This window comes from Achromobacter sp. Marseille-Q0513, assembly GCF_018195695.1.
Taxonomy (GTDB): domain Bacteria; phylum Pseudomonadota; class Gammaproteobacteria; order Burkholderiales; family Burkholderiaceae_B; genus Achromobacter.
This window is the reverse complement of record NZ_JAGTJY010000009.1, coordinates 1-53247: the sequence shown is the minus strand read 5'-3', so window position 1 is coordinate 53247 and position 53247 is coordinate 1. Positions and strand designations below refer to the sequence as shown.

General features: G+C 65.7%; 68 protein-coding genes (1 of these 68 only partly in view). 28 read left to right on the top strand and 40 right to left on the bottom strand.

The window, feature by feature from the left end; translation table 11 throughout:
* The 7 genes from KDH83_RS04010 to KDH83_RS03980 form a co-directional block, all read right to left on the bottom strand.
* Positions 1-132, bottom strand: the beginning of a protein-coding gene (locus KDH83_RS04010; protein WP_212312908.1) for an HlyD family efflux transporter periplasmic adaptor subunit. 786 nt of this gene lie to the left of the window's left edge; only the first 132 of its 918 coding nucleotides appear in the window; its start codon is at positions 130-132; the stop codon falls past the left edge of the window.
* On the bottom strand, positions 129-884 hold the full coding sequence (locus tag KDH83_RS04005; RefSeq protein ID WP_212312907.1) for an ABC transporter ATP-binding protein: 756 nt from the start codon (positions 882-884) through the stop codon (positions 129-131). The genes KDH83_RS04010 and KDH83_RS04005 overlap by 4 nt, the downstream gene beginning before the upstream one ends.
* Before the next feature lie 11 nt (positions 885-895).
* Positions 896-2032 (bottom strand): ABC transporter permease, encoded by a 1137-nt coding sequence (locus KDH83_RS04000; protein ID WP_212312906.1) that lies wholly within the window; start codon positions 2030-2032, stop codon positions 896-898.
* Positions 2029-3447 carry a TolC family protein gene (locus KDH83_RS03995; RefSeq protein ID WP_212312905.1) on the bottom strand — a complete coding sequence of 473 codons (1419 nt, stop codon included), beginning with the start codon at positions 3445-3447 and terminating at the stop codon, positions 2029-2031. Before KDH83_RS03995 ends, KDH83_RS04000 begins: the two co-directional genes overlap by 4 nt.
* A 126-nt stretch (positions 3448-3573) precedes the next feature.
* The gene (locus tag KDH83_RS03990; protein ID WP_212312903.1) at positions 3574-4770 is read right to left on the bottom strand and encodes an ATP-binding protein; all 1197 of its coding nucleotides are present in this window, start codon (positions 4768-4770) and stop codon (positions 3574-3576) included.
* Positions 4755-5480 carry a response regulator gene (locus KDH83_RS03985; protein WP_249204818.1) on the bottom strand — a complete coding sequence of 242 codons (726 nt, stop codon included), beginning with the start codon at positions 5478-5480 and terminating at the stop codon, positions 4755-4757. The genes KDH83_RS03990 and KDH83_RS03985 overlap by 16 nt, the downstream gene beginning before the upstream one ends.
* 616 nt (positions 5481-6096) lie before the next feature.
* On the bottom strand, positions 6097-7014 hold the full coding sequence (locus KDH83_RS03980; protein WP_212312902.1) for a LysR family transcriptional regulator: 918 nt from the start codon (positions 7012-7014) through the stop codon (positions 6097-6099).
* Positions 7015-7086: 72 nt separating this feature from the next.
* Between KDH83_RS03980 and KDH83_RS03975 the strand changes: the two genes are divergently transcribed.
* From KDH83_RS03975 to KDH83_RS03945, 7 genes are all read left to right on the top strand, one after another.
* Positions 7087-8286: a pyridoxal phosphate-dependent aminotransferase gene (locus KDH83_RS03975; protein ID WP_212312901.1), complete on the top strand. Its 1200-nt coding sequence runs from the start codon at positions 7087-7089 to the stop codon at positions 8284-8286.
* Positions 8287-8395: 109 nt separating this feature from the next.
* Entirely contained in the window at positions 8396-10003 is a 1608-nt protein-coding gene (locus KDH83_RS03970; protein WP_212312900.1) for a thiamine pyrophosphate-binding protein, read from the top strand.
* Positions 10004-10102: 99 nt separating this feature from the next.
* Positions 10103-11068: a tripartite tricarboxylate transporter substrate-binding protein gene (locus KDH83_RS03965; protein WP_212312899.1), complete on the top strand. Its 966-nt coding sequence runs from the start codon at positions 10103-10105 to the stop codon at positions 11066-11068.
* A 5-nt stretch (positions 11069-11073) separates the two neighbouring features.
* Positions 11074-12240 (top strand): acetylornithine deacetylase, encoded by a 1167-nt coding sequence (gene argE / locus KDH83_RS03960; protein ID WP_249204822.1) that lies wholly within the window; start codon positions 11074-11076, stop codon positions 12238-12240.
* 79 nt (positions 12241-12319) lie between these two features.
* A complete protein-coding gene (locus KDH83_RS03955; protein ID WP_212312898.1) occupies positions 12320-13546 on the top strand; it encodes a CaiB/BaiF CoA-transferase family protein in 1227 nt (408 codons plus the stop codon).
* Complete coding sequence (gene acdA, locus KDH83_RS03950; protein ID WP_212312897.1) at positions 13543-14748, top strand: 3-sulfinopropanoyl-CoA desulfinase; 1206 nt, start codon at positions 13543-13545, stop codon at positions 14746-14748. The genes KDH83_RS03955 and acdA overlap by 4 nt, the downstream gene beginning before the upstream one ends.
* 122 nt (positions 14749-14870) lie before the next feature.
* A complete protein-coding gene (locus KDH83_RS03945) occupies positions 14871-15893 on the top strand; it encodes an integrase (RefSeq protein WP_081004523.1) in 1023 nt (340 codons plus the stop codon).
* On the opposite strand, the gene KDH83_RS03940 is transcribed toward KDH83_RS03945, so the two are convergent.
* The 33 genes from KDH83_RS03940 to KDH83_RS03780 all read right to left on the bottom strand — a co-directional run bounded on the left by KDH83_RS03940 (position 15853) and on the right by KDH83_RS03780 (position 42294).
* Positions 15853-16644, bottom strand: coding sequence for a DNA adenine methylase (locus KDH83_RS03940; RefSeq protein ID WP_053497670.1), 792 nt, complete (start codon positions 16642-16644; stop codon positions 15853-15855). The genes KDH83_RS03945 and KDH83_RS03940 overlap by 41 nt on opposite strands.
* 135 nt (positions 16645-16779) lie before the next feature.
* Positions 16780-17151 carry a hypothetical protein gene (locus KDH83_RS03935; RefSeq protein ID WP_053497671.1) on the bottom strand — a complete coding sequence of 124 codons (372 nt, stop codon included), beginning with the start codon at positions 17149-17151 and terminating at the stop codon, positions 16780-16782.
* 738 nt (positions 17152-17889) lie between these two features.
* A complete protein-coding gene (locus KDH83_RS03930; RefSeq protein WP_212312896.1) occupies positions 17890-18762 on the bottom strand; it encodes a phage tail protein in 873 nt (290 codons plus the stop codon).
* 21 nt (positions 18763-18783) lie between these two features.
* A complete protein-coding gene (locus KDH83_RS03925) occupies positions 18784-19383 on the bottom strand; it encodes a putative phage tail protein (RefSeq protein WP_053497677.1) in 600 nt (199 codons plus the stop codon).
* The gene (locus tag KDH83_RS03920) at positions 19374-20426 is read right to left on the bottom strand and encodes a baseplate J/gp47 family protein (protein WP_053497680.1); all 1053 of its coding nucleotides are present in this window, start codon (positions 20424-20426) and stop codon (positions 19374-19376) included. Before KDH83_RS03920 ends, KDH83_RS03925 begins: the two co-directional genes overlap by 10 nt.
* A gap of 1 nt (position 20427) precedes the next feature.
* On the bottom strand, positions 20428-20910 hold the full coding sequence (locus tag KDH83_RS03915) for a phage GP46 family protein (protein WP_053497681.1): 483 nt from the start codon (positions 20908-20910) through the stop codon (positions 20428-20430).
* Between the two features lie 53 nt (positions 20911-20963).
* Positions 20964-21509: a phage baseplate assembly protein V gene (locus KDH83_RS03910; protein WP_053497683.1), complete on the bottom strand. Its 546-nt coding sequence runs from the start codon at positions 21507-21509 to the stop codon at positions 20964-20966.
* Positions 21506-22633, bottom strand: a complete 1128-nt coding sequence (locus KDH83_RS03905) for a phage baseplate assembly protein (RefSeq protein ID WP_053497685.1) — start codon at positions 22631-22633, stop codon at positions 21506-21508. Before KDH83_RS03905 ends, KDH83_RS03910 begins: the two co-directional genes overlap by 4 nt.
* A complete protein-coding gene (locus tag KDH83_RS03900) occupies positions 22633-23838 on the bottom strand; it encodes a DNA circularization N-terminal domain-containing protein (protein WP_230846575.1) in 1206 nt (401 codons plus the stop codon). The genes KDH83_RS03905 and KDH83_RS03900 overlap by 1 nt, the downstream gene beginning before the upstream one ends.
* Before the next feature lie 46 nt (positions 23839-23884).
* On the bottom strand, positions 23885-26062 hold the full coding sequence (locus KDH83_RS03895) for a phage tail tape measure protein (protein WP_053497689.1): 2178 nt from the start codon (positions 26060-26062) through the stop codon (positions 23885-23887).
* A gap of 139 nt (positions 26063-26201) precedes the next feature.
* Complete coding sequence (locus tag KDH83_RS03890) at positions 26202-26501, bottom strand: hypothetical protein (protein ID WP_053497691.1); 300 nt, start codon at positions 26499-26501, stop codon at positions 26202-26204.
* A 31-nt stretch (positions 26502-26532) separates the two neighbouring features.
* Complete coding sequence (locus KDH83_RS03885; protein ID WP_053530710.1) at positions 26533-26886, bottom strand: phage tail tube protein; 354 nt, start codon at positions 26884-26886, stop codon at positions 26533-26535.
* A 12-nt stretch (positions 26887-26898) separates the two neighbouring features.
* Positions 26899-28371, bottom strand: coding sequence for a phage tail sheath subtilisin-like domain-containing protein (locus KDH83_RS03880; protein ID WP_053497696.1), 1473 nt, complete (start codon positions 28369-28371; stop codon positions 26899-26901).
* A 17-nt stretch (positions 28372-28388) separates the two neighbouring features.
* On the bottom strand, positions 28389-28652 hold the full coding sequence (locus tag KDH83_RS03875) for a DUF2635 domain-containing protein (protein ID WP_053497698.1): 264 nt from the start codon (positions 28650-28652) through the stop codon (positions 28389-28391).
* A 16-nt stretch (positions 28653-28668) separates the two neighbouring features.
* Positions 28669-29298 (bottom strand): hypothetical protein, encoded by a 630-nt coding sequence (locus tag KDH83_RS03870; protein WP_155492269.1) that lies wholly within the window; start codon positions 29296-29298, stop codon positions 28669-28671.
* The gene (locus tag KDH83_RS03865) at positions 29282-29872 is read right to left on the bottom strand and encodes a phage virion morphogenesis protein (protein WP_053497702.1); all 591 of its coding nucleotides are present in this window, start codon (positions 29870-29872) and stop codon (positions 29282-29284) included. The genes KDH83_RS03870 and KDH83_RS03865 overlap by 17 nt, the downstream gene beginning before the upstream one ends.
* Complete coding sequence (locus tag KDH83_RS03860) at positions 29872-30378, bottom strand: phage protein Gp36 family protein (RefSeq protein WP_053497704.1); 507 nt, start codon at positions 30376-30378, stop codon at positions 29872-29874. Before KDH83_RS03860 ends, KDH83_RS03865 begins: the two co-directional genes overlap by 1 nt.
* Before the next feature lie 144 nt (positions 30379-30522).
* Entirely contained in the window at positions 30523-30786 is a 264-nt protein-coding gene (locus tag KDH83_RS03855; protein WP_053497706.1) for an HI1506-related protein, read from the bottom strand.
* 56 nt (positions 30787-30842) lie between these two features.
* Positions 30843-31733: a Mu-like prophage major head subunit gpT family protein gene (locus KDH83_RS03850; protein ID WP_053497708.1), complete on the bottom strand. Its 891-nt coding sequence runs from the start codon at positions 31731-31733 to the stop codon at positions 30843-30845.
* Between the two features lie 36 nt (positions 31734-31769).
* Positions 31770-32183: a hypothetical protein gene (locus tag KDH83_RS03845; RefSeq protein WP_053497710.1), complete on the bottom strand. Its 414-nt coding sequence runs from the start codon at positions 32181-32183 to the stop codon at positions 31770-31772.
* Positions 32184-32220: 37 nt separating this feature from the next.
* Positions 32221-33324 carry a phage protease gene (locus tag KDH83_RS03840; protein WP_053497712.1) on the bottom strand — a complete coding sequence of 368 codons (1104 nt, stop codon included), beginning with the start codon at positions 33322-33324 and terminating at the stop codon, positions 32221-32223.
* 111 nt (positions 33325-33435) lie between these two features.
* Positions 33436-34710, bottom strand: a complete 1275-nt coding sequence (locus tag KDH83_RS03835; RefSeq protein ID WP_053497715.1) for a phage minor head protein — start codon at positions 34708-34710, stop codon at positions 33436-33438.
* A 1-nt stretch (position 34711) separates the two neighbouring features.
* Positions 34712-36325 (bottom strand): DUF935 domain-containing protein, encoded by a 1614-nt coding sequence (locus KDH83_RS03830; protein ID WP_053497717.1) that lies wholly within the window; start codon positions 36323-36325, stop codon positions 34712-34714.
* Positions 36326-36345: 20 nt separating this feature from the next.
* On the bottom strand, positions 36346-38148 hold the full coding sequence (locus tag KDH83_RS03825) for a hypothetical protein (protein ID WP_230846573.1): 1803 nt from the start codon (positions 38146-38148) through the stop codon (positions 36346-36348).
* A complete protein-coding gene (locus KDH83_RS03820; RefSeq protein ID WP_053497719.1) occupies positions 38148-38426 on the bottom strand; it encodes a hypothetical protein in 279 nt (92 codons plus the stop codon). The genes KDH83_RS03825 and KDH83_RS03820 overlap by 1 nt, the downstream gene beginning before the upstream one ends.
* A complete protein-coding gene (locus KDH83_RS03815) occupies positions 38423-39001 on the bottom strand; it encodes a DUF3486 family protein (RefSeq protein ID WP_053497722.1) in 579 nt (192 codons plus the stop codon). The genes KDH83_RS03820 and KDH83_RS03815 overlap by 4 nt, the downstream gene beginning before the upstream one ends.
* A gap of 3 nt (positions 39002-39004) precedes the next feature.
* Positions 39005-39313, bottom strand: coding sequence for a hypothetical protein (locus KDH83_RS03810; protein WP_033454018.1), 309 nt, complete (start codon positions 39311-39313; stop codon positions 39005-39007).
* Positions 39303-39695 (bottom strand): hypothetical protein, encoded by a 393-nt coding sequence (locus KDH83_RS03805; protein WP_053497724.1) that lies wholly within the window; start codon positions 39693-39695, stop codon positions 39303-39305. The genes KDH83_RS03810 and KDH83_RS03805 overlap by 11 nt, the downstream gene beginning before the upstream one ends.
* A 111-nt stretch (positions 39696-39806) precedes the next feature.
* Positions 39807-40241, bottom strand: coding sequence for a hypothetical protein (locus KDH83_RS03800; RefSeq protein ID WP_155492270.1), 435 nt, complete (start codon positions 40239-40241; stop codon positions 39807-39809).
* Positions 40238-40870: a transglycosylase SLT domain-containing protein gene (locus KDH83_RS03795; RefSeq protein WP_053497728.1), complete on the bottom strand. Its 633-nt coding sequence runs from the start codon at positions 40868-40870 to the stop codon at positions 40238-40240. Before KDH83_RS03795 ends, KDH83_RS03800 begins: the two co-directional genes overlap by 4 nt.
* Positions 40870-41241: a putative holin gene (locus KDH83_RS03790; protein WP_053497729.1), complete on the bottom strand. Its 372-nt coding sequence runs from the start codon at positions 41239-41241 to the stop codon at positions 40870-40872. Before KDH83_RS03790 ends, KDH83_RS03795 begins: the two co-directional genes overlap by 1 nt.
* A gap of 98 nt (positions 41242-41339) precedes the next feature.
* Positions 41340-41708: a hypothetical protein gene (locus KDH83_RS03785; RefSeq protein WP_053497731.1), complete on the bottom strand. Its 369-nt coding sequence runs from the start codon at positions 41706-41708 to the stop codon at positions 41340-41342.
* 166 nt (positions 41709-41874) lie between these two features.
* Positions 41875-42294: a helix-turn-helix transcriptional regulator gene (locus KDH83_RS03780; RefSeq protein WP_155492271.1), complete on the bottom strand. Its 420-nt coding sequence runs from the start codon at positions 42292-42294 to the stop codon at positions 41875-41877.
* Positions 42295-42408: 114 nt separating this feature from the next.
* Between KDH83_RS03780 and KDH83_RS03775 the strand changes: the two genes are divergently transcribed.
* The 21 genes from KDH83_RS03775 (at position 42409) to KDH83_RS03675 (ending at position 53033) form a co-directional block, all read left to right on the top strand.
* On the top strand, positions 42409-42660 hold the full coding sequence (locus KDH83_RS03775; protein ID WP_053497735.1) for a helix-turn-helix domain-containing protein: 252 nt from the start codon (positions 42409-42411) through the stop codon (positions 42658-42660).
* On the top strand, positions 42657-42860 hold the full coding sequence (locus tag KDH83_RS03770; protein WP_053497737.1) for a hypothetical protein: 204 nt from the start codon (positions 42657-42659) through the stop codon (positions 42858-42860). The genes KDH83_RS03775 and KDH83_RS03770 overlap by 4 nt, the downstream gene beginning before the upstream one ends.
* A complete protein-coding gene (locus KDH83_RS03765) occupies positions 42857-43162 on the top strand; it encodes a helix-turn-helix domain-containing protein (RefSeq protein WP_053497740.1) in 306 nt (101 codons plus the stop codon). The genes KDH83_RS03770 and KDH83_RS03765 overlap by 4 nt, the downstream gene beginning before the upstream one ends.
* Positions 43159-43389 carry a hypothetical protein gene (locus tag KDH83_RS03760; RefSeq protein ID WP_053497742.1) on the top strand — a complete coding sequence of 77 codons (231 nt, stop codon included), beginning with the start codon at positions 43159-43161 and terminating at the stop codon, positions 43387-43389. The genes KDH83_RS03765 and KDH83_RS03760 overlap by 4 nt, the downstream gene beginning before the upstream one ends.
* A 5-nt stretch (positions 43390-43394) precedes the next feature.
* A complete protein-coding gene (locus KDH83_RS03755) occupies positions 43395-44276 on the top strand; it encodes a hypothetical protein (protein WP_053497744.1) in 882 nt (293 codons plus the stop codon).
* Between the two features lie 10 nt (positions 44277-44286).
* Positions 44287-46092 carry a DDE-type integrase/transposase/recombinase gene (locus KDH83_RS03750; RefSeq protein WP_212312895.1) on the top strand — a complete coding sequence of 602 codons (1806 nt, stop codon included), beginning with the start codon at positions 44287-44289 and terminating at the stop codon, positions 46090-46092.
* Between the two features lie 8 nt (positions 46093-46100).
* Complete coding sequence (locus tag KDH83_RS03745) at positions 46101-47288, top strand: AAA family ATPase (protein WP_053497747.1); 1188 nt, start codon at positions 46101-46103, stop codon at positions 47286-47288.
* Positions 47279-47581 carry a hypothetical protein gene (locus KDH83_RS03740; RefSeq protein WP_053497749.1) on the top strand — a complete coding sequence of 101 codons (303 nt, stop codon included), beginning with the start codon at positions 47279-47281 and terminating at the stop codon, positions 47579-47581. The genes KDH83_RS03745 and KDH83_RS03740 overlap by 10 nt, the downstream gene beginning before the upstream one ends.
* The gene (locus KDH83_RS03735) at positions 47571-47852 is read left to right on the top strand and encodes a hypothetical protein (RefSeq protein ID WP_053497751.1); all 282 of its coding nucleotides are present in this window, start codon (positions 47571-47573) and stop codon (positions 47850-47852) included. Before KDH83_RS03740 ends, KDH83_RS03735 begins: the two co-directional genes overlap by 11 nt.
* 1 nt (position 47853) lies before the next feature.
* Positions 47854-48228, top strand: a complete 375-nt coding sequence (locus tag KDH83_RS03730) for a hypothetical protein (protein ID WP_053497752.1) — start codon at positions 47854-47856, stop codon at positions 48226-48228.
* Positions 48225-48413, top strand: a complete 189-nt coding sequence (locus KDH83_RS03725) for a hypothetical protein (RefSeq protein WP_053497755.1) — start codon at positions 48225-48227, stop codon at positions 48411-48413. The genes KDH83_RS03730 and KDH83_RS03725 overlap by 4 nt, the downstream gene beginning before the upstream one ends.
* Entirely contained in the window at positions 48410-49042 is a 633-nt protein-coding gene (locus KDH83_RS03720) for a DUF3164 family protein (protein ID WP_053497757.1), read from the top strand. Before KDH83_RS03725 ends, KDH83_RS03720 begins: the two co-directional genes overlap by 4 nt.
* Before the next feature lie 2 nt (positions 49043-49044).
* Entirely contained in the window at positions 49045-49266 is a 222-nt protein-coding gene (locus KDH83_RS03715) for a hypothetical protein (RefSeq protein ID WP_249204816.1), read from the top strand.
* A gap of 169 nt (positions 49267-49435) precedes the next feature.
* Entirely contained in the window at positions 49436-49828 is a 393-nt protein-coding gene (locus tag KDH83_RS03710; RefSeq protein ID WP_053497759.1) for a Mor transcription activator family protein, read from the top strand.
* Positions 49829-49894: 66 nt separating this feature from the next.
* The gene (locus KDH83_RS03705; protein ID WP_196357769.1) at positions 49895-50263 is read left to right on the top strand and encodes a hypothetical protein; all 369 of its coding nucleotides are present in this window, start codon (positions 49895-49897) and stop codon (positions 50261-50263) included.
* Positions 50256-50948 carry a DUF2786 domain-containing protein gene (locus KDH83_RS03700; protein ID WP_053497762.1) on the top strand — a complete coding sequence of 231 codons (693 nt, stop codon included), beginning with the start codon at positions 50256-50258 and terminating at the stop codon, positions 50946-50948. Before KDH83_RS03705 ends, KDH83_RS03700 begins: the two co-directional genes overlap by 8 nt.
* Before the next feature lies 1 nt (position 50949).
* Positions 50950-51147 carry a hypothetical protein gene (locus tag KDH83_RS03695; RefSeq protein ID WP_053497764.1) on the top strand — a complete coding sequence of 66 codons (198 nt, stop codon included), beginning with the start codon at positions 50950-50952 and terminating at the stop codon, positions 51145-51147.
* Positions 51144-51758 carry a regulatory protein GemA gene (locus KDH83_RS03690; protein WP_081004522.1) on the top strand — a complete coding sequence of 205 codons (615 nt, stop codon included), beginning with the start codon at positions 51144-51146 and terminating at the stop codon, positions 51756-51758. Before KDH83_RS03695 ends, KDH83_RS03690 begins: the two co-directional genes overlap by 4 nt.
* Positions 51755-52018 carry a hypothetical protein gene (locus KDH83_RS03685; protein ID WP_155492272.1) on the top strand — a complete coding sequence of 88 codons (264 nt, stop codon included), beginning with the start codon at positions 51755-51757 and terminating at the stop codon, positions 52016-52018. The genes KDH83_RS03690 and KDH83_RS03685 overlap by 4 nt, the downstream gene beginning before the upstream one ends.
* Positions 52015-52215: a hypothetical protein gene (locus KDH83_RS03680; RefSeq protein ID WP_053497768.1), complete on the top strand. Its 201-nt coding sequence runs from the start codon at positions 52015-52017 to the stop codon at positions 52213-52215. The genes KDH83_RS03685 and KDH83_RS03680 overlap by 4 nt, the downstream gene beginning before the upstream one ends.
* A complete protein-coding gene (locus tag KDH83_RS03675; RefSeq protein WP_053497770.1) occupies positions 52212-53033 on the top strand; it encodes a hypothetical protein in 822 nt (273 codons plus the stop codon). The genes KDH83_RS03680 and KDH83_RS03675 overlap by 4 nt, the downstream gene beginning before the upstream one ends.
* The last annotated feature ends 214 nt before the right edge of the window (positions 53034-53247 follow it).

The window sequence follows — 53247 nt, the reverse complement described above, 5'->3', positions numbered from 1 at the left end:
CGCGCGCTGGCCGTCCCGCGCCGGCTGCCGGTCCGCCGTCTCCTTGGGATCGCTGCGCTCGGAACACGCGCTCAGCGCCAGGACCGCCACGATGAGGAGCGCGCGCCAACGCGCGCCCGACGAATGCTTCATGCTTTTGCTCCTAGTGAATCTGCGGCAATGCGCCGGTCGCTGCGTATGGCCCCGTCCTCCATGCCGACGACGCGGTCGGCATGCCGGACCAGGCGCGGATCATGGCTCACGCACAGGACCGTGGCCCCGTGGTTGCGGGCGAAGCGGTGCAGGATGTCCACGACCCGCTGGCCGTTCTCGGCGTCCAGCGAGCTGGTGGGTTCGTCCGCGAACAGCAGTTCGGGCTCCTTGGCGATGGCGCGGGCGATCGCGACCCGCTGCTTCTCGCCGCCGGACAGCTGCGCCGGACGCATGTGCGCCCGATGCGACAGGCCGACCTCGTCCAGCGCGCGGCTCGCCAGCCGGGCGCTTTCCTGATCGCGCATGCCCAGGTAACCCAGCGGCAGCTGGACCTGTTCCAGCGCGGTGAGCGCCGGGAACAGGTTGAAGCCCTGGAACACGAAGCCCGTGTGGTGCAGCCGGAAGCGCTCGAGGTCGCGGCGGCTCATCTCGCCCAGGTCCTGCCCCAGCGCATGGGCCTTGCCGTCGTCCGGATGCTGCAGGCCGGACAGTAGCGACAGCAGCGTGCTCTTGCCACAGCCGGAGGGGCCGGAAATCAGCGTCAGCTCGCCCGGATACACGGCCAGCGACAGGCCTTGCAGCACCTGCACCTTCACCACGCCGGACAGGAAGGCCTTGCCCAGCCTGAAGGCTTCCAGGCTGGGCTCGACCGTGGCCTGGACTTCCGGGGACATCGAAAAATCACGTTTCATGACCGTCTCCATCAGCGCAGCAGCAGGGCCGGATCGGTGCGGATCAGGCCGCGCACCGCCATCACGCTGGACATCAGCGCCATCAGGGCCACCAGCGCCGCGCAGCCCAGGGCCGCCGTCAGCGTCATGGCCACCGGCACGTGATAGAACACCGCCACCGCCAGCAGCAGCGCGCTGGCCACGGCCGCCAGCACCATGCCCAGGCCGCCCACCAGGCAGGCCTGCTCGATCACGACGCGGGCCAGCGCGCCGCGGCTCGCGCCGAGCGCGTTCAGCGTGGCGTACTCGCGCGCCGACGCCGCCACCACGGCCGCGAAGGACTGGTTGGTGATCACCGCGCCGACCAGGCAGACGATCAGGGCCATGAACAGCACGGCCATGCCCGCGCCGGTATCCAGCAGCCAGTACTGCTGCGAGCGCTGGGCGAATTCCTGGGCCGTCCAGACCTGCAGCGGACCGAAGCTGGCTTCGCTTTGCGCCAGCCGCGCCTGCACCGCCGGCGCCCGCGAGGGATCGGCCAGCCGCGCCACGTAATAGGTACTGCCCCGGCCGGCCTGCGGCCCGCCGATGACGCGCGCCGAATCCAGCGAGGCCAGCACGTTCACGCCGCCCAGGCCGCGCAGTCCCGCGATCGCGGCGACCACGCGCACCGGGTGCCCGTTGATCCAGGCCTTGCCGCCTTCCGCCACGCCCAGCGATTCCAGGTCGGCCGAATCGACGATCACCGCCCCCGGCTCGCGCAGGCGCTTGCGCAGGTCCGGCGACAGCAGCTTCGAGAACAGCATGGCGTCGGGACCGACGGAAATGCCGGACAGGTAGATCGACACGCTGCCGGCGTCGACGCGCTCGGGCGTCCAGTCGCCATCGACCCACTGGTAGGGCTCTACCGCCACCACCTCGGGATCCATGCGCAGCCGCATTTCGGCGTCGGCGCTGACCGCGCGGCCGAAATTGACGCTCTGCGTGCCGGGATAGCCGGCCCAGAGATCGGCCGACGAGGCGTTCACGTACAGCGCCGAGGCGCCGAAGATGCCCAGCACCAGCGCCGCCTGCACCACCAGCATCAGGCCGGAGAAGCCGACCGCCAGCACCACGGGCACGAAGCGCCGCCATTCGTAGACCAGTGTCTTGCGCGCCAGGGCGATCATGGACGCACCTGCTGCGGTTGTTGTTCCTGTTGTTCCGGCTGCGGCGCCAGCGGCGCGCCGCCCAGCGCCTTGTAGAGCGCGACGAAGGCCAGGGTCCGCGCGCCGCGCGCCAGCGCCACGTCGGACTGCGCCTCGAGCAGCGCGCGCCGGCCCTCCAGCCCGTCGAAGGGGCTGGACAGGCCGAGCGACGCCAGCTTGCGCTGCGAGCCGGCGCGCCGGTCCAGCACGCGCCGCGCCTCGTCCAGCGCGGCGATGCGCTCGCGCTCGCGCGCCAGCGCGGACAGCGATTCCTCGACTTCCGACACGCCGGACAGCACCGCCTTGCGGTAGCCGGCCAGCGCCGCGGCGATGCCCTGCTCGCCGGCCTTGACCTGCGCCTGGCGGGCGCCCCAGTCCCAGAGCGGGATATCGATCGTGGGACCGCCGGCCGGAACGAAGTTGTTGTTCGAGCGGCGGTTCTGCGTCATGTTGTAGGCGTACAGGACCGAACCGCCCAGGCTCAGGCGCGGATACAGCGCCGAGCGCGCCATGCCCAGCCTTGCGGCGGCCTGCAGCACTTCGGCTTCTGCCTCGCGGATGTCCGGACGGGTGCGCAGCAGGTCGGCCGGCACTTCCCCCACGGCGAAGGCGGGCAGGCCCTGCGACGGCGCCACCGCGCTCCAGCCCGGATCCGGCGCGTCGCGGCCCAGCAGCAGCGCCAGCGCGCGCGCCGACCGCTCGGCCGCCAGGCGCATCGACGCCAGCGCGGCCAATGTGCGTTGCCGGCGCACGCTCGCCGTGTCGGCGTCCTGCGGCGTGCCCAGGCGGGTATTCAGCCGCACCTGCGCCAGCCGCTCGGCCTCGCGGTCCAGCTCGGCCATCTGCGTCAGCAGCGCGATCTGGCCGTTGGCCACGCCCAGGTCCAGATAATTGCGCACCACGGCCGCGACCACCGACACGCGCAGGCCCTGTTCGCGCGCGGCGGCCAGATCGGCGTCCGCGCCGGCCTGCAGCTTGCCGCTCTCGGCCGCGCCGAACAGGCCCAGCTCCCAGACCATGTCGATGCTGGCGTGGAAATAGGAATCCTTGGCCTCGGCGTCCTGCACCGGGCGGGCGCCGACCGCGAAACCCGGCAGGTAGCGCGAGCGCCAGCGACCGGCGACCTCGCGCTCGCCCTGCAGCAGGCGCGCGGATTGTTCCAGGTCCAGGTTGCGCCGCAGCGCTTCCTCGACCAGCGCGTTCAGCCGGGGATCGTCCAGCGCCGTCCACCAGGACCGCAGATCGACCGCGCGCGCGCCCTCGCCGGCCGCCTGGGACCAGGCGCCGGGCACCTGCGCCGGCAGCTCCGGCACGGGCACCGACATGCAGCCCGACAGGAGCGCGCTTGCCAGCAGCGCGGCGCAGCGGAGTTTGAACGATTCAGGACAGCGATGCATGGGTATCTATGGCGTAGCGGACGGCGGCAGCCGTCACGGTTGGCTGGATAACATTGCCAGCATGCCCCCGCGACGTTGCGGGGCCATGCAGGGTTTATGGAGAATTGATGGACGCGGCCGGGCGCATCACGCGAGCGACGCCTGCCGGCGCCCCGCGGACGCCTTCGCGTCCCGGCTCATCACGGGAAAGCAGACCTGGATGCGCATGCCGCCGCGCACCGAGCGATCCGCCAGCACCGATCCGCCCTGCTGGTCCACCAGCGCGTGCACGATCGACAGTCCCAGGCCCGACCCGCCATGCATGGCGCTGGGCTGGTGCGGAAAGCGTTCGAACGGGCGGTCGCGCATGGACGCCGGCAAACCCGGCCCCGCGTCGCTCACCGCCAGCACGGCCTGTCCGGCGTGGATGCGCACTTCCACGCCGATCCAGCGCCCGCTGGCCGCGTGGCGCAAGGCGTTTTCCACGAGGTTGGCGAAAATCTGGCGCAGCCGGTCCGGGTCGGCCATGATCAGCTTGCCTTGCGCGGCGGCAGGCAGTTGCGTATCCACTTCGAAGCCCTTCTCGGCCAGCCTGGCCTCGAAGCCGGCCAGCGCGTCGCCGACCAGCGCCACCAGTTCCACGGGCCGGGTCTGCAGCGACAGCCGGCCGACCGAGGCCAGCGACAGCGTGTGCAGGTCCGCGACCAGGCGGCCCAGGTGCAGGGACTGGTCCAGCAGGCCGCGCATTTCCTCGTCGCTGACCGGGATGACGCCGTCGCAGATCGCGTGCAGGCGGGCGCTGAGCACCGCGATGGGCGTGCGCAGCTCATGCGAGATGGAGGCCAGCGTCACGCGTTGTTCCCGGTCCAGGGTTTCGAGCGAATCGATCATGTGATTGAAATCCCGCACCATTTCGGCCATTTCGCCGCGTGCCTTGCCCACATGGGCCCTTACCGTGAAATCCCCCAGCGCCACCCGGGTGGCCGCCGCGGCCATCGAATCCAGCGGCAGGGTGATCACCTTCGAGATGAAGAATCCGGACGCCAGGCCCAGCGGCAGGCCGAGCAGCACGGTGAACAGCAGCGCGAGCTTTTCGCCGCGCATGGGATCCACCACCCAATACTCGGCATAGATCTGCATCGCGCGCGGCCCGTCCTCCAGGCCGCGCTCCGAGAGATCTTCCAGCTCGGCCCGCACTTCCACCGGCAGCGACTTCTCGAACGCGCGATGCTCGTAGTTCCAGAACAGGACCAGGCTGCCGGCGAGCACGGCCAGCAGCAGGGTCATGGTGACCGAGACCGCCAGTCCGAAGCGGATCCAGATGCGATCTAGTTTTCGCGCCATAGGCGGTATCCGACGCCGCGCACGGCCTCGATCATGTCGGCCTGCCCGACCGCGTGCAGCTTGCGCCGCAGCTTGGAGATGTGCGAGTCGATGACCCGCTCCAGCGCGTCGCTTTCCGGCAGGCAATGCTCGATCAGGAATCCGCGCGAGAAGCAGCGCCGAGGCTGGGATGCCAGGCAGGCCAGCAGGCGGAACTCGGTCAGCGTCAATTGCAGCGGCACGGAGCGCCCGCCGCCCACGTGCGCGACCGCGACGTGGTCCTGCTCGTCGATCTCGATGCCGCCGACGCGGATGGGCGCGGCGTTCGCATGCGCCCCCGCGCGCCGCAGCACGGCCCGCAGGCGCGCCACGACCTCGGCGGGATTGAAGGGCTTGACGACATAGTCGTCCGCGCCCAGGCGCAGCCCCAGCAGCTTGTCGACGTCATCGGCCAGCGCCGTGACGATGATGACGGGGGTCTGGCCTTCGTCGCGGATGGCGCGCAATACGTCCAGCCCATCCATGCCCGGCAGGTTCACGTCCAGCAGGACCGCGTCGGGACGCAGCTCGCGGAACAGCCGCATGGCCTCGACGCCGTCCATGGCGGTGCAAGTGCGAAAGCCGTCGCGGCGGAGATAGGCCTCCAGGACGCCAACGATTCCCGGCTCGTCCTCTGCCACGAGGACAAGCCGCTCCGTGAAGGTGTTCAGGGATGGATTGGGGAAAGACATGGTTTTGCTGCAGGCATTTGGCATCGGCGGCGTGTCGGCCGGCGGCAAGCTGGCCCGGACTGCGCCGCCCTGCTTGCCCGCCCAGGTCGAACTCTCGACCAGACCGGTTACGGATGCCAGGATGCTGTCACGTTTCATTCAGGAATCGACAAGGAATCTTTGTGATTTTGTAAAGTTCTATCCATCTTCCGGGCGCCCCATGCAAATCGGGGGCCTGCGCGAGCCATCCGCAGTACCGTCCATGCCAATCAGGCCGGGCCTCGCTGGTCTTGCCGCGCGGGACGAAGCCGCGGATACCGGACGGCCTCACGGCGTCGGCTTCGCGGCAAACCCAGTCCCCAGGCGTGGATGCACTTCCCCCAAACAAATAGTAATAATTCTTATTCTATAGCGAGCCTTCCCCTCCGGCTCTTCTGCAACCGGTGAGGATATCGCGAACACCTTTCAAATTGCATCCCAAGCGGACGGAATGTAGGCCGAAAACCACGTTCGGCCCGGCAGCTTGACGCACCTCAATCTGAAATATTTTCCCCATAAATGACGATCGCGCCAGTGCCGGGGACACGCTCCCCATGGACGCACGGCCGGCCGCCCTCCGCCCGGCCAGCAGCGCCGGCTAGCCGGCGATGCTGACCCCTTTTTTCTTCGCCAACAGCCTGGCCTGTTTCCAGAAGGCCGCCGCCGCCGGGGACAGCCGGCTCTCGTTCAGGCAGGCCAGGCCGACCCGCCTGGAGGTCGCCGGCCGTATCGGCTTGTAGGCCACGCCCGCGTATTGCTCCGGCAGCGCCAGCGAGGCCACCACCGACACGCCCTCTCCCCGGGCCACGAAATCGAGGATGGACAGCATCTGGGACAGCTCGTGCCTGACCGTGGGCGCGACCTCGGCGCGGGAGAACATCCTGGCCACCAGCCCCTGCGAGCCGGCGTGCGTCAGGATGAACGGATGACGCGCCAGCTGGTGGGCGTCCACCGTATCCACCCCGGCCAGCTCATGGCCGACGGGCACCACCGCCACCAGCTCGTCCAGCGCGATCGCCACCGTGTCGAACTCGGGCTTGGGCAGCGTCACCACGCCGATTTCCAGGCGTCGCTCGATCAGGTCCTGCTCGATTTCGGCGTCGGCCTTCTCGAACACCCGCAGATCGATGCCCGGATACAGCCGCCTGAACTGCCCCAGCAGCGGCGGCAAGAGGCGCAGCGACGAGCTCAGGCCGAACGAGCCGATCTTCAGCACGCCGCTCTTCAGGCCCACGCTGGCGCTGGCGGTGGCCTGGATCAGGTGCAGCGCGGCGAACAGGTCGCGCACATGGGGCAGGACCTGCTGCCCCGCGTGCGTCAGCTCCACGCGCGGCGCGTTGCGATCGATGAGCTGCACGCCCAGCGTGGTTTCCAGCGCGCGCAGCGCGTGGCTGGTGGCCGAAGGCGTCATGCCGATCTTCGCGCCGGCGCTGGCGATGCCGTCCGCGCTGGCCAGCGCGAGCAGCAATTCCAGCTGCCGCAGAGTCGGGGAATCGGGTCCCAGGGGCGTATTCATATTGAATTCAAATTCAATTGAGATTGAACAGTGTGAATCCTAGACTAATTCAACCCATCCAGGAACGCTCACATGCTCTCTCCCGTCATCTCCGCCCTGCGCCCGTCCCCGATCCAGGTGATGGCCGAAAAAACCCGGCAGGCCATCCAGCAGGGCCGGCAGGTCGTCGACATGACGCTGGGCGAGCCGGATTTCCCGACCCCGGCCCACATCGGCGCGGCGGCCATGCGCGCCATCCAGGATGGCGCCACGCGCTACACGCCGATCAACGGCACGCCGCGCCTGCGCGAAGCGATCGTCGCCAAGTTCAAGCGCGAGAACGGCATCGACTGCGCGCCGGCCGACATCAGCGTGGCCGCCGGCGGCAAGCAGGTGATCTACCAGGCCTTCCTGGCCACGCTCAGCCCCGGCGACGAAGTGCTGATTCCCGCGCCGTACTGGGCATCCTATGGCGACATCGTCGCGATGAACGGCGGCGTGCTGCGGCCGATCATGACCTCGCCCGACCAGGGCTATGCGCTCGCCCCGGAAGACCTGGCCGCCGCCATCACGGACCGGACCAAATGGCTGGTGCTCAATTCGCCCAGCAACCCGAGCGGCACAGCCTATAGCCGCGAGCAGCTGCGGGCCTGCGCGGACGTGATCCGCGCCAGCCGCAACCAGCGCTTCCTGGTGATGGTCGACGACATCTACGAACACATCCTCTACGACGGGCGCGAGCGCTGCACGCTGGCCCAGGTCGCGCCCGACCTGGCGGACCGCATCCTGACCGTGAACGGCGTGTCCAAGGCCTATTCCATGACGGGCTGGCGGCTCGGCTACGCCTGCGGCCCCCGGCCGCTGATCGAGGCCATGACCAAGGTGCAGATGCAGATCAATTCGCACGCCTCGTCGATCACCCAGGCCGCGGCCGTCGCCGCGCTGGAAGGCCCGCAGGACGAAGTCGCGCGTCGCCGCGCCGTGTTCCAGCAGCGGCGCGACAAGCTGCTTGAAGCCTTCGCCGGCATCCCCGGCCTGCGCACGCCCAAGCCCGAGGGCGCGTTCTACCTGTTCCCCGACGCGCGCGCCTGCATCGGCAAGTCCACCCCCGCCGGAGAGCGCATCGCCGACGACGTGGCGCTGGCGTCCTACCTGCTCGACAGCGGCGTCGCGCTGGTGCCCGGCTCGGGCTTCGGCATGCCGGGATTCCTGCGCCTGTCCTACGCCACGTCGGACGATCAACTGGAGATCGCCGCCCAGCGGCTGGCGCAGGCCCTGAACGGCCTGGGCTGAACCGCCCCGCTTTCCGTCACACGGCGGCGCGCCCGCACCCGCGCCGCCCCACTCCCAGCCCGGCGGCCACCGCCGCCCCGCATCAACCGTCATCGATTGCAAGGTCATCATGTCTACCGTCTCCCAAATCATCGGCCAGCGCCTGCACGCGGCGGGCTGCCGCCACGCCTTCGGCATTCCCGGCGGCGAAGTCCTTTCCGTGATGAAAGGCCTGGATGAAGCCGGCGTGAACTTCACGCTGGTCAAGCACGAGAACTCCGGCGGCTTCATGGCCGAAGGCGCATTCCATCGCGACGGCGCGCCCGGCGTGCTGGTGGCGACGCTGGGCCCGGGCGTGGCCAACGCCGTCAACGTGGTCGCCAACGCGCTGCAGGACCGCGTGCCGATGCTGTTCATCACCGGCTGCGTGGACGAGGACGAGGCCGCCACCTACACGCACCAGGTGTTCGACCACGCCGCGCTGATGCGGCCGATCACCAAGGCCTCGCTGCGCGTCACGGCCGGCGCCGTCGAGGCCATCATCGACAAGGCGCTGGCCATCGCCACCGACGACCCGCCCGGCCCGGTGCACCTGGATGTGCCGATCAGCGTGGCCGTGCAGGAAGCGCCGCCCGCCCGCGGCACGCGCCGCAGCAAGCCGGCGCCGGCCGCGCCCGCGCCCACCCGCGAGCTGGAAACCGCCCGCGCCTGGCTGGCCCAGGCCCGCCGACCGGTCGTGATCGCCGGCGTCGAGGCGCTGCACCATCACGCCGAGGCCGAGGTCCGCGCTCTGGTCGAAGAACTGCGCATCCCGCTGGTGACCACCTACAAGGCCAAGGGCATCGTCGATGAACGGCACGAGCTGGTGATCGGCGGCATGGGCCTGTCGCCGCAGGCCGACAAGATCGTGCTGCCCGTCATCCGCGACGCCGACCTCATCATCCTGGCCGGCTACGACCCGATCGAAATGCGCGCGGGCTGGCGCAACATCTGGGCGGACGACGCCCGCGTCATCGACATCGCCGCGACCCGCAACACGCACTACATGCACCAGTCCGCGCTGAGCTTCGTCGGCAGCGTCAAGCACGGCCTGCAGGCGCTGACGCAGGGCCAGCGCCCGGCGTCCCAGTGGACCGGCAATGAAGTGTCCGAGATCCGCCAGGCGCTGGCCCGCGTCTATCGCGCGGACGAGGAATGGGGGCCGGCGGCCATCGTGGACGTGGCGCGGGCCGAGCTGCCGGACGACACGCTCGCGTCCGTGGACAGCGGCGCGCACCGCATCCTGCTGTCGCAGGTGTGGAACTGCTACGAGCCGCGTTCGCTGATGCAGTCCTCGGGCCTGTGCACCATGGGCTGCTCGCTGCCGCTGGGCATCGGCGCCAAGCTCGCCGACCCGACGCGGCCGGTGGCGGTGTTCACCGGCGATGCCTGCCTGGAGATGACGCTGGGCGAACTGGCCACCGCGCGCGACGCGGCCACGCCGGTCATCGTCTTCGTGTTCGCCGATGAATCGCTGTCGCTGATCGAAATCAAGCAGCGCGCCAACGGCCATCCCAACCTGGGCGTCGATTTCGCCGGCACGGATTTCGCCGGCATCGCGCGCGCCATGGGCGGCCAGGGCTTCGACGTGCGCAGCCGCGTCGAGCTGGCCACGGCCATCCGCCAGGCGCTGGCCTCGTCCAGCTTCTCGCTGATTTCGTGCCGCCTGCCCAGGAAGGCCTACGACGGCCGCATCTAGAGGCACACAAGAGACAAGCAAGACCCCGGCGCAATCCGAAGCCCCGCAGCACGCATAAACAAGGGGCTCGCGCCACCACGCCCTGGAGGAGGGACAAGCATGAAACGCCGTCATTTCCTGGCCGCCTGCGCCGCCGCGCTGGCCGCCGCCTCGCCCGCGCTGCGGGCGCAAGACCGGATCGTCAAGATCATCGTGCCGTTCGCCCCGGGCGGATCGGCGGACCTGATCCCCCGCATCATCGCGCAGGCGATGTCCGAGCACCTGGGCGAGACGGTCATCGTCGAGAACCGGGCCGGCGCCGGCGGCGCGGTGGGCACGTTGCAAGTGGCCCGCGCCGCGCCGGACGGCCTGACGCTGGGCGTGGCCACGGTCAGCACCCACGCCATCCAGCCGGCGGTCGCGGCCAGGCCGGCCTACGATCCGCTGCAGGGCTTCGCGCCGATCTCGAACCTGGCCAGCGTGCCCAACATCATCTCGGTCAACCCGAAGATCCCCGTCGACAGCATCGCGGCGCTGACGCAGCTGGCCAGGAACGGCGGCCGCGAGCTGACCTACGGTTCGCCCGGCGTGGGCTCGCTCGGCCACATGATGGGCGAGCTGCTGGCGCAGGCCACCGGCGCTCCGCTGCGGCACGTGCCCTACCGGGGCGCGGGGCCGGCCCTGCAGGACACCATCGCCGGGCACGTCGACATGCTGTGCGACAACCTGCCAGCGTCCATGCCGCACGTGCAGGAAGGCCGGCTGCGGGCGCTGGCCATCGCCTGGCCCTCGCGCAACCCGCAGCTGCCGGCCGTGCCCACCTTCGCCGAAATCGGCATCCCCAGGCTGAACGACCCCGCCTGGTTCGGCCTGGTCGCGCCGGCCGGCACGCCCCCCGAGCTGGTCGCGCGCCTGCAGGCCGCCGCCGCGTCCGCGCTGCGCCGCGCCGACATCGCCGCCCGGCTGGCCGAACTGGGCGCGGTGGCCCAGGGCAGCACCGCGGCCGATTTCGCCGGCCAGATCCGCGCGGAGCTGGAGAAATGGCGGCAGGTGGCCCGCGCGGCCCACATCTCGCTGGAGGCCTGACCGTGATGCCCATGCTCGACGCCTCCACCGATTGCTCGGCCGCCGCGCTGTCCTGGCTGGCCACGCTGATCGCCTTCCCGACGATATCCGGCAGCAGCTCGAACCTGGACCTGCTGCGCCTGGCGGAGCAGGCGCTGCGCGCGCGCGGCTTCGCGGTCCGCTACACCTACAGCCCGGACGGCAAGCGCGCCAACCTGTACGCCAGCCATGGCGGCGCCACCGGCGGCATCCTGCTGTCCGGCCACACGGACGTGGTGCCGGTGGCGGGACAGGACTGGTCGCGGCCGTCCTTCACGCTGACCGAGGACGGCGAGCGCCTGTACGGGCGCGGCGCCTGCGACATGAAGGGCTTCCTGGCCTGCGTGCTGGCGGTGCTGCAACGCATCGACCTGGCCGCGCTGCGCCAGCCGGTCCACGTCGCGTTCACCTACGACGAGGAAATCGGCTGCGTGGGCGTGCGCGGGCTGATCAAGGACCTGGCCGAAGCCGGCATCCGCCCGGCGGCCTGCATCGTCGGCGAGCCCACCCGCATGGCCGTCATCCGCGCGCACAAGGGGCGCCAGGCCTGGCGCTGCTGCGTCCAGGGCCGCGCCGCGCATTCCTCGCTCAGCGGCACGGGCGTGAACGCCGCCGAGACGGCCTGCGAGCTGGTGGCGGACATCGCGCGCCAGGCGCGCCAGCTGCAACGCGACGAGGTCGACGAGAACTTCCTCGTGCCCTACTCCACCATGGCCGTGTGCCGCGTGCACGGCGGCACCGCGACCAACGTCATCCCCGAGGCCGCGGAGTTCGACTTCGACCTGCGCTTCCTGCCCTCGACCGATCCCGAGCGCGCGCTGGCGCCCGTGCATGAGCGCGCCGCCGCGCTGCAGGCCGGCATGCGGGACCGGGAACCCGAGGCCCGCATCACGCTGGAACGCAGGACCGCCGTGCCGGCGCTGACCGCCCGCCCGGACGAGGACCGCCTGGTGCAGGCGCTGTTCGCCGCCGGCGCGGCCGGCGGCAGCCATGTCGCCTTCACCACCGAGGGCGGCCTGTACCAGGCGGCCGGCATCCCCACCGTCATCTGCGGGCCGGGCGACATCGCCCAGGCGCATACCGCCGACGAATTCGTCCTGCGTTCCCAGCTCGCTGCCTGCGAAAGCGTGCTGGAACGCGTGCTGCTGGCCTAGGATCGGGGATGCGGGCCGCGAACAGGAACACCGGCCCCGGCGCCCGCCGGGCCGTGAACACACGACAAGGAGACTGGCGATGCCGCCGGAAAATGCCTCTGCGCTGAAAGGCGTGCGCGTGCTGGACCTGTCCCGCATCCTCGCGGGCCCCAGCGCCACCCAGTTGCTGGGCGACCTGGGCGCGGACGTGGTCAAGGTCGAGAAGCCCGGCGAGGGCGACGACACGCGCAAGTGGGGTCCGCCCTACATCCAGGACCGCGACGGCCGCGCCACCGACGAAAGCGCGTACTACCTGAGCGCCAACCGCAACAAGCGCTCCATCGCGATCGACATCGCCACGGACGCGGGCCGCGCGCGGCTGGAGCAGCTGCTGCAGCGCGCCGACGTGCTGGTCGAGAACTACAAGGTCGGCGGCCTGGCCAGGTACGGACTGGACTACGCCAGCCTGAAGCAGCGCCATCCCCGGCTGGTCTATTGCTCCATCACCGGCTTCGGCCAGACCGGCCCCTACGCCTCGCGCGCGGGCTACGACTTCCTGATCCAGGGCATGGGCGGCATCATGAGCCTGACCGGCGAGCCCGCAGGCGAACCGATGAAGGCGGGCGTGGGCATCGCCGACATCATGACCGGCATGTACGCCGCCGTCGGCATCCTGGCCGCGCTGCGCCACCGCGATCTCACCGGCCAGGGCCAGCACATCGACATCTCGCTGCTGGACAGCCAGATCGCCTGGCTGGTCAACGCGGGCACCAACTTCCTGGCCTCGCGCGCCGTGCCCAGACGCCTGGGCAACGGCCATCCCAACATCGTGCCCTACCAGGTCTTCGACGCGGCGGACGGCCCGATGATCCTGGCGGTGGGCAACGACGCGCAGTTCCGCCGCTTCTGCGAAAGCGCGGACATCGCCGCGCTGGCCGACGACCCGCGCTACGCCACCAACGTCGCCCGCATCGCGCACCGCGACGAGCTGTGCCGGCAGATACAGGCCGCGCTGGCGCGGCGCGCGCGCGCCGACTGGCTGGCGCGGCTGGAAGCCGTGGGCGTGCCCTGCGGCCCCGTCAACAACCTGCGAGACGTGTTCGACGATCCCCACGTCCAGGCGCGCGGCGCGCATCTGCGCATGCCCTGCGACTGGGCCGAACACGGCGAGCTGAACCTGCTGGCCAATCCTCTGAAACTTTCCGCCACGCCGGTTTCCTACCGCCAGCCGCCACCCCGACTGGACGAACATGCCGCGCAGGTGCTGGCCGACTGGCTGGGCCAGGCACCGGCCACGGCCCCCAACGATCACAAGGAGCAATCATGACCCGACTCTCTGCCGAGCAGCTGTCGCTGCGGCAACGCGCCCGCGAACTGGCGCAGGACGTATTCAAGCCCACGGCGGCGGCGACCGACCAGTCCGAGCAATATCCCTGGGACAACGTGCACCAGCTGCGCGACCACGGCTTCATGGGCATGACCATCCCGCGCGAGTACGGCGGCCAGGGCCTCAACTACCTGGACACCGTGCTGGTCGTGGAGGAAATGGCCAAGGCCTGCGCCACCATGGGCCGCATCACGGTCGAGGCCAACATGGGCGCGATCGGCGCCATCATGCAGTACGGCACGCCCGAGCAGAAACGGCTCGCGGCCGGCTGCGTGCTGTCCGGCGACAAGCCCGCCATCTGCATCTCCGAGCCACGGGCCGGCAGCGCCGCCAGCGAGATGGGCACGCGCGCCGAGCGCAAGGGCGACGACTACATCCTGAACGGCGAGAAATACTGGATCACCGGCGGCGGCGTGTCGCGCCTGCACCTGATCTTCGCGCGCGTGTTCGACGGCGGCGTCGACCAGGGCATCGGAGCCTTCATTCATGTGCGCGATCCGGATGGCGACGGCAAGGGCCTGGAGATCGCCAAGCGCTCCTACGCCATGGGCGTGCGCGGCATCCCCGAGACCTACATCAACTTCCGCGACCTGAAGGTGCACAAGTCCATGCTGGTCGCGCCGCCGGAAGGCCTGAAGCGCGGCTTCGCGGGACTGATGCAGGCCTATAACGCGCAGCGCGTCGGCGCCGGCACCGTGGCGCTGGGCATCGCCCAGGGCGCGTTCGAGGAAGCGGTGGATTACGCCAGGCAGCGCCAGCAGTTCGGCCGCCCCATCGCCGAGTTCCAGGGCCTGCAATGGATGATCGCGGACATGGCGATCCAGCTGAACGCCGCGCGCCACATGCTGCACGCGGCCGCGACCAGCGGCACCGCCGAGACCTTCGGCTTTCCGGACCTGTCGATGGCGGCGCAGGCCAAGGTGATCGCGGCGGAAACGGCCAACCGGGTCACGAACGACGCGCTGCAGCTGCACGGCTCTTCCGGCTACGGCCGCGACCTGCCGATGGAGCGGCACGTGCGCGACGCGCGCATGTTCACCATCGCCGGCGGCACCGCACAGATCCTGCGCACGCAGATCGCGTCCGCCGTGCTGGGGATGAAGCTGCCGCAGACGCGGGACGGGTATCTCAAGCAGCGTTGAGGCGGCGCGTGGCTGAAGCGGCGCGCGAAATTTTGGGCATTTGAGTTGAGATAAATGCCCTCTTGCTGAGTTACAGCAGCAGAAAAGTAATTACAAATTGGGGAATCTGACGGCTTTTGATTATGAGCCGCTGGAAACACAGACCCCAAAACCTCACCCCGACCCTCTCCGACTCTCTGGCCCGATATCTGGCCGAGATATCCCCCCGAAAGAAAGGAACAGCAACCGACGTCTCGATTGCGGCGCGTTGGCTTGAGACGAGACTGGCCAATCGCCGTCTGGCCTCAATAACGGATACCGACATCAGCGACATCGCCAACGCCTGGTTAAAGGACCTGGCGCCAGCAACGGTGGTACGCCGCCTGGCCCTCGTGTCCCATCTATATACAGTGGCCCGGAAGACTTGGAAGTACCGGACCCTGGTCAACCCGCTTCAGTTCGTAGACCGTCCCGCCGTCAACGATGCCCGGGAACGCCGCCTCTACGACAACATCCGCCTTAGAGGCGTCGCGGAAACAGAGTGCCCCAGAAGCGAGATCGAATGGCTGATCCGGTCGACCACCTCGGCCGAATTGCCAACCATCATGGTCCTGGCTGCCGAGTCCGGCATGCGCCGCTCCGAGCTGGTCGTCACGGCAAAGCGAGAGCGCATTGACCTGGCCCACGGCGTGATCTATCTCGACGACACCAAGAATGGTCAACGCCGCGCGGTCCCATTGACTCCCTGGGCGCTGGCCTGGTTGAAACACTACCTCGTCGGCAAGCCCTCCAGAGGACGGATTTTCTCAATCTCGCCCTCTTCAGCCACGCGGGCGTTTGCCCGAGCCCGCAAGCGTGCCCGCAGGGACTACGAGGCCCTGTGCGCACGATATGGGCGAGTGCCGAAGCCAGAGTATTTCGCCGACCTCCGACTGCACGATCTACGCCATGAGGCCACAACCCGCCTTGCCGAGGTGTATGACATGCACAAGCTCGCCAAAGTAACTGGGCACCGGGATACTCGCATGCTGCTACGTTATTACCATCCTTCGGGGCGAGACTTGGCCAAGGAGCTTGCCCGCAGCGACCTCGGCCGGCGGCAGCGTGCCCGCTTGGCGGCAGGCCTCACACCAGCCCAGCTGGATCAGCGTGCACGTCCCAGCTGAATATCACCAGCTCACGCCGCTGGGCGCCAGCGCCGACTCCCACGGTATACGTGACGTCGGTGGACTCAATGGGAAAGGCGGCAAATAGAGCGCGGATGGCGGGGTGGTCGTTCAAGGTCACCATCGCCTTCCCTTTCAGTTTGCCCAGCACGGCCGCGAGTCGCTCATACTGCTCCCAGCCGAACTCCACCCCATAGCCCTCGGTCTCCCAATACGGCGGATCCATGAAGAAAAAAGTGTGCGGCCGGTCATATCGGCGGATGCACTCAAACCAGGGCAAATTCTCGATATAGGCGCTGGCCAGGCGCAAGTGTGCGGCGGAGAGGTTTTCCTCAATGCGCAGCAGGTTAAGCCCAGGCGGCGCGGTGGTGGCCGTCCCGTACGACTGCCCGTCGACGCGACCGCCGAAAGCCGAATGCTGTAAGTAGAAGAACCTGGCTGCTCGCTGGATGTCCGTCAAAGTCTCTTCGGGCGTGGCCTGCAGCCACTTGAACACCTGCCGACTCGATAGCGCCCACTTGAACTGGCGGACGAACTCCTCCAGGTGGTGCTTCACGACCCGATACAGGTTGATCAGCTCGCCGTTGACGTCGTTGAGCACTTCAACGTCGGACGCCATGGGCCGCAGGAAAAACATGGCCGCCCCGCCGGCGAACGGTTCGACGTAGCACTGGTGAGACGGGAAGTACGGAAGCAGGCGATCGGCCAAGCGGCGCTTGCCGCCGAGCCATGGAATGATGGGAGATGCCATTTTGTAAAATCGTTTCAAAATGGTAGCCTTGGCGCGCCTGTGCACAGGTGACGCGGCCTTGGCCACATTGGCAGCCTCATTCTGCTGGTGCGGGGCGTGCTCGGCGTTCCAGCGCCGAACACGTCGCCGCGTCTTTTACTCGCCTGCGGTGCCAGCTTCGCTGGCCACGGGGCTACCGGGTATCAGGGTCAACCAGGCTGGCACTTTTCCCCAACCGGGGTAACTCGTTGGCTCACCATCGACTTCCACGCTGCTGCCCATCTCGTACGCCGTCCCGTCCTTGACCAGGTAGAAAGTCTCCCCACGGTGATCCTCCACCGCCATCCAAGCTGACGAGGTGGGATTCCACTGAGCGACCTCGCCTTCCGGTACTGCAGGCGGGGCCTCTTCGTAGGCGCCGAAGGGAATATTGAACAGACCTGGGGCGAGGGCCAGCTCGTTAGCCTGTGTCGTAAAGAGGTAGATCCCGCTTATGGGATCGCTTTGATAGACGGTTTTGGTAGCCATTTGGCTCTCCTTGGGTTGGAAATAACACTGCAAATGCGCGTGCGCTTGCGTCCAGGCAGGCCGACCAGTTTCGATCGCACGCCCACGGGGGGACCACGCACTCCGCCCAAGGCGCTGGCGGTGGCAATCTGCTGACCGGCGCATCAGGCCAAACCACGACGGCCGGCGGCACGGAAACCCGGCCAGTGAACACCGCCTATCACGCCCGCATCCATGCTTGACGTCTGCCTCACTGCAAATGCGAGAGCGCTGGGTAGTCGGCAACGCGAAGCCATCAACGAAGCCGCGCTTGAGATTCTTGTCGAGCGCGACGCGTATGGAGCCGCCAGCGGTAACGGCCGCCCTGTATTCCAGTCCACCCTGACCTCGTTCCGTGCCGCTGGCGTGATTAAGGCTGGCGGAGGTAAGGAGACTAGGCCCCACAACACCGCCTATCACCCTCGTATCCATGTCTAAAGTCCTTTTCACTGCAAATGCGAGAGTCCTAGGTAGCAAGCAAAAAGGAACATTGACCATATATGACCCCTCCACTGGTGACCTGGAAGGCGTTTGCGCACTTGGATGCTCGAGTCCGAACTCCAAAGGCTCAATTGGAGCCGAGTCCGTCGATCTTTCGCTGTACCCAACGCTGACAACAACCATAGTCAAAGGGAGCTATACCACCACAACCAACTATGGGCACGCGGGGGCCGTCAGGCCGGAAAATGTGGCATTTCACCCCAGGATTCATGTATGAATCTAGGCATGCATTCGGGGGTGGTACGCGACGTTGACGGGACGAGTCTCAGTCGACACTCGAACTACGCGAGATGAGTCAAAGCTAACATTCGCAAAAGCTTGTGCCTGCGTCTGGCTCGCAGCAAACCAGGTCGTTGTACCCGGCTCCTCTCTGAATGGACCAGCGATATTTTTCGCTTGCACTGAACCCACCATTCCAAACATGTGCTGGCTAGCATCAAGTTGCTTGCTCCCCATGCCTCTCGCATTTGCAGTGTCGAGGTCAGTCCCCGTAAAGCGGCGGAACATGTCGCGCAGGTCGGGCACGCGGAACTGCGTGGCCGAGTAGTCCGAGAACCAATGCGCGCCGCGATTGGCCTGCCACACAGCTTCCGTACGAACCAGGCTTTGCTCCTGCGCATAGCCCCACAGACCTGCGTAGGCTCCGACCTTCGGCAGCAGGCCGCCGACCGCGTCGACCTCGCTGGCCAGCGGCGCGGCGGTGTGACCATCCAAGGGGCGTCCGCACAGCAGCGAGCGGTAGCCCGTGAAAAACGCCGTGTTGGCCCAGGTCCAGACCTCGCTGCATTCGGTCACGATGATCGGACCGACGTCGGTCGTGGGCAGATCCAAGATCGAGCAGATCAGCGGCCGGCTCGTAAGCGCTAGGGCAATCAGACGCTGGATCCCCTGCAGGAGCTGAACGTTGCTGTTGGGGTCGAGCGCTACCCCACCGAATTCGGCGACCGCGGCCACTTCCTCCTGCAGGGCGTCGAACCATTCCGCCTGCAGGTCTGTCGCTGGCACGCCAGCGATCGGGTCACCGTTGGCAAAGCCGTCACGGCCGGGGCCGAACTTGTTCAGATGTCGTGTGGGAGTGGCTATTCGTCGCATGGCGCACCTAGAAAAGGCAAATCAAAGGGAATCGACATACCCGACCAGCACGACCGTGTGCGCGGGCTTGTAGCGGGATAGGAGGCACAGCAGCCCGGGATCGCCCCAGGCGCGTAGCGGCGCCGTGCATTTGCTGTTGGCGGTGGCCTGAACAATGTTGGCCGAGGCGACGACATTCACCCTGAACGCAAAGCGCCAGCCGCCCTGGTTGATCGCCGCAGTGCACTTGCTGGTGGCCCGGAACGGGCGGAACTCGTCGATCCGCGCGTCGGGGTAGCCCAGGCCGATGACCATCTGCCGGAAGTACTCGGGTCTGGCATCCCCGAGCATGAGCCGGCGCATGTTGACGCGCTGGCGCCGCTGTTCCTTGCCGACAGGGGCATCCAGGCATTCATCGGGGAGGTCGTAGAGCCGTTCCCAGTCATCCAGCAACTCGTCGGCGAGCAACGGATCGAACTGGGCCACCAGCGACACCGCCAGCCGCTCGACCGCGCGCATCGAGGCACCGCAGGCTTCCAATAGGCGGACCAGCACACCGCCAGGCTGACGGTTGAGCATGGCGCCGGGCGGCAACAGCGCCAGGAGCGCCTCGCGCCAGGCTTCAATGCTTCTCACGCCCATGTGACTCCCCCGAAGGTTGCCAGTTCGCCGGGCAGGCAGGTTACATTGCTGGCCGGAGACACCAGCACGTGGTCGTTCTCGCCGGCGGCGATCGAGATGGCTTCCCTCATGTGGCTGACCAGCAGCGTGCCCCCTGGGATCGCGTCACGGACATGCATGTCCTTGAGCTCGGCGATAATCGCGGCCCGGATTTCAGCCGTGTCGGGCTCCAGATCCGAGATCACGTAGGCAACGGGCTTTGCCACTGACAGCGGCACAAAGAGCTCGGCAGTGACCGGCCGTTTCGCCTCGATATGCGCCCGAACCGTTTCATTCTCACCCGCATCCGGGATCGGGTCCTCATCGTCATCCCGGACGAAGCGCACGACGACGGTGCCGGCGCCCATGCCATTGGGCGTGCACCAGGCACGCGTCACGCCAGGGACTTCCTTGGCCCAGGCCACATAGTCATCGTTGTCCCCGCCATGAGGCGGGCGGCGAATACGCTCCAGGATCCGGGCCCGGAACAATTCCGGCCGCTCGACATCCGCGCCGCCGGAGATCGCGGTGGACGCGACGGCGGTACTGTTGATGCCGACCACTGGGCTGGCCAAGGTGAACTGAACGCCGGCTGCAGTGTTGCCAGCCTGGCCGAGCTCTTCGGCGGTAATGGCGACCGTGGCGCTGCTGCCCACAATGGTGACGCCGGCATCGACCGTGAACTGCACGCCGTCGGCACGCTGGAACACAGAACCGGCCATCAGCGATGCCCCGTTTTCCCCGCCGATCAGAAGCGACCCGGTCGCCGGCGCCGCGGTCTTCTGTAGGACGCCCCACCGCGCCCCGTGAGCAGGCAGTTCGTCCTCGTCACACTGGTCGGGCCAGGCCTGCTTAAACACCCGCTCGAGGAACTTGTAAAGGGCATCCAGGCCGCCGGAGAACACGCGCACCAGAACGCCAGCCAGGCTGCGGCGGGCCCGAGTCAGAATTCCAGGCAGGCGGCTCTCAATCTCCGAGGCCAGCTGCTCGATTAGCTTGGGAAGGGTTGGACGCGGAACGGGCATGTCAAACCTCAGCGGGCGCGAACGACTCACCGGCCAGGCGCCAGGCCTGAGCGGCGGAGTTCCATTCAAATCGATAGCGGCGGTCTACCCCGTTCAGGGAGAGCGTGATAAGCAGGACGAGCCAGCCCATCCGCGGAACGAAGGCGCTCACCCCAACCGAGGTGACCAGGCCGTCTTCCTGCATCCACTTCAGAGCTTCGAGGGCGTAATCACGGGCACGCTGAACTGTGGATTGCAACTGCTTTTCTCGGGCGAGCAGCCACCAGCGGCAACCGAACTTGTCCTGGGGGGACGAGGCGTAGGCGTCGGCCCACCAGCCACGGCGGTCTTCACCGGCCGCCACCTCGTGCGGCTGCGCCAGGCGGTCCGTGCACAAGCTGAGCAGCACCGCCGTCACCAGCGTATCGTCGCCGGCGAAATCCGCACCGGCCAGGCTCATGTCGAGCAGGCCGGTTTCGGGGTCAAGGGTGAGAGAGAAGTCCATGCTCCGCAGTCTCGCGGAACATGGCCGGCAGTGCCATTAAACAGGTTTACCGGCTAGGCGACGGGCGTGCCGGAGATGTCGTCGCCTTCTTGCACGCCGTCATGCTTGTGCTGATGGCCGATGTCCGTGCCGTTGTGGGTAGCCTTACCACCTCGCAGGTCCACGTCACCGTCGACGCGCAGGCCGCGCGTCACGCGCACGAAAGAGTCCAGCTCGATCTCGCTGGCATCCGTCATGCGAATCGGCATGCCGGCAGCGCGTATGACGATGCCTTCGTTACTCAGGTACACCGACATCTTCCGGGATGTATATAAGGCGACCTCACCGGTCTGCAGGTCGCGCATCCGGTGCCGGCGATCATCGACATTGATCACCACCTGGTGGTCGGTGTTCCCGCCCACGGACAGGGTCACACATTCGGCACCGGGGTGCGGCACTGACGTCATGCCGTACTGCTGAAACCGTTCGACCTGGTCGCGGCCGACATCGGCCTGGATGCCTATCTGGACGTTCTGCAGGCCACCGCCGTCGCTGACTTGGCCAATGAGGGCGCGGGCGATGGCCAGCCGGATCCGATTCAGGGCTGAGGAAATGCTCATTCTTCGCGTCTCCCCGTTCCGGACAGATCCCAGGGGGAGTCGTCAGGATGTTGTTTGCGGCGTTTGCGCCGGCGGCGCGGCGACGCGCCCTCCAGATCGAACGCCTCCGGCCGGCACACGGTGAGCGCGGTGCGCCGGGCATTGGTCTCGTCCAACGTATACCGGCAGGAGGTGATCAGCAGATCCAGGTCCAGGAACATGCGCGGGCTAATGACCCTCACCAGGGTATTGGGCAGCCATATGGCGCCGACTTGGCCATCCTGGCCGGTACGCCAGCCCACCACGATGATCTGGGCCCGCTTGCCGCGCCCCATCCGGGTTGACACTTCCCACTGCGCTCGTTCCTTGGCTTCGGCGTTGCTCAGGCCCTGCTCGGAATGGATAATCAGCGGCCGGTAGCGGTCAATTTCCGGATCCGCTGCCTTCGCCTGGATATGGGCGGCCGTCGCGCCGAACTGGTTGTCGTTGCCCGCGACCTGCGCCTTCATGCGGATCTCGGAATGGCGACGTGCCCAGGTGTGCCGCGCGCTGATTCGCCGGATGTTCAGGCCTTCAACCAGCTTGGTCTCGATCAGCGTCTCGCTGGCACGGGTCAGCACCAATTGGCCGGCCGGCGAGCTGCTCACCAGGATCGCCTTGGACCGCGCAGCGCGGTCGATCGCATCGAACGCCTTCTCACCGTCGTCCAGCGAGAAGCTGCTGATCGCGTCACCCGTATCCGTCTGCACCAACACTTCAATGCCGAAGGGTTTGCAGATATCACGCACGATCTGTTCCAGCCGCACGTTTTTCCACTGACCGCTGCCGTGGATGGCCGAGCTGTCCACCAGGTCGCCCGTCTTATCCCGCCCGCTGACGTTGAGCCTGCAGGAAGTATCGGTCAGGTCGATATCGATCGTGTCGATGTAGCCGGTGATCAGCAGGTCCTGGCCGAACTTCACCTCGCACGGCAGGCCCTCGCGCAAGCCGATCGGGGCGTCCTCACCGGGCCACCGATGGGTCAGCGTGAGCTGGAATTCACCAGCAAGCTGCTCGATGCCCCGCTCCACCTCCAGGCTCTTCCAGCCGCCGTAGGCCTGGCCGCCCACCACCAGCGTGATCAGGTTTTCGTCGAGCTGGGCCATTAGCGCAGCACCTCCAGCTCGCCGGCCGGCACGAAGAGCGGGTTGCGCACCTGGTTGCGCGTGACGAGCTCGTCGGCCCGCGAGCCATCCTGGTACACCCGCTGGGCGATCAGCAGCGCCGGCAGTATGGCCTGGGTCGTATAGGTCGCGCGCTGCTGCAGGCGGTCGGCTTGCTCTGCCACGTCCCGCACGATGGCCACCCGCAGCGCAATGAGCGCCGCTGCCATCTGGGCAGGAGGATCGTACGCCTCGAGCTCGTGATCGATCTCCTCCAGCACCACGTCGGCCTGGTCGCGTGCGTCCTGGGCCGTCGTCATTTCCTTGGCTTCAATGGCGTCGGTCAGGATGCGCGCCTGGGTCGCGATCACCTGGGTGCGAGTGAATTCCTCCATCGCTGCCGCGTTCACCACCCGGCGGGCCGAGGTGGCGCCCTGAGGCGGGGACACGGATCCGACGGGAGCCGTCCAAGGCACAGGGTCATTGGAGCCATACTCCGTACGCAGGTCAGCCATCGCGGATTTCGGTCGCTTGATGGCCAGGCCAAGCTGCTGGTACAGCGATTGCAGCTGCAGGGCGAGCGTCTCAGGCGTGCGGATCAGCGTGGAAAGACGGCCAGCAATGGACGAGGCGCCGCGTACGATGTCGCCGGCGATATCGACCAGGCCGTTCAGGCCCACCATGCGCTGCAGGGCATCCAGGCTGGAATTGACGCGGCCGACCAGGTCAGCGGTCAGGGCCGCGGCGCCGGCGACGTCGACCAGCGAGGCAAAGCGATCTACGGATGCCGCTCCAAGAACATCCGCCGCGTCGTGGACCCCATCCTGAGTGCTGGTGGCCGACTGCGGAAAGGTATTCTCGCCAGCCTCGGCAAAGGTAATGGCGAACCGGGCAATGCCTCCCTCAGAATGAGACTCTCGGATGCTGACCCGGCCCACGACAACCACGTTGAGCATGCCGTACTTGGGATGTATCAGCTCACCCGGCCCATACGCTTCGAGCGCTTCGATGAGCGCATCCCGCTCCTGCAGGTAGTTCTCCCCTACCACGTAGCCATTGACCTGGAACTCGCGCGCCCGTCGGCCCAGATCATCGGCATAAGGCAGATCCCGCATGGGGTACTCGTGCACCTCGTTCCGGCGGCCGACACCCGTATCCGAATCGGTTGTGCGAAACGGCACGCCCCTATAGCTCGCACCTACGGCCATCCCGTTGGGATGAGCCACCCTGCGCTGTTCTTCACGCCAGCCCATATCAGTCCGTGTTCACGTTGGTGCGCCCGACATTTCCCGTCATCCGGGTGCCGTCATTGGGCTGCAGGTCAGCATTGGCTTGAATGCCCGGGGCGGCGGTGATGTTGACGTTGACCTCGCCGCCGATCTTGGTGTTGGCCAGCAGTTCCTGCAGCCGACGCGTCATGTCGTCACGCGAAGCTGCCAGCGCGTCACGCTCGGCCTGGACACGGCCGATCGACATCGGCGTGTCACCAGCCTCGCGTTTCAACGCAATCATCTGATCGAACTCTTGGATCCGTGCATCGCGGTCAGCGATACGCTGGCGGAGCCCGCCTTCAGTGTTTGTCATCTGGTCATAGGCGTACGCACCCACGACAGGCGCGGCAACCAGAAAGCCGGCTGAAAGTGCGCCGGCGGCGCTGATGCCCCCCGCCGCACCCGCTCCGGCGCCGCCCAATGCGCTCGTGGCGCCGGCAGGGGCGGCTGCGGCGGCGGCTGTGGCCGCAGCCCTGGCAGCGCGCGCGGCGCCGAAGGAGCTTGCAACCTTCCCGACACCAAGCGCCGCGCCGCCAACCCCAACAACCCCTGCAGCGACGGCCACGCCCTGCAGGATGGTGGTAGCTCCGCTGAGCGCTGCGGCTAATTCAGGAGACTTCGCTGCCAGTTCGGTGAAGCTGTCCGCGACCGCATTCGTGACAGGCGCCAATTTGATCATCGCGTCATAGTTTGCGAACTCCGCGGCCTGCTTTGCCTGGTTCAGCTTGTAGCTGGGCGAGTCTTCGACGGTCCACATGTTGCGGTTGACCGCGTCTGTACCGTACAGCAAGGAATCCTTGGTGATCTTGTTGACGTTGTCACGGTCTGCCAGGTACCCGACCAGAGCCATCATCGCCTGTTGATCTGGGAAGAGCTTCGATATGACGCTGCCTTGAGCGATCTTCATTACTCCGCCCAATGCCTCCTGCCGTTCACTTCCCTCTGCTGCAGCTCGATATTGCTTGATGGCGTTCTGATAGTTCTTGTTCTTGGCCAACTGCTCTTCAATGATGTTCGCGGTGACATCGAGAGCGTCCAGGCCTTTCATGCGGCCTTCGGCCTTTCGCTGATCGAAGTTGATCCCGAGCTTGCCGAAGTTCTCCACTGTGTCTCGGGCCACCAGCTTGGCCAGAAGATTCTGGGTGTTCGTTGCTGCTTGATCAGAGGTACCTGCGGTAAGCCGAGTCGCCTGATTCAGCGCAGCGAGCTTTGCAATACCAGGAAGTCCGGAGAGACCAGCCTGTGATGCTGCAGCAAATTGAGCTGGGAGAGCCTTCGCCATGTCTCGAATCTCAAAGGCACCGCTTTGGCCCGCGTAGGTAGCGGCCCCGAAGACGCGCGCCATGTCTTCAGGCTTAACCCCCATGTTGCCCTTCGCAGCGAACGCAATCTGAGCGAAGTCTTCGCCAGAGGCCTGGTTCGCCGAGGCCGCGCGCACAGCTTCGCGGAAAATGGTCAGAGAGTCTTTAGCGCCGAACTTCCCGGAGGATAGGAGCGAATTCAGCGTGCTAGCGGCGTCTTCTCGGGTACTCCCTCCGTATCGAATCGCCTCCCGAATGGCCAGGTCCATTTCCTGGCGACCTGCGAAGCGACGGGCCCGATCTTCGGCTGCGCTGAGCGATGGGTCGCCATACGCGGTGTTGGCCATATGAGCGAGCTGCTCGTCATACGCGAAGGCTCTGTTTACCTTAGGCGCGACGACGGCGGCTCCCGCCATAACCCCAGCAGCCAACAGGCCAGCCTTCTGAGCGCCGGCGACCAAGCGCTGCCTTCCGCTGAAGACGCCCATTTCTGCATTGAGCCGTCCCACCGTCTGGCGCATCTGTTCGGCCGCACGCTGCTGTTCACGCCAGCTCATGGTGCCGCTGTTGGCCAGGCGCTGATAGGCGGCCTGCGTGCGCAGGATCTCCTGCTGGATCCGGTGTTCAGAGCGGATGCCCAGGGTTTCCCGCGCCTGGGCCATGCGGGCGAACTCGCGCTGGGTGCGCGTCGCCATGTTCACGAGGGAGGTTTCGGTCTGTTTGGTGGCACGACCGATGGCGGTAAGGTCTTTGGCCCCCGCGACGGCCATGTTGTCCAGGGCCTTCTTGGCTTCCAGCGCGGCCTTGGTAAGGCCGGCAGCGGTGCCATCGACACGAACCCCAACGACGAATTCGCTCATTCCCCAGACCTCTTCTTAGTGAGCTGATCTACATAAAACTGCGCTTCCGGCAAGGGAAGCGCCAGGATCTCGGCCCGGCTCCAACCCAGCCGGGATGCCAAGAGCATGATCTGCAGCAGCGCGCCCTCGCGGCCGCGCGTCAGTCTTCCCCCAGCTTTTCCGCCTCCTGCATGGCCTCGCGGAAGACGGCCCACTGCTTGCCCTTGAGGGTCTTGAACTGCGCCGGCACGAAGGGGCCGGTGTCATCGCCCGCGCGCACGAGCACCTGGCAGGCCAGCGCGACTTGGAAGGCGGTCGGCTGCAGGGCCGGGTTGGCTTCCTTCTCGGCCTCGAGCGAGTCGCCCAGCGACGCTTCGCGAACTTCGATCTCGGTGACGGGTTTGCCGCCTACCACCCAGGGCGAAGGCAGCGTCTTGATAACGGTCAGGGGAGTATTCATGGTGTTCCTTGAAATGGGTTTACAGAGGGGCCTAGCCCTCGATGCACTCGACGCCATTGAAGGCGAGCGTGACCTCACCGCCACCGCCCAGCACGGGTGGTGACGCCAACCAGGCGCCGCGGATGGTGTAGCCGATGCCGGTGTCGGTCTGGAACCGCATGGTTTCGTCGCGGATGCCGGCCAGGTCGGCCAGGCTCACGCCGGACATGTGGCTGATGGTGCAGTTGACCGCCGGCGCAGCGGTGGACTCGGTGTAGCCGTCGACGCCGCTGTCGCTCGTGACAGGCGCACGGGAAACGCCACCGATGTCGAGCGTGGCGCCAGGCTTGCTGCGCAGGCGGCGGCCGCCCACGCTGATGAATACTCGGCCAGTAACTTGAGGCATGTTCTCGATTCCTTACAGGATGAACTGGATGCTGCCCGCAAACACCCGGAACTGGTTCACCAGGTCAGGCGGGATGACGGCATTGACACGGTCGCGATCGACCATGCTGCGCTGGACGATGAGGTTCTTCTTGAAATCCTCGAAGTTCTCCAGGAGGCCCGCCTTCTCCAGGGACTTGGCGGTGGCGATCAGGACGCCCGCGATCATCGACGGCGTCGCGATCGGCTGGGCGGGGTCGAAGTCGGTACCGTCGTCGGCGAGCTTGTGCCGCGGGAAGTTCGTGGCCACGGCCGTGCGGAAGGCATAGCGCATGTAATCCGCCGTCCACACGGTCTCCACGTCCAGGTAGGAGACATCCTCGATCCCCCAGGCGTTCGTCTGGTACGTGGTCACCACGCGCTCGATCTGCACGATGCCGTCCTGGGAGACGGTGAACGTGCTGCAACCATCGTGCAGCAGCAGGTGGCGCTCTTCACGACGGAAACGATCCTTCGGGCTGGGCGGCAGCAGGCCCGGCAGATCGAGCGTCTGGAAGGGTCGTGCCGGGTCGATGGCGCCGTTGAACTCGACCACCGCGCCGTGTACGGCCGCCCACAGGTACGGCGCCTGCGGCGGGTTCTTCACACCGATAAATGAGCTGTGTTCGTTGTTGCGGGCAGAGCCATAGGTCGTGAGCTGGGCGTGCGTGCCGGCCATGCCCGTGAAGAGGTGGCCCGTGCGCATGTCCATCCCGCCAAACCGGCTGTCGAGCTCTGCCTCGATGATCGCCATGTTCGCCGAATCACTCCAGGGCGAAATGATGGTGTAGAACCACTCGTCGGAGATGGCCGCGACCACGTCGGCCGCGTCGGGGTTGCCGGTGCCGGTCACGCCGTTGGCGATCTCCAGCACCAGACCGGCCGGCAGCGTTTCGTCGTCGTAGAAGTTGACCAGCACGCCGATGCCTTGGGTGAAGGCACCCTTATGGCGCGCCGTCAGCGTCACCACGCCTGCGGCCGTCGAGGCCGTGACCGGGCCGTTCTGGTAGCCATTGACGACAGCGGCGATCGCCGTGGCGACAGCCGTGGCGGTATCGCCGGCCGCCACCCCGACCGACAGCTTCTGGCCGTTGATGTAGAGGGCGATCGTGCCGGCAGCGGCAGCGGGGCCGGTGACGGTGATGGTCTTGGTGGCGGCCACGCCAGCGGCGAGGTCTTCGACGCCCAGCGCCCAGATGTCGCTCGTCTTGTTGGCCCGACGCGCGAGGCGCAGCATTTCGTGCAGCACGCTGCCGCGGCCGAACAGTGTGGCGCCCTCGTCACCGCTGTTCACGCGATAAAGGGTCAGCGGGGCCGCGGTGCCGGTGGGCAGCTTGTTGCCCACCACCAGGATGCGGCGGTTGAGCGACGGCAACCCACGCAGCGCCTTGGAGTTGTCGATTTCGACGTACTGGCCCGGCGTACGGATGTCGGTCGGGATCGTATTGAAAATGATGTTGTCCGGCATGGCGGCTCCTTGGATCGTTACTCGGTGGCCGCCTTGGCGCCCTTGGCCGAGGCGGACTTGGCGGGCGCGACCGGGGTATCGGCCGGATTGGGATCGGCCGGCGCGGCTGCGCCAGGCTGCGTCTTATCGACCGCGACCACATCGCCGTCGTCGCGACGCCGGCGCCAGTACGTGGTCAGCACAATGGGCTCGCCCTGCGTGGCGAGATAGCCGCCCTGGGGCTTGCGCACCTTGAGCGGTTCGCCGTCGATGACGGCCGGTTTGAGGGTGACGGTCTGCATTCTGGATCCTCGGATGTCAGTTGTCGGTGCCGGCGCCAGCCAGCGGAATGTCAGCCTGCAGGTCAGGCCTGTCGGTGCTGTAGTCGGGCGGCTCGGCGAGCCATTTTTCGTGCTCTTCGCGGCTTGCGTGCGGGGCGATGTCCATGTCCAGGTGAACGTGGCGCAGGTCACCCAGGCCGTCCAGCTCCTCCGGATCATCGGGCAGCGCCATCGGCGTGCTTTCAACCGACACGCCGATCACGGTGAGCCCGGCGGTCTCGAAGACATCGACGGGCTCCAGGTACTCTGCGCGGCGGATGTTCCAGCTGGCGTCGCCAATGCGCCGGCCATGCAGCGCCCGGATCACCAACGTCAGAAGCTGATCCGCGCTGATGGATTGGCCATCGCCAAGGCGGGCCTGGGTATTGCCGCCCACGTTGCGCACCACGATGCCCACGGTGAATGCCAGTACGCCCATGTCGTCGACGATCCGATACACCCCTTCGGTGACGTACAGCGCGGGAGCGTCCACTAGGTAGCGCTGCAGCAGCTTGGCGTCATCAGGCACGGTGGGTAGGCTGCCGACCGTGCGCGTGGTCTTCTGGATGCCCGGGCGCGCCTTCAAGGCCGCAATGAGGGCGAGTTCATGCTTACCGAGCACCGCCACCTCCCTCTGCCGCTTGAATGGCCTGCACCGTCAGGCGGCCCATTGCCCACAGGTCCTCGCGGTTCACACCCAAGAACGGCCGGGCGGGCATCCGGATCTTGTAGGCACGAACCTCATGCCAGCTCGTGCGGGCCCGCTTGTGGCTATCGCGGGCGAACACCGCCAGATTGCGATTGCCAGGCTGGCGCACCAGGTTGCCGCGGGCATCGGTGCGCAGGCGGATACGGGTCGAATACGGGGCACGATTGATCTCGCCACCCTGCTGGTGGATGCGTGCATAGGCGACGTTGCTGCCCCAGGCTGCATAGGTGTCGCCATAGGCGTTGGTGATACTGCGTAGCAGGCGCCGGCTCTTGACGAGCGTCTGGCCGCCGGATTTCTGGACCCGACGGCTGGGTTTCCAGGCCGAGCCATCAGGGCCCCGCTGGCGCTCAAAGCGCAGGCGAGTGGAGGATTCGCCGTAGTTGGCGATCGCCTTGAAGATCGGCCGGGGCGAACGGCCAAGGGCGGCCAGGCGAGACAAGGCGGCATCCAGCCCGCGCTGCCCTTCGTAGCGGATCGTGGCCTGGACCATCAGAGAAACCCTCCCGAGGAGCGGCGATCCCAGATGCGACCGGCGGTGTACAGCTCGGCGCCGGCGCCGCCAGCCGGTTCAACGCCAGATTCTGCGTCCACGCCCAGCTTTACATCGCCCGAGGCCACGCCGATCAGGAATTTGATGTTGGCGTCATAGCGCTGCTTGACGGTCTCGGTGAACTGATCGTCGTAGAGGTAGTAGCGGGCCAGTTCGCAGGCGATCCGGATCAGGACCTGCGGCACGGACGAAAGCGGCAAGGTGTACCGCCCGGCGATGTAGCTATCGATCGTGTTGCGCGCATCGGCCAGCGCACGGTCGACCTTTTCCATGGCCCGCGCGATCGCGGCCCGCTCCTCGGGCGTGAAGCCGCTCAGATCGCCACCGGCGGCCGCGATCCGAAGCATCTCGTCGGTGACCAGGCGTGGCACCATGCGATCGGCACGCTGGGAGATCTCGTCGGAATCGAAACGGATCAGCAGTTCGGTGGCAGTGGCGTAGGACATGGGAAAGACCGTAGAAATGCCGGGGCTAGACCAAACCGGTTCCCGCACTATCCAGCCCCGGCAGAGGTTGGGCGGTAGCGTCTGCAAGGCTCGCCCCATCCGTCAGACGCAACAGATGGGGTTCAGCGCCCGTCGCATGGGGTGTCAGGTCGCGTTGGCCGGGTTGCTGCTATCCGGTTCGGTGGGCAGGTCGATCAGCATCGTCACCAGTTGCGGCTCGGTGGTGAGCTGCTCGAACTGCTCATCGGTCAGCTCGGACAGCGGAATCACCGTCTCGCCGGCGAAGGCGCGGCCGGCGCGACGAAAGCCGTCGGTCTTGGGAACGACCTTCAGGGCCTTGGCGCCGTCGGGCTTGGTGACGGGCGGTTTTGCGGTGGCCTGGCGGCCTCGGGGTTTGGCGGTAGCCATGTGGGCAATCTCCGGTATATCGGGTTGGGTCAAGTGGTGCGGGCGGGGTTAGCCGATCACCCCAGGTACGGGCAGACCACGACCTTGGCGGTGCCGCGCATCACGTTGCTCGCGCCGTTGGCCAGGCGGTCGGCCTGGATGACCTCCAGCGCAGCCTGCTCCAGCGAGGGCGGCACCCAGAGCTCGGCGGCGCGGATCGCCAGCGGCTTGCCGTTGTCGGCCTTCTGGCTCTGCATCGAGGCGCGGGCATCGGAGTACGCCTGCAGGTCCAGGCCTTCCTTGGACGCATAGGCCAGTTGCCACAGGCCATAGCCGACGTTGCTGCGCCCATCGGCACCCCAGACGAACTCGTTTCGGTTGAAGACGTTTTCGTCGGTCAGGCTCGTCTTGGACTGGAAGGCGTAGGGGCGGCGACGCTGGTAGATGATCGGCTTGATCACCTTGGTCGTGTCCACCAAGTACCAGGCTGCGCCCGAGCCACCCTGGAAGTTGCTCACGCTCACTTCCTGGCCCGGCTGCCCGACAGGGTGATCCGTGTCGAAGAAGTACTGGCCGTCGAAGCAACGCGTGGAGAAGCCCGCCTGCAGGAGCGCAAAGACGAGCTCGTCGGGGTGCGTCACTGCGTCCTGGCCCAGCTGCTGGATGACGGGCTTGTATACGCCGTATTGGTCATCCTCGATCTCGTCGCGGCCGACCGACACGGTGTTTTCCCAGGTCTTGTTCTTGATCGAGTAGTCCGATTGCTTCAGGTTCTGATAGACCCGTTCACCCAGCCACTCGCGGAACTTCGTGATGGAGCCCAGCCAGGCGTACTTCTCGGTGCCCGTGGTGCTGGGCACCATCATGGCCAACTGGTTCCACATGGGAGCCGCGGTGGTCAGGCCCGACTGGAAGGCCGCGTTGAAGGCCTGGTTGAGGATCGCCAGGTTGGCGTGATTGATGATCATGTTCGAAATCTCCGAATTCGAAGGACTGGTGGCCGATCAGGCGAAGTCGACCCAGACGCCGTCGGCGTCCACATCGAACACCTTGCCGGCCACGCTGCGGGTGTTGGTGCCCGAGGTCTTGGCCACCGTCTGGTCGTCGACGATGTAGCAGTCGGCACCGATATCGGCCAGGGTGATGAGGTCGGCCGAGGCGCTGTTGGCGAAGCGGTGCGGGCCTTTGCGCAGGCGCACGCGGATCTCGCCCGCGGCGCCCGCGCTGTTGTCGGCGCGGTCTTCGGCAACGCCCACAGCTTTGAGCGTGGTCGAGGTCGATCCCGGCACGGCGTAGCCCGTGGCGGTGTTGATGCACACGATCGAGCCGCCAAAGATCTTGGTGGCGGCCGCCACGGGCGGTTCGATCTGGTTGCCGTCACGGCGCAGTGTGTTGCGATCCTGGGTCAGAGCGGTCATGGAAGTGTCCTGAAGGTGAGAAACGGGGGGGCGGCGATCAGCCGTTGGCCAGGCCCTGGGCTTGCTTGCCGGCCTTGAACTGGTCGGGGGTCAGGCCCATGGCCGCGCACACGGCGAGTTCGCTCTGGCTCAGTTCACCCGCGTGCTGGCCCGGCTGCTTTCCATCGGTCTGGCGCTGGCCGGCGAGGACCGGGTTGGCGGGCGTTGCGGCAACCAGCGCCTTGAGCTGCGCCAGGTCGGCCTTGCCGATGTCGCGCCAGGTCTTCTCGACGACATCGCTGGCCACCTTGCCGTCGGCCTTGGCCTGGCCGATGACCTGATCGATTTCGCCCTGGGCGGCTTGTGCACGCAGGGTCGCCAGCTCGGTATTCAAAGAGGCAACGGCATCCACCGACACGAACTTGGTCGGGTCGGGCGGCGTCGATTTGAGCGTCGCGATCTGGGCGTTCAGGCCAGCGATCTGGCCAGCTTGCGCGGCCTGGGACTTCAAGGCGGCCAGGGCAGACACGCCCTGTTCGGTGGTGGCGGTCTCGGGCAGGCCGAGGCCTTCGAGCAGGGCTTTGAGCAGAGGGTTCATGTCGTCCTCGGTGGTGGTGGGAAGGAATTGGCGCGCAAGCTGCGCGCTGAGTGCGGCCAGCTGAGCGCTGGTCAATCCGTCCAGGGCAGGACGGTTGGTGAGCGCGGCGCCGACAATGGCCAGCACGTCACCGGTTTCGGGGTGATAGAGGAATGTGGCGCTTTGGTAGCGGTATTCGTCGCCATCCAGCATCTGCTTGGCGCGCGCCGTCCACTGCACATCCTGCGCAAAGAGGCCTTCGCCAGGGCGAAAGACGAACTTGGCGCCGGCCATCCAGCCGGCCGCCGGCGCGGGCTGGCCGTTCTTGGCGGCCTGTTGCGTCTGGTGCTCGTAGTCGATCGGAAAATCGTTGACGCTCGCGCGCGCCAGGGCGATGACCTTCTCCGCGATCTGCGCATTCATGCGGTAGGTGCCGGACTTGGGCATCTCGCGCACATCCTCGGCCGCCTGTGGCTTGAATTCGCCATCAGGCAGCAGATGGAGCTCAGGGATGGCGCCATCGTCGCCCGTGCGCTTGATCTGCACGGCGAACGCGGCAAGGAGTGGAATGGTGGACTTAGGCATGGGCGCCAGTCTGACGCCATGCCTTGGAACGCTCTATTAAACGGGTTTACCGCGTTTTCGGGTGTGCACCTGATGTGGCCGGAGTGGCTGCTGCTCGCCCACCGCCGTCACCTATTGCAGCTTGGAGAGACCGGTGCGGTCAAACGATGCGGGGTCGATCACTTCCATCGAGACCACGCCATTGGCCCCGGCCTTGCCGCGCGCCTGGCCGGTGAGGTCCACGACAACCTTCACCACGCGTTGTGAATCGGAGGGGGAGGTACATAGCAGCACCGCGTGATGCCCGTCCAGCCATGCCTCACCGACCTGGCGCAACAGCGTCGGCAGCTGCGCGACGAGTGCGGCGCCAGCGTCCGTGGCCGGACCAGGAGCATCTTGCCCATCACCCAGCATGCTCCGCAGCTTTGTCATGTCGACGTGAATCGTGCCGCGGGCGCCCGCGCCGCGCAGCTGCCCGGCGCCCTGCAACGCGTCGACCTGGTCGCTGGAGAATGCACCGACCACGCGACGCTGCCCAACCGTGCGGCGTTCACCGCGGGTGTAGCGGCCGACGAAGTCGTTGAACTCGGCCTGTACCAGCGGTGCCCATTGATCGGTGCCGTCGGCCAGCATGCGCGCGGCCGTGCGTGGCTCGGCCGCGTCCGCCTTGTCCATCAACGCCCGGGCCAGACTTTCGCGGCGCAGGCCTGGCCGATAGTTGAAGGCCGGATGCACGCCCACCGGCACATCCATGGTTTCGCCCGTGCGAGTGTTCGTGTACTCGACATACCGCTCGGGCGGCGCCTCGCTGACCTCAAGGCCCATCTGGCTCACCTGGCGCGCGGTCAGCTGCAGCACCCCGCACTTGCAGCCCCATTCCTTGACCGGCATATGCGATTGCCACCAGGGATCGTCTGCACGCAGGACGCGGCCGGCAAAGGCTGCATGCGACAAGCGAGGGTGCTCGCTCGAGCTGCGCAAGTACTGCAGGTAGGGAAACAGCTCGATGTTGCGCTGGATCCGCTCGGACTGCCCCTCGGAATACGCGGTGGAAACGTTGGTGTCAAATATCTTGCGCAACCTGGCATCGCTGCCAAGCTGCGCATTGACCGTCTCGCCGGTGACCGGATCGACCATCTCGCGCTTGCCCCACCAGCCCTTGTCCTGCAGCTGCGGGCCGAGCGTGCGCCGAAAGTCCTGAAACGTGGTGCCCTCGGCGATCGCGCGGTCGGTGGCACCGCGGATGTCCTTCAGCACATCCAGCCGCATCGCCTTGGCCACAGTGAAGGCGGCCGCGTGTTCCTGGGCAGGCATGTCCTGCCAGGCGAACGCCATCCGATAGCCCTTCTGGCGAAAGAACTCGACAGCCTCTCGCGGCGGCAGCGGCTCCAGCTCGATGGCGGCCATGTCAGGTGCGTCCGCCGTTGGTCAAGTTGCCCCAGAGGCGGGCCGCCAGCGTGCCGCGGCTGAGCAGGTCCACCAGCGCCGTGGCGTCCATCGCGGCCAGGCGCTCCTCGACGGCCACCTGGAAGTCCTCGAACGACGTGCTGCTGTCCAGCGCTTCCTGGATCGCCTTCTGGATGGGATCAGGCTTGGCCTGCCACTCATCGAGCATGGCATCGACCAGGCTGTCGATCGCGTCGGCCGCCGCGTTGGTCGGATCGCCCGGTGCAGCCTTCAACCGGGCCAGCTGCGCGGGAGCGGGTTGGCGTCGGCCTCCAGCAGCCAACCCTGCGAGCCCGCCGGCGCCATCGCCAAATGATGGCGAAACGGGCTGCAGGATCGCATCCTTTTCTTCGGCCATCGGGATCTTGAGCTTACTGTGCGCCCAGTCCGCTTTGATCCGCATGCCCATGTTCACCAGCTTGGGTAGCGAATCGGCGAGCAACTTGATGTCTTCGGGCTGCTGCGTGTCGAGTACCAGGCGCGGGCACCGGTGCAACGACGTGCGGCCCCGGTTGACCGCCAGGATCGGGTACACCAGCTGGCGAGTCAGGGTGGTAGCAAGCTGGCGCGCGTCGGATTTCTTCAGGTCGTGGCGCAATTCGTTGTGCACCTTGCCCAGGGCCTGCGTGCCGTGCTCGCCTTCGCCGCTGGTGAGCGTGCCTCCCAGGACCGCCTTGCTCGTGCTGCGCTCCATGAGGCTGATCATGCTGTCAAACGGCGTGGACTCACCCTTGGCAGCTTCCTTGAACTCGATCTTCATGCCCTCGGGCACGATGGCCGCGGCGTCGTGGCCAATGCCGATCACGGCGCGCAAGAGTGTCGCCCGCGCCTTGTCGTCAGACGTGTTGGGGTTGTACGTGCCCAGGCGCAGCGGCAACCCGTAGATCTCCAGGAACTCGGCCAGGTCGCGCACGGCAAAGTTCTTGAACAGCCACGGCCAGGCAAGCACACGAAACAGGCCCGTGCGGGCGATGTAGCCGCTGCGCGAGCGGTGCGTGTGCATGATCCAGCCGAAAGGCCAGAGCGGCTCTCCATCCGCACTGTTGTCGCGCAGGCGCAGTTCGTTGCGACCCAGGCCCGGGGAGATGGGCGTACGAAACCACCCTTGAGGGCGAAACGTTGCCGTGACCGGCATGCGCGTTTTCTCGATCGTGTCCCATCCGAGCTCAATCGGTGAAAAGCCATGGCCGACTGCATCGGTCATGTCAAAAAGGATGTCCTCCATCTCCAGGCCCTGCAGCACCTCGGTCACGAAGGCCGCTTCGTCCTGTTCCGCACTGGTGGGATTCGCGGGCGGCTCGATCGACCAGTCGAGCTGGCTGACCGTCAGGCGGCGCGTCTGCATGACGCTGAAGAGGTGCGCATCTTTTTCCTCCATGTCGGCGAACATCTCGTGCTGTGCCGTGATGTCGCCCGTCTCGGCCTGCTGCAGGATCTGCGCGAGCCGCGGCGGGGTGAGCCCGCGTGTGGGGTGGTTCTCCCATTCGGATTGCAGGTGCCCCAGCCGAGCCGTCTGCGGCTCCTCCAGGTGCATGCTGGTGATCGGGCGGCCGAATTGATCAACGATTTGAGCCATGAATCTCTCTCTGTCGGGTCTCAACCCAAACCTGCGACGGTTCCCCGGTGGACCGAAGCCCCGGCAAGCCGTTTACGCGTGTTTATAAAGGCCCTCAGGCGCGCGACTGGGGTCAGCGTAGCCACCCACCCCAAAAAACGCCCCAAAAGGCCGGAAATTTGAAGTGCCTCGCGCCACGCGCCGTCGCCGGCCCGCGGGGTGTCGTCGTCGAGTTCACCAGGCAATGCATCCCAGCGGCTCGTTTGGCGCGGCACCGGCGTGTAATCGATGGGTGCGGCAAGGTTCATCGTGGCGAACCACAGCAACGCCAGCATCACCGCAGAGTCCCCGTGGCGGGTCAGTTCCGGATCCTTCAGATCCTTGCGCCGCAGTTTGACCACCATCGGTATGCCCTCGACATCCTCGATCGCACGAAGGTCGGCCGCCACGTTGGCGTCACGCGGCAGGTCGATCATCCCGTCCTCGAACCCCTGGATCAGCTTGGGCATCCAGGTGCCGTACCAGGCGCGGTTCAGCTTGATCTGGTGGACGTGGTCGTGCCCGAACTTGTCGGCCGTGTACTCGGCCAGTGTTTCGCCCGAGCCAGTGGCGTCCATGGCGCCACCGCAACGACGCGGCAGCTTCTCGATGATGTGCCAGATCACCTGTTCCTGCTGGCGGGTCGGAACCTTGTGCATCTCGACGACGAACACCACCCGCCGGCGCAGGTTCGCCTCGATCTGACCCACGCCGAACGCCGAGAAGTCACGATGACGCGCGAAGTCCTGGGCGAAAACGCTTTGCAGTTTGGGATCGAGCAGCGCCAGGGCGGGTTCAACCTGGCGGCGAATCCAGTCCTCGACGAATGAGCGGCGCTCGGCCTCGCTCTTGCGCACGAAGTCATCGTCAAGCGCCAAGCGCACGACCGGCCGCTCCTCGGCCATGGCGTTCTCGATCCAGACGCCAGGCAGGCTGACGCCGCTGCCGTCGCGCGGGATGGCATCGAGCTCTTCGCGCATGGCCGCCTTGCGCACCCCATAGGCATTGCGGATCTTGCTGTACCACTCTTTCTTCCCCTCGGCCGTGGCCGGCGTGCCCTTCATGAAGCACACGCGTTCGTACAAGCCGTTGGTGACCGCATCGTCGAACGTGACCGTCACAACGGCCGCATCTTCACCATAACGACCGGCCTCGATGTCGCGGCACAACTGAGCGAACGGGTTGTTTTTGCCGTTGTGGGAGCTGATGATCGTGATCTGGCCGCCCCAAATCAGGAGCGCGGTGGCCGCTTCCAGCACACCCTGCACGTCCGGATGGAACGCTGCCTCGTCGATGACGACGTGGCCCTGCAGGCCCCGGATGTTCGCCGGCCGGCTGGACAGGGCGCACACCTGAAAGCCGCTGGCAAACCGGATGCGATACGCGGTGATGTGCTTGGTCTTACCGCCCTCATCCTGGTCTTCGAAGAGGAACTCCTCGACGCCCGTGACGCCTTCGCCCTGGGCACGCGCGATCACCCGGGCGAACTTGGCGCAATAGCCGATCGCCTCCAGACCCTTTTCCTTGGTGTCGCCGATGTAATAGACGTTGTCGCCGCCAGCGGACTTGCGGGCCGCCGCCACCAGCGTCTTGTTCAGCATGGTGCCGAAGGTTATACCGGTACGACGGCCTTTCGGAATGGCGATGATCGACGCCTTGAGGGCGGCGACTTGGCGCTGGTGCAGCATCAGAATGCCGTCGGCCAGCGGATTGAAGTTGTCCGAGATCGAACGCACGCTGGCGGGTAGGTCGTCCCATTCCAGGATGCGCAGAGTGGAGGCCAGGGGTTTGATGACGGCGGCCATCAACGATCACCTCCAGGCAGAGGCGTGATCGGGCCCGTCACCACCAGCGGGATCTGGATATCTCGGTCGGGCGCGACGACTGCGGCGACCTTGACGAACACTCTGAACAGCGCTCCGGCCAGGCTCAACACCCACTCGGAGATGCCGTTGCGCTCGACCACCAACGGGGCCTCGCCTTCGAGGTCGCCGAGAAAGACGGGCACGACGCCGCAGAACCAGCCGTAGTGCGTGAGGCGCGTGCCGAGTTCTTTGTTGGGGATCTGGAAGAGGATGCTCATGGTGCGTTGATACCCAGGAAGTCGCGGCGCCAGAAGTCGACCTGCTCGGCGCTCATGCCCTGGGCCTTGGCGACCTCCTGCAGCTTGGCGTCCTGCTGGGCGAGCAGCGCGCGCCGCGCACGCTCCTCGGCCTCGGCCTGGAACTTCTTCAGGTTGACCGAACTGCGCGCCAGCGTGGCGATGTTCTTTGCGGCCTTGCTCAACAGCTCCACGCGCTTGCCGGAGTCGGTCTCTTCGTCGGCTTCCTGCAGCTCAATGATGGCTTCGAAGAGCTCGGTTTGCACCAGGGCCGTCAGCGCTTCACTGCGGGCGTCGATCTCGTCGCCCGCATGCGCACGGATGAGCTTGGCCGCCTCGGTGCTGGCCCTGATAGCCGCCAGGCGACGCTCCAGCTTCTGGCCGTAACGCCCGATGGCACTGCGGCTGGGGAGCGACCCGGCATTGGCCTCGGCCGGAAAGCGCTCGCGCAGATCCTCGATCAGGCTATCGAGCGTATGGCAACCGGTGGCCAGTTGCGCCTCGATATAGGTCTTGATCTCTGCCGGCAGGCGGTGAATGCTGCTTTTGCCAGCCATGGTTCACCAGTACTTGACGGGCCGGGCGATGCCAGGCTCACAGTCGATGGTGTATTCGGCGACGTCGGTGCCATACCGCGTGAGGTCGGCAAACCACTTGCCGTCCGGGCGCTTCTCCAGCTTAACCAGGTCGCGGTCCGACAGGTAGTCGAGCTCGCGGCGCAGTTCCAACGGCGTGGCGTCCGGATACTCGGATTGCGCCACCGACAGGATCGGCCCTTCAAAGGCGCCGATCGGACGTGCGTTGTTCAGGGTCAACAGGATCAGCCAGCGCAGCGATTCGCGGCGCGAGCGGGCCAGGTCAATTTGCATTTTGTTTTCCATCCAACACTCCCCGCAACTGCAGGTTCTCGATCTTCACGGCCAACCCATCCAGCTTGGCCTCGACAACGCTCTGGCCGCGGATGTAGTCCTCGCGGCGCACATACTGCAAGGCCATGTCGCGCTGCATCTGCAAGAACTCTCGTTCAACGCGCTGCCACTCGCCGGCTTCCAGCTTGGCTGACTCCTCGAGCTTGTCCAGCCGATGCTGCACCTGCTCATGGTTTGCCGAACGCGCATCTTCCTGCGCACGAAAGCGCAGATCGATATGGCGCAACATCTGCGTGAGCAGCAACCGACCCGCGCCGGCGCAAGCCCCAAAGAAACCAATCAGCAGCGTGATGAGCTGCCAGACTTCCAATTCGATCTTCACCGATCCTTCCCCGGCTTGTTGATGTAGTCCACGGTGTCCACGTGCTTGCCTGCGCAGGTGCCGTACAGGCCGTACATCGCCTCCAAGGCGACCGCGGCCGCTGCGTCCGAGTCATCGACCGGACGCACGACCGGCTGACACCGCGTGGCCAGTTCCGCTGGCAGCAAGACCGCCGGCCGCCAGGGCATCGGCTCGGTCTGCCGCGGCGCCGAGGATCCGCATGCTGTCAGCATCAAAGCGGCACTGCACAGCACCAGCCGGACGAGATTTCGCAATCGCATTCTTGAGCTCCGTATTCGACGTCTTGTTCTGCTGCTCCAGGCCCGTCATCGCCGTGCGCAGTTCCTTGTTCATCGCCGTGCTGCCCGAGACGTCGGCGCGTAGCGCATCGAGGCCCTTGGCGAGCGAGTCGACCTGGCGGGCGTCGTGCGCAGCCTGTGTTTCGAGAACGCCACGCTCATGGCCATTGGCCTCGCCGCGCCAGTAGCCCAGGCCCGCCGCGAGCGCGCCTAGCGCGATCGCCCAGCCCACGATGTTCAGATTCACGGGCATACGCCAGGCCCCCAGGATGCCGCAACATAGGTCGGCTGATGGTGGTGGATGATGCGGTCGGGATAGGCCCGGTTCTCGCGCCAGTTGGCCGCCGATCGGCCCGCATTGACCGTCTCGACCGATCCCCACCAGATGAGCGGGTCAAGCCCCGCACTCGATGCTCGTTTCTGGTCACGCGAGATCCAGCCCAGCCCGCCGTTGTAGGCCGACAATGTCATCGCCATGCGCTCGCAGTCATCACGGGCGCGGATGCGGTCGTAGAGATAGCGGTCGTAGGTCACCAGGGCGCGCAGCGCCCAGGATGGATTGAAAGGGGCGTTCTGCGCCAGCGCGGGGTAGAGCCCAGCGATCCAGCTGGAGGTCGCCGGCATGAACTGGGCCATGCCTTGCGCGCCCACGACAGAAACCGCACCAGGGCGCCAGGCGCTTTCTTGGTGGATCTGGGCCGCGAACATCGAGACCGGTGCGTCCATGCCCCAAACGACACGGGCGTTACGCACGAGCTCCGATCGGTACTGATGGGCAGCGCGCGGCACGTCGGCCGCTGGCGCCGGCAATGCCGTGCAACTGGCCACAAGCAGGACGATCAGGTGTCGACCGAAGCGGAGGAGCTGCTGGCGCATCACAGCCCCAGCGCGACAGCCAGAATGACGGCGGCCGCGATCGCCGTACGGCGGATCGTGGCAACCATGAAGGGGATTTCGTAGCCGTCGGCGATCGGGTGGTCAACACGGTGCGAGCCGATGCATGCGCCGCAGCGCCAATCACGCACCAGGTAGCCGTCAGGCCGTGCATAGGGGAACAGTGCGCGGTCGATCCAGTAGGAGCCGACGGCCGCCAGGCTGATCAGGCTCAGCTTATAGATCGCGACAGGGACTTGCTGGGGGGAAACGATGCCGATCACGACGATCAGCAATGCGGCGACGATGAGCCAAGTGGTCAGGCGCGGAAGGCGGCGACGCAGGGGAACAGTGGGGTATACGGTACGGACCAAGGCAGCACTCCAGAGCAAGAAAAAGGGCGGCGAGCAGAATGAACCTGCATCGTGCCGCCCGCGTGCTTGGAGTGCTATTAAATGGATTTACTGCGACGCTACTGCCGCGGCGTGTCGATGTGCTTCAACAGGAGTTCGGCCTTCATCTGGGCGATGGAAAGCAAATCTGGAGGCAGCTTTCCGCAATAGGTGTTGTAGTTGCTCATGTCGGTTTCGTCAGCCTGTTCCGTAGTCAAGATGACCATCCTCCATGCGCATGCCAATACCGGATTCTTCTTTTGATCGGAGAACCGATCCGAGTATCCGAAGGCGAGGTTCCGCTGCGCCTGATAGTCGCCTGCGAGAGCTTTCTGCTTGAGGACCGCCAGGTTCTCAGCAGCGTGAGCAGGGGTGAAGATCAGCATCAGTGCAGTGGCCAATGCGGCCGCCACATTGATTCGACATTGTGTCTTAAAGATGTATGCCATCACCAGATTCCTCCCTATTCGAGCAAGGTGACCCTGACATTGTTGGTTGCGTCGTTTTTTAAAACGAAGATCACCAGCATTGCAGATTCAACATTGATACGTGGCTTTTGATTAGTGATCGATCCAGTATCGGAAGCCGTCTGATTGATGGTGATACAGCGTTGGCTCACTTCTTATCTCCCATGTTCAGCTTGAATTTCTTGTTTATCACCTTTCCGCCGCTGACGTGCTGATTGACGCTGCGGGCGCTCTGCACCGGGTCTCCGCCTCGATGCGCCATCGCAGCAGCAGTGCGTCGGATAACAGCTTGGTCAGCTACCGAACAGGCGTCGTAGTCCGCAACCAGCGCTCGGTGTTCTGGGGCGATTGGTGCGGGCGGAGCAAACGAGCGGGAACCGGTAAGCACATAGAGGACGTCCACACCGGCACGCGCAATTGCTTCCAGATAATTCGCATCTGGCGAGCGCTCACCCTTTTCGTACTTAAGCTGCGCCTGTTTCTGGACGCCACCAGCCGAACCAAGCTCAGCTTGGTTCATACCCAGTCGCTGCCGTTCCTCGCGCAGCCGCTCTCCCAAATTACTCAATTGGGTATCCTCAAAACGACTTGACAAGTACGCATTTGCGTACCATCATTCACCCTCAAGAACCTACCTGGTTCCCGACCCTTAAAACCACACCCCGCGAGGATAGCAGACGCCATGCATCCTGAATTGATCAAGGCCTCGATTCGCATGAAGGGCACCACGCCCACTGCGCTGGCCGCCAAACTGAAGGTCGCTCCCACCACGGTCTTCGAAGTCATCTCCGGCCGTACAAGGTCGGCGCGCATCGAGCGTGCCATCGCCGATCTGATTGGCCAGCCCATTTCCACCCTCTGGCCGAGCCATGCTCAGCCCAAGCGGATCAATCGCCGCCTGAAGGCCGCTGCTCCCCGTAGGGCGGCAGCATGAAGATCAAGGTCAAGTACACCCGCACACACGATCAGCGCCCTCTGGTTACCTTGGACGGCGGCCCCTTCGTTGGCGTCGAACTAACACTGGAACGGCTGCACGCCCTCGCGCAGATGCTCGACCAGGTCGAGCACGTCGCAGAGCACCGCCCGGTCAAAGGCCGCTTGTGGATGCCTGCAACTTCGGAGTTCACGATATGAACGAAGCGCCCATCAACAGCGCACAGCGCGTGCTGCGCATTTGGAAGGCACTGCGTGGTCACACGCTGACCGGATTGTCCAACCAGGAGATTGCCGCGATGACGGGCGAATCGCCGACGAACGTCACCCGCGCGCTGGCAACCCTGATGACCGAGGACCTGGTCACAAAGTACGAGAACGGCCGTTACGCGCATGGCATGGCAACGCTCCAGTTCGCCCAGGCCCACGCCGACCACTGCGCGCGGATGTCCGCTCGCATCACCGAGATCAACCAGCGAATCGCGGCCGGGACGCAGCTGTGACCCAGGCCAGGCCCGTCGATCACCACACGACCGTCGATATCTACATCGCGGGCAGATCGGAGTATCGCGTGCGCGTGAACCGCATTCCCACGACCGAAGCCGACGTGGCATTTGCGGTTGCCCGCGACATGCTCCTCGAAGTGCTCAAGCACGTCGGCCAGCCGCACGCGCTGCGCATGGAACTGGTCGACGTTCAACCCATTCATGAATCCCCGACAAAAGGATAGTCACCATGGCACGTCCGAAGAATTCCCCCTCCGTCGCTCCTGACACGGCCAAGCCCGCCGCAGATATCGAGGCGGCGCAGGTCCAGGCGGCCGAACGCTCTGCATTGGTCCTCAAGCAGTTCGGTGACGGCTTGCCCTTTGACCTGCCGCGCTACGAACACGTCATTCGCACCCACCTGGCGCGTAGCGCCGACGAAATGCTCGCGGCCGGTCGTGCGTTGCTGGTGGTGCGCGAACATGTGCCGCACGGGGATTGGCGTGATTTCCTGTCCCGTCTCGGCCTCGAACCCCGCCTCGCGCAGCGCATGAGCCAGGCAGCGCTGAAGTTCTCAAATGCGTCGACGTCGACGCATTTGATCGAGGCGGCCGGTAACAAGTCGAAACTTATCGAGCTTCTCGTCCTCGACGACGACCAGGTCGCCGAACTGAATGACGGTGGCACCGTCGCGGGCCTCACGCTCGACGACATCGCCACCATGTCGGTGTCCGATCTGCGCAAGACGCTGCGTGAAGCACGCGCCGAAGCCGAGGCCAACGACAAACTGCTCGCGGAGAAGAACGACCAGATCGATACCCTCAAGAAAGAGCGGGACGCCGCCAATCGCCGCATCAAGGCAGAAAAGCCTGACGCGCAGTTGGTGGGCCTGCACACCGAGGTCGAAGCCGAGCTGGTGGGGCTGGAAGCCACTATTGCCGGCAAGCTGCGCGAAGGCCTGGAAAAACTGTGCGCGGCGTATGTCGAGAACGGTAAGGGCGATGCGCAGCGCACGCGGCTCTTGGCCGCCAGCCTGCGCGCCGTCCAGCAACAGATCGGCGACTTGTTTACCGAGTTCAACCTGCCCCAGGCTGACGGCGACGAACTGCCGGCCTGGGCGCAGGACGAGTAAGGAGGCGACGATGGGAGCCCCCGCCAATGCTGTCATCGCCGAAGAGCTGGCCGACGTCGCCCGTGCCTGGCGCGTTGCGCCGCACGGGCGTAAGGGCGAGATCCTGGCCGGCGCTGCTGCGCGGCTGCAGATGTCGCAGGCCCGGCTTTATCGCCTGCTGGGCGACCTGGTCAGCAAACCGACCCGCAAGCGTCGCTCGGACGCCGGCAAGACCGCACTTCCCGTGGAAGAGGCACAGATGATCGCGGCCGTGCTGCTTGAGCACATGCGCAAGAACGGCAAGATGCTCAAGAGCGTGGCGGCCGCGGTGGAGGTGCTGCGCGCCAACAACATGATCGAAGCGTTGCGCATCAACCCGGCGACGGGCGAAGTTTCTCCCCTGTCAATCTCTACCATCCGCAAGGCGCTGCGCAACTATCGGCTGCATCCGGAGCAACTGCTCGCGCCGGCGCCGGCGATGAGCCTGCGCAGCCTGCACCCGAACCATGTATGGCAGATCGACGCCTCGCGATGCGTTCTGTTCTACCTGCCGCGCGCGTCGAAGGGCGACAACGGCCTGCGCATCATGGACCACACCGACTTCTACAAGAACAAGCCGGCCAACGTCATCAAGGTCATCAACGAGTCGCTGTGGCGCTACGTGGTGACCGATCACACCAGCGGCTGGAACTACTCCACGTACGTCACGGGTGGGGAGAACGCCACCAACCTGGTTGACGTCCTCATCGACGCGATGCATCGTCGCGAAGGTGAAGCCATGTTCGGCGTGCCCCTCATGGTCATGCTCGACCCAGGGTCGGCCAACACCAGCGCGATCTTCAAGAACCTGTGCAAGGCGTTGCGGATCCACGTCCAGATCAACAAGCCGAAGAACCCGCGTGCCAAGGGCCAGGTCGAGAAGGGCCAGGACATCACCGAGCGCGATTTCGAGTCCACTCTGCGGCTGCTGCCGTCCGACAAGGTCGACAGCCTGGAGAAGATCAATGCGCTGGTGGCACGCTGGCGCCGATACTTCAACGGCACGCGAATCCACACGCGCACGGGGCGCACTCGCGACTCCGCCTGGCTGCACATCACACCCGAACAGTTGGTGACCCCGCCGGCAGCGGAGCTCCTGCGGTCACTCGCCCTCAGCGCACCCGAGTCGCGCGTGGTTTCCACGCACTTGCGCGTCAGCTACCGAGGTTCGGACTACGACGTTTCGACGGTCCCCGGCGTTTGCGTTGGCGAGAAGCTGCTCGTCTGCGAGAACCCCTGGGCCCAGGACACCGTCCAGGTCGTCATGAGCGACGACGCGGGCCATGAGGCCTACCAGGTCGTGCAACGTGTCACCTACGACCAGTTCGGCATGGTGGCCGATGCACCCGTTATCGGAGAGAGCTATGCCCGTCACGCCGACACGCCCGCGCAGACCAACGCCAAGGCCCTGGAATTGATGGCGACAGGCACCTCCACCGAGACCGAAGCGAAGGCGGCACGCAAGGCCGGCACCGTCGCCTTCGGCGGGCAGATCGACCCCTTCGCCCACATCGACCAGGCGCTCGAGCACGTGCCCGCCACACTGCCGCGCCGCGGCCGGGATCACGACCTGGTCGCACCGACGGTGCACCTGCCGCCGCTTTCGCACATCCAGGCCGCCAAGCAGCTCAAGTCGGTGTTTCCCGACTGGTCGCCTGAACACTACACACGCCTGCAGGCCCTGTATCCCGAGGGCGTTCCGGCCGATGCCATTGACGCCGCAGTGCAAGCGCTACGCGCGGCCATGGCGCCGGCGCCCATTCAACCGTCCATCGTGCACATCGTGCGCGCCGCCTAGGAAAGCAGATGAGACAGCAGCTGAAACTCAAACGGATCTTGCCGGCGCTCGGCGTGTCGCAAAGCCAGCTTGCGATCGCCGTCGAACTCAGCCCGGCGACGGTCGCTCAACTTGTCAATCACGCCCTATGGCCTCGGGTGCGGCAGCACCAGCTGCGCGAGGCCACGATCCAGTTTTTGAAAGTCCACGGCGCCACCGAGGAACAGATTGCCGTGGCCTTTGAAAAAGAAACGCCACCGCAGGTCAGTGCGGTGGCGCCCGAACAACAGCATACCCCCACGAATGAGGACGAACACATGTCGATTCGCAAGCAGATTCTACACCCTCAGACCCTGCGCCACTTCAAGCTGCCGGGCAACCCCTTTGACGAAGTCGCCAGCAGCGACGAGTTCTACGTCAACGAGCAGCTGCGCTACACGCGTGCCCAGCTGCTGGATGCCTGCAAGCGCGGCGGCTTTGTCGCGGTGGTAGGCGAGTCGGGCTCCGGCAAGACCACGCTGCGCCGCGACCTGCAGGAGCGCGTGCAGCGCGAGGACCTGCCCATCCAGATCATCCGCCCCTACGTGGTCGGCATGGAGCCCGACGACGTCAAGGGCAAGACGCTCAAGGCCAGCGCGATCCTGGACGCCATCATGGCCACGATCGCCCCGCATGAGCCGCTGCGGGCCAGCAGCGACGCGCGGTACCGCCAGCTGGAGAACCGGCTGAAAGAGAGCCACCGCGCGGGTACGCGCCATGCGGTGCTGATCGAGGAAGCGCACGCCATGCCCAAGGCCACGCTGCGCCACCTGAAGCGCTTCGTCGAGCTCGAGGATGGGTTCTCGCGCCTCTTGAGCGTCATCCTGCTCGGACAGAACGAGCTCGCCGAAAAACTCGACCCTCGCGACCCCTCTGTGCGCGAGGTGGTCCAGCGCTGCGAGATCATCACGTTGCCGCCGCTGGGTGAGCACCTGGAAGGCTACCTGCGGTTCCGGCTCAAGCGCTTCGGCGTGGACCTCTCCAAGATCGTGACCGCCGATGGCCTGCAGGCGCTGCGCGAGCGCTTGTGCCCGCCCGTGCCGCGCGGGCACACCGAGCGCTCGTTCCTGTACCCCTTGGCGGTGCACAACCTGCTCACCGCCGCCATGAACCTGGCCGCCGAGAACGGCGCTCCGGCGGTGAGTGCCGACATCGTCATGGAGACGAAATGGAACTGATCGACAACACCACGGCGCCGAGGGTCTATACCCCGGCGCGCATCGCGCAGATAGCGGCTGCCAACGCCGCGGGCCGGGCGCTGCGGATGCTGGGCCTGCGCGTGATAAGCGAGGAGCTGATTCCGGACGACGGTGGCGCGCCCATCTTGCTGCTCGACCTGTGCGGGATGCCCGCTGAGTACCTGCGCGGGATGTGCGAAGCCTCCACGCGCCAGGCCGACGGCCGCATCACGGCGCTGTTTCAGGGCGTGCGCCTGGCAATCCAACAGGACGAGGTGCGCCATGACGGTTGAATTCATGTCGGGCCCGACTTTGGCCAACCCGGCGGCGTTTGACTCGATCGATGAGCTGCGCTACGCGCTGCATGGTGCCAACAAGGACCTGACCAACCTGTTCTTCGAGCATTGCTCGTTGCGCAGTTCCTTCGCCGAGTTGAGCCAGCTGCTCAGCGACATCATGAGCGCCCAGCTGGGCAATGACGAGGAGGCACTGCGCAAGCACATCGCCGCCGCGATCCAGCGCACGCGGTTCGCGCACACCGACACGCCGGCAACGAGGCACTGACATGGCTCGCGTTCGCGCCTTGATGGTCTTTCAGGTTGTGGTGGCCGGGATGCGGCTGCGCGTGCGACTGCTGCCCAGTGTAGCCGACGTGGACGCGGAGTATCGCGGAGGCCGCAGGCGCAGCGATCGCAAGGTCGTTCACGGCTATTTCCAGCCGGCCGCGCCGGGTGCCCGCGTGATCGGGACGGTCGCTGTGCCGCTCTCGGGCAGCAACCTGCGTGAGATCGTTCCCCACGAAGTGTCCCATGCCGTCATCCATCACCTGCAGGGCGTGAGCGCGCGTGACGATGAGACCGCTGCCAGCGCGATCGGGCTGTTGTGCGCGGCAATTTTTTCCAGGCTCGAGGCGTTCGCCGCCTTTCAGGAGACCCCATGAGCAAATCTGACGATGTCGCCGTTGTGGCGCTCATCCGTATCAAGACCGTGTTGCGCCGCCACCAGGCGCCGGCCAGCTCGGTCAGCAAGCACGACGCCATCGTGCAGATCTCGGCCATCGTGGACGAGGCCGCAGCCGAGATCGCCGACTCCATCGCCTCGCCCAACATGAAGGAAGCATCATGACCAGCACCACCGCCAACCGCCCCGACATCCCGCCGGGATTTCGCCTCAAGGCGGACGGTTCGTACGTCCCCGAAGCCCTGGTATCCGATATCGACAAGCTGCGCGACCAGACCATCGAGACGCTCATCGACCAGGCCAAGATCATCAGCACGTTGCTGGCGGATTTCAAGGTCCGCGCGTTTCGCGATATCGAGGCATTTGTCGAGACGAGCGTCGAGCAGTACGGAGTGAAGTCGCGTAGCGTCAAGGGAAACCTGACGCTGACCTCGTTCAGCGGACGCTACATGATCCGGCTGCAGATCCAGGACCGTCTCGTGTTCGACGAGCGCTTGCATGGGGCCAAAACCCTGATCGACGAATGCATCACCTCCTGGTCTGAAGACTCGCGCGACGAGATCAAGGTGCTGGTGAACGATGCATTCCGGGTGGACAAGGCCGGCCAGATCAACACGGCTCGCGTGCTGGGCCTGCGTCGTCTTCCCATCAAAGATGACCGCTGGCAACGTGCCATGGCCGCGATCAGCGACAGCGTGAGCGTGGCCAACAGCAAACCCTATGTGCGCTTCTACGAGCGGCGCGAGGGTTCGGACGAGTACTCGCCGATCTGCCTGGACATCGCGGCGGTGTGATCATGACCATGGCCAGAAATCTGCTTTCGATCGCGCAGTGTGTGGGCTGCGGATGTTCCGACAACGATGCCTGCTGCGACACCAAGGGCAGCGATGTGTGCTACTGGCTGCGGGTTGACCGCACCCTGGGCAAAGGTGTTTGCAGCTGGTGCCCGGAACATGTGCCAGCCTGGGATGCCGGCGAATACGACAGGCGCACCCGCATCGGTCCGATCGATGTATGACCCAGCCGCTCCACACCCCAAGCGATAAGGGGGCCGCGCACGGCTAAATGCGCGGGACGTCCCAGCCTGGCCGGGGGGGGCTCAGATCGACCCCGGATTTTTTTGACATGCACGCTTTCTTGAACGCCTTGCCCTTGTAGGGCGCTCCGGTAAGCGCCAGGAGCCAGAAATGACCATGCCCCCCGACGATACGCCGTCCGTACGACGCCGCCACAAGACCCTGCAGGAGATGGCCGAGCTGTTCGGCATCTTCCTGATCGAGCGCCTTCAGCTTACGGCCGAGGACGCAGCCACACTCGGCGATGAGCTGGTCGATCTGGTGCACCGGCATTACAGCGGCCAGAGCCTGTATTTCCCCAAGGACCGCGGCTATGTCCGGCTGGAGCACGACACCTACATCTGGCACCACCTTCGCCGCGGCAATGCGTCGGAGATCGCCGCGCACCTGGGCGTGAGCTATGTGTATGTCTACCAGCGCTACCGCGTCATGCTGGCCGAGTCGCGGCGCCGCACCCAACCCCAGCTTCCTGGAATGGATTCCCCTGAGACCGACGGTGCGTAGCGCCAGCGGTCCATTTTCGCAGCCGTAGAGAGCCCCCTCATCAACGAGAACACAATGGACACAGCCATGAATCCCATTCAACGCATCCGTACAGTCCTGGATGCCTACAAGACGCCGGGCAGCCCGCTGAGCAAGGCGGCTTGCCTTGCTGAAATCGACTCCATCGTCGCCGACGTCGAGCGTCTCGACCACCTGACGGCTGTGGACGACAGGCTGAAGGTGGATATCCTGCGTGCCAGCATTGTCAACATCGGCCGGCTGCTGCCGGATCGCATGAGCATCGCGTTTACGCGGCTGGATGCGGTCACCATGCTCAAGCAGGTCTTCCCAGATGGCGAGACCCAGGACTGCATTTTCACTGGCCACACGCCGATCTATGCCGTTCCGGTCGTGCCGGCGCTGCGAAGCCTGCCCGAGGATCTCCAACATGGATAAAGACGACATCCTTCGCAAGATCGGGAAGTGCCTGGCGCTTGCAAAGTCCAGCGAGCCGGCCGAGGCCGCTGCAGCGCTGCGCCAAGCGCAAGCGCTGATGCGTGAGCACGGCGTATCGCAGCTGGAAGCTCAGGCGGTCGGTGCTCGTGAGTGCTCGGTCAAGGCCACCGCTCGCAAGCCGAGTAGGCATGAAGCCCACCTTGCTGGCCTTGTGGCCGACTCATTCGGCTGCGAGCTCATCCTCGCGAGCGGCGGAGTCCTCCCCGGTGGAGCGGTGTGGCTGCTGGTCGGCTGCTCGCCCGGTGTCGAGGTGGCACAGTACACCCTGCAGGTGCTGTTGCGGCTGATGGCGCGGGCGCGCGCCGACCACATCAAGGCGAAACTGAAGCGTTGCGGCCCCAAGAATAAGACGGCCCGTGCTGATGCCTTCTGCCAGGGTTGGGTCGCGGCCGTCGCATCTCTCGTACCTCGGCGGATGGAACCCTCGGCAGACCAGAAGACTGCGATCGAGGCGCACATGCAGCTGAATCACCCGAACCTGGACAAGTTCACCCCGCGCAGCCGTGACGCCGGCGCTCGCGGCTGGGCCGACCAGGTCGCGGGCCACCACGCTGGTGCTGGCATCCAGTTGCATCAGGGCGTGGGCGCAAGCGCGGCGCCATTGATGCTTGGACAGGGGAAGTAGCATGGCCAGCCCCACCTCCAAACAGCTTGCCGGTCGCCAACGTCGTAGCCTGCGCGCCATTCGGGAGCGGCTTCTCAACATGGCTGAAGCTTGGGATGGCGTCGATCAGTTCAATATGGGTGAACTGAGCGATCTCGCCGACCACGCTGAGCGAGTATCCGCCCAAATGATGGCCGACGATATCGGGGGGCAGCCGTGAGGGGCGCCTCGGCACCGCGTGCCGCCGAGCGCCAGCGCCTGATCCGGCTTGTACATGTCGCCCAACGCGAACTGAAGCTGGACAAGGAGACCTATCGCGCGGCTCTGCTGACGGTCACCGGCGGCAAGAAGGACTCCTGCTCAGCGATGAGCGCCGAAGAGCTGCAACTGGCCCTGGATCACTTCAAGCGATTTGGCTTCAAGGTGCGTTTGAAGCCGCGCCCCGGTCGGCCGATCGACACCGAGGCTACAAGCAAGAAGATTCGCGCCCTGTGGCTATTGTTGCGCGATCTGGGTGCGGTCAACAACGCCTCCGAGGAGGCCTTGGCCGCCTACGTCAAACGGATCACCGGTGTCGAGGCGCTGCAATGGATTGACGGCGCTCAGGCGGAGCGCACGATCGAAACGATGAAGAAATGGGCGATGCGCATCCTGCCAGAGCGTGTTCGGCATCTCGTCGATCAGGTGCGCGATCGGCAGCTCGAGCCAGCAGTTCTCGGCAAGCTGCAGGCCAAGCTCAACCAGGCCTTCACACGCAACACCTTCGACCCGATGCTTGAAGCCTTCGAGGCCTTGCAAGTGGCGTTGAATCTGGGGAGTACCAAGCCGTGAAACGAGTGCCACGCCTCAAGATCGAGACCGAGCTGGGCACTGAGATCCAGTGCTTTCGTTGCAAGGACTTTTGGCCCGCTGACGGTGAGTTCTTCTACACCGCCAGAGGCAAGCTGCATACCTGGTGCAAGGCCTGCTACCTGAGCGACGAGAAGGTCATCCAGAAGGCCGAGCGATGGAAGGCAAAGCTGCGCGCGGACCGGGCCGCAGCGAATGGCCGAAACTGCGAAGCGAGCCCGGATCAAGGAGCAATCCCATGAGCGAATCCTTCAGATGGGCTTTGGCCCTGACATATTTGGGCAGCCTATTCGGTATGGCCGCCTTTCTGATTTACAAGCGCGCGCCGGGGTGGGGCTGGTTCCTCGCAGTTGTCTGCGTAGTTGTCTCCAGTACCACCATCCACATAGATTCGGATCGGAGCGACGCCACGATGACCATCAGCAAGGAAGCCCGATGACCAATCAGAACAAATCCGCCCAGGCAGCAACGCAGGAAGCCGTGCAGCGCGCACTTGAACTCTATGCTGAGTGCTACGACACGATGACCCGGATTGCGCACCGTGAAGGCCGAGAACCGGTCGTCTCGCCCGTGTCCGTAGCCATCGATATCCGCAGAAACATGGTCAACGCCGTGTTGAGGGCGCTGTCCCTGGTGCGCGCCCCTGTAGCCGGGGAGGCGGTGACGGACGAAATGGTCCAGGCCGGTGCCAAGGCCGCGCGCGAGTATCTCGAGCGGACCGGCGGCAATGCCCCGGCCGAGATCTACAGGGCTATGCGTGCTGCGGCTCCTGCAGCGGCCCAGGCCAGCGCCGAGCACGTGCACAAGGTCCGCGCCGACGCATTTACCGCCGGTTTCATCTGCGCCGGCGGAGATGCAGAGGAAGCCAAGCAACAGGCACCGCAGTTCCAGGCGTGCATTGATGCCGGTCGAGAGCACAACCACAGGCGGACAAGGGCGGATACCGCACTGCCGGTTCCGCTCGGCAGTCTGCAGACGGCTCCTTATAGTCCTTCCTTTCAACATCCACTTTCGGAGCCCGCCAAACCTTATGACCAACAAGACGGCATCCAACGCCTGCGCGATTACGCCGGCACCGTCACTGATGTGGTGGTTACGTCGTTGGCGAGCGTGGCATATCAGTACGCCATGACCCTGAGCTTCGTTGCGCGCACTGCGGACTCGGATCAAGTGGAGAGGGTAGCCCGACGCATGACCGCCAAGCTGGAAGACGAAATCCGTGCCATCATATCCAGCCAAGGCGGCAGTTCGTCCTGACCTTGCGATCGGGCTAAATCAACCGGCCCGATTCTGTAAGGCTCTTGCAATTCCATCCCGATAAATCCCTTCCCATCCCGCGGTATCCCGGATTTATCTCAGCTGTCTCCCCGGATTTATCTCTCTTCTCTTCACGTGGCGGGCGTGGCCCGGGACACCCCGGCTTTACAAGAATAATAATGATTTGCAATAAGCGCCGGTTGCGCCCCAGGCC

Bases quoted from the DNA above. Each gene is read 5' to 3' on its own strand.
- KDH83_RS04005 (WP_212312907.1), bottom strand. From the start codon at position 884: ATGAAACGTGATTTTTCGATGTCCCCGGAAGTCCAGGCCACGGTCGAG.
- KDH83_RS04000 (WP_212312906.1), bottom strand. From the start codon at position 2,032: ATGATCGCCCTGGCGCGCAAGACACTGGTCTACGAATGGCGGCGCTTC.
- KDH83_RS03995 (WP_212312905.1), bottom strand. From the start codon at position 3,447: ATGCATCGCTGTCCTGAATCGTTCAAACTCCGCTGCGCCGCGCTGCTG.
- KDH83_RS03990 (WP_212312903.1), bottom strand. From the start codon at position 4,770: ATGGCGCGAAAACTAGATCGCATCTGGATCCGCTTCGGACTGGCGGTC.
- KDH83_RS03985 (WP_249204818.1), bottom strand. From the start codon at position 5,480: ATGTCTTTCCCCAATCCATCCCTGAACACCTTCACGGAGCGGCTTGTC.
- KDH83_RS03980 (WP_212312902.1), bottom strand. From the start codon at position 7,014: ATGAATACGCCCCTGGGACCCGATTCCCCGACTCTGCGGCAGCTGGAA.
- KDH83_RS03975 (WP_212312901.1), top strand. From the start codon at position 7,087: ATGCTCTCTCCCGTCATCTCCGCCCTGCGCCCGTCCCCGATCCAGGTG.
- KDH83_RS03970 (WP_212312900.1), top strand. From the start codon at position 8,396: ATGTCTACCGTCTCCCAAATCATCGGCCAGCGCCTGCACGCGGCGGGC.
- KDH83_RS03965 (WP_212312899.1), top strand. From the start codon at position 10,103: ATGAAACGCCGTCATTTCCTGGCCGCCTGCGCCGCCGCGCTGGCCGCC.
- argE (WP_249204822.1), top strand. From the start codon at position 11,074: ATGCCCATGCTCGACGCCTCCACCGATTGCTCGGCCGCCGCGCTGTCC.
- KDH83_RS03955 (WP_212312898.1), top strand. From the start codon at position 12,320: ATGCCGCCGGAAAATGCCTCTGCGCTGAAAGGCGTGCGCGTGCTGGAC.
- acdA (WP_212312897.1), top strand. From the start codon at position 13,543: ATGACCCGACTCTCTGCCGAGCAGCTGTCGCTGCGGCAACGCGCCCGC.
- KDH83_RS03945 (WP_081004523.1), top strand. From the start codon at position 14,871: ATGAGCCGCTGGAAACACAGACCCCAAAACCTCACCCCGACCCTCTCC.
- KDH83_RS03940 (WP_053497670.1), bottom strand. From the start codon at position 16,644: ATGGCATCTCCCATCATTCCATGGCTCGGCGGCAAGCGCCGCTTGGCC.
- KDH83_RS03935 (WP_053497671.1), bottom strand. From the start codon at position 17,151: ATGGCTACCAAAACCGTCTATCAAAGCGATCCCATAAGCGGGATCTAC.
- KDH83_RS03930 (WP_212312896.1), bottom strand. From the start codon at position 18,762: ATGCGACGAATAGCCACTCCCACACGACATCTGAACAAGTTCGGCCCC.
- KDH83_RS03925 (WP_053497677.1), bottom strand. From the start codon at position 19,383: ATGGGCGTGAGAAGCATTGAAGCCTGGCGCGAGGCGCTCCTGGCGCTG.
- KDH83_RS03920 (WP_053497680.1), bottom strand. From the start codon at position 20,426: ATGCCCGTTCCGCGTCCAACCCTTCCCAAGCTAATCGAGCAGCTGGCC.
- KDH83_RS03915 (WP_053497681.1), bottom strand. From the start codon at position 20,910: ATGGACTTCTCTCTCACCCTTGACCCCGAAACCGGCCTGCTCGACATG.
- KDH83_RS03910 (WP_053497683.1), bottom strand. From the start codon at position 21,509: ATGAGCATTTCCTCAGCCCTGAATCGGATCCGGCTGGCCATCGCCCGC.
- KDH83_RS03905 (WP_053497685.1), bottom strand. From the start codon at position 22,633: ATGGCCCAGCTCGACGAAAACCTGATCACGCTGGTGGTGGGCGGCCAG.
- KDH83_RS03900 (WP_230846575.1), bottom strand. From the start codon at position 23,838: ATGGCCGTAGGTGCGAGCTATAGGGGCGTGCCGTTTCGCACAACCGAT.
- KDH83_RS03895 (WP_053497689.1), bottom strand. From the start codon at position 26,062: ATGAGCGAATTCGTCGTTGGGGTTCGTGTCGATGGCACCGCTGCCGGC.
- KDH83_RS03890 (WP_053497691.1), bottom strand. From the start codon at position 26,501: ATGAATACTCCCCTGACCGTTATCAAGACGCTGCCTTCGCCCTGGGTG.
- KDH83_RS03885 (WP_053530710.1), bottom strand. From the start codon at position 26,886: ATGCCTCAAGTTACTGGCCGAGTATTCATCAGCGTGGGCGGCCGCCGC.
- KDH83_RS03880 (WP_053497696.1), bottom strand. From the start codon at position 28,371: ATGCCGGACAACATCATTTTCAATACGATCCCGACCGACATCCGTACG.
- KDH83_RS03875 (WP_053497698.1), bottom strand. From the start codon at position 28,652: ATGCAGACCGTCACCCTCAAACCGGCCGTCATCGACGGCGAACCGCTC.
- KDH83_RS03865 (WP_053497702.1), bottom strand. From the start codon at position 29,872: ATGGTCCAGGCCACGATCCGCTACGAAGGGCAGCGCGGGCTGGATGCC.
- KDH83_RS03860 (WP_053497704.1), bottom strand. From the start codon at position 30,378: ATGTCCTACGCCACTGCCACCGAACTGCTGATCCGTTTCGATTCCGAC.
- KDH83_RS03855 (WP_053497706.1), bottom strand. From the start codon at position 30,786: ATGGCTACCGCCAAACCCCGAGGCCGCCAGGCCACCGCAAAACCGCCC.
- KDH83_RS03850 (WP_053497708.1), bottom strand. From the start codon at position 31,733: ATGATCATCAATCACGCCAACCTGGCGATCCTCAACCAGGCCTTCAAC.
- KDH83_RS03845 (WP_053497710.1), bottom strand. From the start codon at position 32,183: ATGACCGCTCTGACCCAGGATCGCAACACACTGCGCCGTGACGGCAAC.
- KDH83_RS03840 (WP_053497712.1), bottom strand. From the start codon at position 33,324: ATGCCTAAGTCCACCATTCCACTCCTTGCCGCGTTCGCCGTGCAGATC.
- KDH83_RS03835 (WP_053497715.1), bottom strand. From the start codon at position 34,710: ATGGCCGCCATCGAGCTGGAGCCGCTGCCGCCGCGAGAGGCTGTCGAG.
- KDH83_RS03830 (WP_053497717.1), bottom strand. From the start codon at position 36,325: ATGGCTCAAATCGTTGATCAATTCGGCCGCCCGATCACCAGCATGCAC.
- KDH83_RS03825 (WP_230846573.1), bottom strand. From the start codon at position 38,148: ATGGCCGCCGTCATCAAACCCCTGGCCTCCACTCTGCGCATCCTGGAA.
- KDH83_RS03820 (WP_053497719.1), bottom strand. From the start codon at position 38,426: ATGAGCATCCTCTTCCAGATCCCCAACAAAGAACTCGGCACGCGCCTC.
- KDH83_RS03815 (WP_053497722.1), bottom strand. From the start codon at position 39,001: ATGGCTGGCAAAAGCAGCATTCACCGCCTGCCGGCAGAGATCAAGACC.
- KDH83_RS03810 (WP_033454018.1), bottom strand. From the start codon at position 39,313: ATGCAAATTGACCTGGCCCGCTCGCGCCGCGAATCGCTGCGCTGGCTG.
- KDH83_RS03795 (WP_053497728.1), bottom strand. From the start codon at position 40,870: ATGCGCCAGCAGCTCCTCCGCTTCGGTCGACACCTGATCGTCCTGCTT.
- KDH83_RS03785 (WP_053497731.1), bottom strand. From the start codon at position 41,708: ATGGCATACATCTTTAAGACACAATGTCGAATCAATGTGGCGGCCGCA.
- KDH83_RS03775 (WP_053497735.1), top strand. From the start codon at position 42,409: ATGCATCCTGAATTGATCAAGGCCTCGATTCGCATGAAGGGCACCACG.
- KDH83_RS03770 (WP_053497737.1), top strand. From the start codon at position 42,657: ATGAAGATCAAGGTCAAGTACACCCGCACACACGATCAGCGCCCTCTG.
- KDH83_RS03765 (WP_053497740.1), top strand. From the start codon at position 42,857: ATGAACGAAGCGCCCATCAACAGCGCACAGCGCGTGCTGCGCATTTGG.
- KDH83_RS03755 (WP_053497744.1), top strand. From the start codon at position 43,395: ATGGCACGTCCGAAGAATTCCCCCTCCGTCGCTCCTGACACGGCCAAG.
- KDH83_RS03750 (WP_212312895.1), top strand. From the start codon at position 44,287: ATGGGAGCCCCCGCCAATGCTGTCATCGCCGAAGAGCTGGCCGACGTC.
- KDH83_RS03745 (WP_053497747.1), top strand. From the start codon at position 46,101: ATGAGACAGCAGCTGAAACTCAAACGGATCTTGCCGGCGCTCGGCGTG.
- KDH83_RS03740 (WP_053497749.1), top strand. From the start codon at position 47,279: ATGGAACTGATCGACAACACCACGGCGCCGAGGGTCTATACCCCGGCG.
- KDH83_RS03735 (WP_053497751.1), top strand. From the start codon at position 47,571: ATGACGGTTGAATTCATGTCGGGCCCGACTTTGGCCAACCCGGCGGCG.
- KDH83_RS03730 (WP_053497752.1), top strand. From the start codon at position 47,854: ATGGCTCGCGTTCGCGCCTTGATGGTCTTTCAGGTTGTGGTGGCCGGG.
- KDH83_RS03725 (WP_053497755.1), top strand. From the start codon at position 48,225: ATGAGCAAATCTGACGATGTCGCCGTTGTGGCGCTCATCCGTATCAAG.
- KDH83_RS03720 (WP_053497757.1), top strand. From the start codon at position 48,410: ATGACCAGCACCACCGCCAACCGCCCCGACATCCCGCCGGGATTTCGC.
- KDH83_RS03715 (WP_249204816.1), top strand. From the start codon at position 49,045: ATGACCATGGCCAGAAATCTGCTTTCGATCGCGCAGTGTGTGGGCTGC.
- KDH83_RS03710 (WP_053497759.1), top strand. From the start codon at position 49,436: ATGACCATGCCCCCCGACGATACGCCGTCCGTACGACGCCGCCACAAG.
- KDH83_RS03705 (WP_196357769.1), top strand. From the start codon at position 49,895: ATGAATCCCATTCAACGCATCCGTACAGTCCTGGATGCCTACAAGACG.
- KDH83_RS03700 (WP_053497762.1), top strand. From the start codon at position 50,256: ATGGATAAAGACGACATCCTTCGCAAGATCGGGAAGTGCCTGGCGCTT.
- KDH83_RS03695 (WP_053497764.1), top strand. From the start codon at position 50,950: ATGGCCAGCCCCACCTCCAAACAGCTTGCCGGTCGCCAACGTCGTAGC.
- KDH83_RS03680 (WP_053497768.1), top strand. From the start codon at position 52,015: ATGAGCGAATCCTTCAGATGGGCTTTGGCCCTGACATATTTGGGCAGC.
- KDH83_RS03675 (WP_053497770.1), top strand. From the start codon at position 52,212: ATGACCAATCAGAACAAATCCGCCCAGGCAGCAACGCAGGAAGCCGTG.